Source organism: Streptomyces sp. NBC_01775 (assembly GCF_035917675.1).
Taxonomy (GTDB): domain Bacteria; phylum Actinomycetota; class Actinomycetes; order Streptomycetales; family Streptomycetaceae; genus Streptomyces.
On record NZ_CP109104.1, the window covers coordinates 3,525,405 to 3,580,426 of the forward strand.

The following is a 55,022-nucleotide window of genomic DNA, read 5'->3' on the forward strand; positions in this document are numbered from 1 at the left end:
CTCCGGGGCTCGGAGCGCCCGGGTGACCGTCGCCGGCGTCGGTGAGTCCAGGTCGTCGACGACCTCTCCGTCGGCTAGGACGACGACACGTTCGGCGTGGGCGGCGGCGCGCGGGTCGTGGGTCACCATGACGACGGTCTGGCCCAGATCGCGCACCGAGGCGCTCAGGAAGCCGAGCACTTCCGTTCCGGACCGTGAGTCCAGGTTGCCGGTGGGCTCGTCGGCGAAGACCACTGCGGGGCGCGGGGTCAACGCGCGGGCCAGCGCGACCCGTTGCTGCTGGCCTCCGGACAGCTCACCGGGCCGGTGGGTCAGCCGGTCGCGGAGGCCCAGCACACCGACGAGGTGGTCGAGGTGGGTCCGGTCCACGGGTCGGCCGGCCAGATCGAGCGGGAGCGTGATGTTGTCCAGCGCCGTCAGCTGTGGCAGCAGGTTGAACGACTGGAAGACGAAGCCGACCTTGTCGCGCCGCACCGTCGTCAGTGCGCGCTCCGACAGGCCGGTCAGTTCCGTCTCGTCGATCCGCACCCGTCCGGAGGTGGCGCCGTCGAGGCCGGCCAGGCAGTGCATCAGGGTGGACTTGCCGGAACCGGACGGGCCCATGATGGCGGTGAACCGGCCGCGGGCGAAGTCGACGGTCACCCCGTCCAGGGCCCGTACCGCGGTGTCGCCCTGACCGTAGACCTTGACCAGATCCTCCGCGCCGACGGCCGCGACACCGCCCTCGCTCCGCCCACGGGGCCCACTCCGCCGTGAGCTTCCGTCACGGCACTCAACTGCGTTGATATGCATGGTCTGTCTTCCCCTCACGGGCCGAATGTGCCGAGGAACGCTCAGGAACCGACCGGCGGGAATGTGAGAGTGCGCTTGGCGTCCTTGCAGTGCGAGTTGGCGGTGTCCGCCGTCTCCTTCTGCTTCGACTTCTTGGGGGCCGGGCCCTGCCCCTTGGCGTCTTCGGCGGCCCAGCTCTCGTACTTGGAGATCTGCAGCCCGAGGTAGCCGTCCCTCATCTTCTTGTGGCGCAGGTCCTGCGTGTCCTGCTGCCACTTCGTGACGGCGTCCTTGTCCTTGGGCAGGTTCCGTGTCTGGTCGACGATCTTCTGGGCCAGGGCGCAGTCGGCGGCCGATGCCTGGCTCGGCTGGCTGCGCTGCTGCCACCAGTAGGTACCGCCGCCGAGCGCCGCCAGGAACACGGCCGCGACAACGCCGAGCACCCAGGCCTTCCGGTTCCGCGGTGCCTTCGAGTCGATGGTGGTGTCGGTAGCGATGGCAGACATCAGAAGCCTCCGGAGAATTGTCGATGAGCGCTTGAAAGCGCTGGTCCGCGCTTGTCAGCGCTTGTTTGCGGTCTCGACAATCCTTGCTGCGGAGGGTGTTCCGGCGCGTCGGACCGGGACACGAATCCCGCGTCGGGGCCCGTACGACCGGGGTCGTACGGGGAGCGGAGGCCGGGTCCTCCACCGGTACAACGCCGCGGCCCGGCACCTCGATCGGGCCGCGACAGTCGGGAGGCGTCCGGCCGCGTCAGTCGGCGGGGCGGACCAGCCCCGTCTCGTACGCCAGCACGACGGCCTGCACCCGGTCGCGCAGCTCCAGCTTGGCGAGGATCCGCCCCAGGTGCGTCTTCACGGTCGTCTCGGCGACGTACAAGCGGGCGGCGATCTCGGAGTTGGACAGCCCCTGCGCGACCAGCTCCAGCACACCCCGCTCCCGCTCGGTCAAGGCGGCGAGCCGGGTGTCCTTCCGCTGCGGTTCCGGGGTCAACTGCCCGGCGAAACGGTCGAGCAGCCGCCGGGTCACCCGCGGCGCCACCACCGAATCACCCGTCGCCACCACGCGGATCGCGGAGAGGAAGTCCTGCGGCGGCACGTTCTTGAGCAGGAAACCGCTCGCGCCGGCCTGCAGCGCGGCGAACGCGTCCTCGTCGTTGTCGAACGTGGTGAGCACGAGCACCCTGGGCGGGTCCGGACGCTCGCCGAGCCGCCTGGTGGCCTCCACCCCGTCCATGACGGGCATACGAACGTCCATGACGACGACGTCGGCCGCGACCGTGTCCAGCAGCGCGAGAGCCTCGGACCCGTCGTCGGCCTCCGCGACGACGACGATGTCGGGCTGCGCGTCCAGAACCATGACGAACCCGGCGCGCACCAGTGGCTGGTCGTCCACGACGACCACCCGGATCGGCCCGCCCGCACCGCCGCTGCCCGTACCGCCGTCGCTCATGCCGCCGTCCTCACCGGAAGTTCGACTCTGACCTGCCAGCCCGGCCCGAGCCGGGGGCCCGCACTGAACCGGCCGCCGTACACATCGACCTGCTCCCGCATGCCCACCAGCCCGTTGCCGCCGGAGGCGGGCACCATTTCCGAGCCGGAGCCGACGCGCTGCCCGGCCCCGTCGTCGACGACCTCCAAGGCCGCGGTGTCCTCGTCGAAGGTGAGGGTGACGGCGACGTGGGCGCCGGGACCGGCGTGCCGCAGCGCGTTCGTCATGCCCTCCTGAACGATCCGGAAAAGCGTCAACTCACCGGCGTTCGAGAGCCCGGCGGGCTTGTCCCCGATACTCAGATCCACGTGCAGCCCGGCGGCGCGGGCCCGCTCCACCAGCGGTTCGAGATGGTCCAGACCCACCCGGCGGCGGTCCTCGTCGCCCTCGCCGCCGGGCTCCTTCCCGCCCCGCAGCACCTTGACGATGTGGTGCATGTCCTCCAACGCGTCCCGGCCGGTGGCCGCGATCGTCCGCAGCGCCTCCTGAGCCCTGCCCCTATCCGTCTCGATCGCGTAACTCGCCCCGTCCGCCTGCACGGTCATCACCGACAGGCTGTGCGCCACCACGTCGTGCAGCTCCCGAGCGATCGCGGCGCGCTCCTCGGCGGCGGCCAGCCGGGCGAGCTGCGCGCGCTCCCGCTCCGCGGTGACGGCACGCTCCTCCAGGACTGCCACGTACAGCCGGCGGGTCCGCAGCACGTACGCCGTCAGCCACACCCCCACGCAGAACCCGGCAACCATCAGACCCTCGTTGAGGGAGTCCTGGCTGCTCGCCGAGGTGCCGGAGGACTCGCCCCAGTACGCCACCGCGACCCCCAGCACGACGACGCCTCCCGCGGCGTACACCTTCCACATCTGCTCGGTATGGCTCACCACCGTCACCATTGCCACGAGCAGGGCTCCGTCGTACCCCGTGATCTCTCCCGCCAACGGCTCGCGGGGAAGTGCAGCCAGCAGATACTGCGTCAGGGCGAGAGCGGAGACGACCGCCATCACGGTCAGGGGAAGACGCCTGCGGAACACCACCGCCACCGCCATCGACAGCCCTATGAGCCAGTCGGCGCCGGTACCCTCGGACAGCGTCGAATAGGCGACCAGCCCGGCCAGTACCAGGTCGTATGCCCAGCGCATCCCCGACTTCGACGATATCCGGCCCAGCATGGCCGCCACTGTACAGCGGTGATCACACCGCGCGGCCGGCCCTGTTGCCGACAGCCCCGCTGACCTCACGCTCAGCAGCACCGGCGCCCCCGCCGCGGGCTACAGCTCGTCGACGGCCGTGAGATCGATGTCGATGTCGAACGGCTCGTCGAGCGTGAGCCGGCCGTGGAAGTTGCCCCGCAGGGTGTAGCCCTTGGCCACCGGGTCCAGTTCGTAGACCCGGACGACGGGATGCGGGCTCTCCCCGGCCCGCTCGACCAGCCAGAAGTGCGGGATGCCCGCGGCGGCGTACTTGCGCGGCTTGGTGTCGCGGTCGCGCTCCTCGGAGTCGGGCGAGACGACCTCGACGGCGAGCAGGACGTCGGCGGCGTGGTACCAGGTCTGGTCGGGCCCGTTGACCGACTCGGCCTTGACGACCGACACGTCCGGCTCAGGGCCGTTTCGTCTGTTGAGGACGACGGTCATCTCCCGCTTCACCCGGAGACGGTCCCTCGGCGCGGACGCCCGAAGCCCGCTGACCAGCAGGTCAATGACATCAGCGTGGAAGTTGCGTTGCGGACTCGCGAAGACCAGGCTCCCGTCGATCAGCTCTGTGTGCGGCGGGAGGTCCGGCAAGGTCAGCAGGTCGTCCACGGTGTAGCCGTCCGGCGGGGGCACCGGCCAGGTGATCGTGTTGATCTCGGGAGCCGGTTCAGCGGTCATGGTTCCTCCCATGGACGGATCCCGCACGCCTCTTCACGTTACCGGGAGCGATACAGGGGCCGCGGCACACGAAAGAGTGATCGACGGCCGTCAGTGCGGGGTGCGGGCGCCGCCGGTGGACTCGTAGCCCGCCACCGCCAGGGCGCGGTAGGCGGTGTAGGCGGAGGCGGGGTCGCCCTCGTCGACCCAGGGGACGGCGCCGACGTGGCCGTCGACCGCCGCGAGGGCCTCCAGCGCCTCTGCGTAGCGCTCGGCGCGGACCAGGAACCACACCAGCAGGTGCAGGATGTGCGGGCGGACGGGGTGGTCCTCCTCGACCTGGTCGACGGCGAACTCGGCGGCCTCGATGGCCTTGGTGACCTCCTCGCTCTGGTAGAGGCCGCGGACCAGGTTGACCTCGGGCAGGTGCTCGTAGACCGCGAACAGCGGGAGCGCCGGCAGCAAGGTGCCCTCGGGGGCGTGGGAGGCGGCGGTGCGCGCGAAGGCGTCGGCCTGCTCCTTGGACCCGGCCCACTTCGCCGACCAGTAGGGCAGCGCCGCCAGGTGAGCGCCCATGTGGTCGGGCGCCAGGCGGCGCACGGTCGACCAGAGGGACTCGAAGTCGGCCTCGCGGTATTCCAGGTGGCGGGCGATGAACAGCTCGGTCAGGTGGGGCGTGGGGTCGGCGGCGGCGAGCTCGGCCGCGTCGTGGGCGACGTTGCGCGCCTCCTCCAGGATGATGCGGCGATCGTCGGAGCCGCCGGGCTCGGCCAGGGCCTGGAAGACGAGGAACTGCGCGTACACCTGCGCGCCGCCCGGGTCGCGGGGCTGCTGGGCGCGCCAGTCCCGCAGCCAGCGCCCGTCCGCCCGCCGGGAGGGCCCCTCCTTGCTGAAGGAGACGGCGTCCTCGGCGGGACCGGCCTCCGGCACCCCCTGCTCCCGGGAGCGGGCCAGCTCCATCGCCGCGGCGCCCGCCAGCGACTGCACCCGCTGCCAGCGCAGCTCGTGCTCGTCACCGGTGAAGGCCAGCAGCCGCGCGACCGGCTGCCAGTCCTGGGTGCGCTGGGTCTCCTCCAGCGCGTCGACCAGTTCGCGGTCCGGCCCCGGCAGGCGCACGTCGAGCTGGTCGGAGGGCACGAAGCCGTAGCCCGCCGACGGGTCGAGGGCCTGCGCGAGCCCGCGCGCCCCGTCCCGGCTGCCTTGGCGCAGCTGCCTGCGGCGCATCGCGGGGTAGGCCACCGCACCGAAGATGGCGGCGAGGGCAATCAGGAGGAGCAGGGCTTCCATGGCGTCGGGTCTCCACGCTCGGGGGCGCCTCCCGGCCGAAGGCTGGGGGAGGGTCGGGTCGTCGGCTGGGCGGTCTGGCTGGCGCGGGCGGCCCGGCCGAGCCGCCCTGACTCCACCGTACGGCCCACTAGTGCCGTGACCGGCAGTGTTTGCCCGGAAGGAGCGTCGTCGTGGGGGCACCGCCCGCGCGAGCGGAGCCGAGCGTGGGGGAGCGTGCGATCGCAAGGCGGCCGGAAGCCCTTGATTGGGGTCTCCCCTGCTCGAACGAAGTTGAGAGCTTGGGGAAGGAGCTACCAGGGCTTTTGGCCAACGCGGCACTGGGGGCACCCCCTGCTCGGAGAGCTTGGGGGAGTGCGTGCCGGGCGGCGCGACGGGGCAAAGCTTGCCGGGAGGGGCACTAGTCTCGCCCCCATGAGTGAGCAGCGCGACAATGGCATCGAGAACGGCGGCGACGGCATCTCCGGCGTCCGCCCCGGAGGCTTCGAGACCCTCGCCATCCACGCGGGTCAGGCGGCCGATCCCACGACGGGGGCGGTCGTGCCGCCCATCCACCAGGTTTCCACCTACAAGCAGGACGGCGTCGGCGGGCTGCGCGGCGGCTACGAGTACAGCCGCTCGGCGAACCCGACCCGCACCGCGCTGGAGGAGAACCTCGCGGCGCTGGAGGGCGGCAGGCGAGGGCTGGCCTTCGCCTCGGGTCTGGCCGCCGAGGACTGCCTGCTGCGTACGCTTCTGACGCCCGGCGACCACGTCGTCATCCCCAACGACGCGTACGGCGGCACCTTCCGCCTCTTCGCGCGGGTCGCCGAGCGGTGGGGGGTGCAGTGGTCGGTGGCCGACTCCTCGGACCCGGCCGCCGTACGGGCAGCGCTGCGCGAGCGCACCAAGGCGGTGTGGGTGGAGACGCCCTCCAACCCGCTGCTGGGCATCACCGACATCGAGGCGGTCGCGGAGGTGGCGCACGGCGCCGGGGCGCGGCTGGTCGTGGACAACACCTTCGCCAGCCCCTACCTCCAGCAGCCGCTGGCGCTGGGCGCCGACGCCGTCGTGCACTCGACGACGAAGTACATGGGCGGTCACTCGGACGTGGTGGGCGGCGCGCTCGTCGTCTCCGACCCGGCGCTCGGCGACGAACTGGCCTTCCACCAGAACGCGATGGGCGCCATCGCGGGCCCCTTCGACTCGTGGCTGGTGATGCGCGGCATCAAGACGCTCGCGGTCCGCATGGACCGGCACGGCGCGAACGCGGCCCGCGTCGCCCAGCTCCTCCAGGCGCACCCGAGGGTGAGCGAGGTCTTCTACCCGGGCCTGCCCTCGCACCCGGGCCACGAGATCGCGGCCAAGCAGATGCGGGGCTTCGGCGGGATGGTGTCCTTCCGGGTGGCGGACGGCGAGGAGGCGGCGGTCCGCGTGTGCGACCGCGCACGGCTGTTCACCCTCGGTGAGTCCCTCGGCGGCGTCGAGTCCCTCATCGAACACCCGGGCCGCATGACCCACGCCTCGGCGGCGGGCTCAGCGCTGGAGGTCCCCGCCGATTTGGTGCGCCTCTCGGTCGGCATCGAGTCGGCGGACGATTTGCTGGCCGACCTGACCCAGGCCCTGGACTAGGAGCGTCCCTCGGGGGCACGGTCCACTCCCCCCTTCCCCCTTCACTGTGCCCCCTCTCCCCCGTGTCCCCCTCGTACGCGCGGCGTCACCCGGCCGCAGCTCCTCGCCGGGGGCCCCGGCCCGCGCCGCGAGCGCGAACAGCGGCGCTACGGCGCTGCGGCGCTACGGCTTCGGCGCCCGATTCCGTTGTTACCGAGTGCGGACACAAGTCGGTGAACAACTTCCGCCCGGGTGCCATCTCACAAGGTGTAGCGAACAGCAGAGCCGGCCGACCGCCCTGCGGAGCCGGCGAGAACACCGCATCCTGAGAGCCCATGGGGGACTTCCATCATGATCACTCGTCGTAACCGCCGCACTCGCCGTACCGTCCGTTCCGCCACCTTGGTGGCGGTGGCCGCCGCAGCGGCGTTCTCACTCACCGCTTGCCAGAGCGGGGACAACGACGCCTCCGGCTCTCAGAAGAAGACCTCCGCCTCCACCAAGGTCGAGGCGGGCTCGGGCAAGAACCAGACCGATGTGCGCACCAAGACAGCCTCCCAGGTCCGCACCAAGACCCTGGCGGACGGCAGCAAGGCCAAAATCTACAAGCTGGGCGACCAGCACTACCGGGCCAAGATCGTCAGCGACGGTGCGGTCACCGCGACGATGGAGACCAAGCCGCACGACGCCGGCCTCAACGCCAACGGCATGTTCGTCACCCTCACGCTGGGCGGCCAGATCCACTCCTGGATGGGCGGCGACGAGCAGGGACCCGGCACCTTCGACATCGAGGGCGGCTGGAAGGCCAAGGTCACAAAGGTCGGCGAAAACCACTTCCGCGCCAAGATCATCGGTCACGACGGTGTGGCCGCCACGATGGACGCGAACCAGCACGACGCCGGCCTCGACGCCAACGGCGTGCCCATCGTCCTCAGCGCCGGCGGCGTGATCAGCGCCCACGAGTAGGCGCTCCGAAAGGGGCGCGGTGCTGTGTCATACATGCGGCTCCGCCGCGTGGGCGCGCGCAACCTGGGAGTGCCGCCCTGCTCGAAGAGCTCGGGGGAGCACCCGCGGACGGCGAAACACACCAGCCCCCGCGGCGAGGCACCGAACCCCGACAAGCCCTACCAGCCGACCGTCGGCGACGTGTCCGGCGGCGGCTGAGCCCAGGGCTGGGCCGCGAGCGCCCAGCCCACCAGCACGGCGAGCCCCACCACCAGCACCAGCCAAAGTGCGGTCCGCAGGGCCCGGCGGCGCCTCAGCAGCCGGGCACCCCGCATGAGCGCCCGCTCCGCGAGATCCACAGGCACAGGCTTCCCGAGCGACTGCTCCAGCAGCCGCCGGACCTCGGTCTCCTTGCGGTCCGGCAAGCTCACCTCGGCGCCGCGCTCTCAAGCGGGCGGCTCAGCAGGGTCGCCATGGCGCGGGTGTGCAGCGCGCGCACCCTCTCGACGGGCAGGCCGAGCGCCGCGGCCACCTGCTCCTCCGCGACCCCTTCGAACAGCCGCAGCACCAGCACCAGGCGCTCCTGGGGCGGCAGTACGCCCAGCAGGCCACCGCGCGGCCGGCGGTAGCGCCATCCGGTGTGGGCGTAGCGCCGGGCGAGTTCCTGCCGGGTGCGCTCGTAGGGGTCCTCGCCGCGCAGTCGCGCCCAGTCGGCGTGCGTGTGCGCGAGGGCACCGACAAGGAGCCGCTGCGCTTCGGGCGCGGCTCCGGGCGGTTCGGCGGTCAGCAAGGTGGCGGCATGCAACAGCCTGCCGCCCGCGCCCGCGACGAATGCCTCGAACTCCCGGGCGCGGAGGCGCTCTTGCCGTGCCTGTCGCTCGCGCACGCCGCCTCCCGCCGCCTATAGGACGGCAGACGCGCTGATCAAATCAAGAGGCGGGAGCGTCCTGACCGCTCGCGGCGGGTGGCTGCGGGGGCTGCGCGAGGCTGGCGGGGTTCAGGCCGAGCATCGCGGTGTTGAACCGGGTCAGCAACTCGCAGAAAGTGCCGCGCTCCTCCGCCGTCCAGCCCTCGGTGATCAGCTCCATCAGCTGGCGCCGGGAGGAGCGGACCTCCTCCAGCCGGGAGTGGCCGCGCGGCGAGAGCTGGAGGACGACGGCGCGGCCGTCCTCCGGGTGGGAGGTCCGCTTGACCAGGCCCGACTCGACCAGCGGTGCGACCTGCCTGGTCACCGTCGAGGAGTCGATGCCCATGCCTGCGGCGAGCGCCTTGACGCCCATCGGACCTTCCTGGTCCAGCCGGTTGAGCAGCAGGTAGGCGGCGCGGTCCATGGAGTTACGGGCCTGGCCGAGGCCGCCGAGCCGGGTCTGTTCGGCGCGGCGCGCGTACACGGCGAGCTGGTGCTGGAGCGCGTCGAGCACCGGGGCCGCTTCGGGTCCTGAGAGGGCACTGCCTTCGGCAGGCACCGCGCGGTCGTCGTCTGTGGTGTCTGTCGTCATGTCCGGGTGCGTGGGCATGGCCGGTGTGCTCACTTCGTCGGTCTGCGGGAGATTTTGGGATTTACGGGTCTTCCGTGAGGTACGGAATCCGGGTGTGGTGGGGCACAGGGTACGCGGAGCGGGCGCAGCACGTACCTAGAGTGCGCAAACCAGTGACCAGAGCTGCCGGGAGTGAGCGGTGGTACCGGGGTACGGGCCTTACTCGTCCGGCGGGGTCCCCGCGGCTGCTGCGAGACTGGCGGCATGGTCACCAGCACAACGGGAGACACCGCGGCGTCACTCCCGGTCTCCTTGGACGATGTACGTCTCGCGCACAAGACGCTCTCGGGCGTCGCCCGTACGACCGCGCTGGAGGGCAGCCGTCACCTGTCCTCGCTGGTGGGCGCGCCCGTGCATCTCAAGTGCGAAAACCTCCAGCGCACCGGCTCGTTCAAGCTGCGCGGCGCCTATGTGCGCATCGCGGGGCTCTCGCACGAGGAGCGGCGGCGCGGGGTGGTGGCGGCGAGCGCGGGCAACCACGCGCAGGGCGTCGCGCTGGCGGCCACCTTGCTTGGCGTGGCCTCGACGGTCTTCATGCCGGTCGGCGCCCCGCTGCCCAAGGTGGCGGCCACCCAGGAGTACGGGGCACGCGTGCGGATGCACGGCCAGGTCGTCGACGAGACGCTGCAGGCCGCGCGGGAGTACGCGCGGGCCACGGGCGCCGTGTTCATCCACCCCTTCGACCACGCCGACGTGGTGGCGGGCCAGGGCACGGTGGGGCTGGAGCTGCTGGAACAGTGCCCCGAGGTGCGCACGATCGTGGTGGGCATGGGCGGTGGCGGGCTGATCGCGGGGATCGCGGTCGCGGTCAAGGCGCTGCGCCCCGACATCCGGCTGGTGGGCGTGCAGGCCGAGGGCGCCGCGGCGTATCCCCCGTCGCTGGCGGCCGGGAAGCCGGTGGCGCTGGACTCGGTCTCGACGATGGCCGACGGGATCAAGGTGGGCCTCCCCGGGGACATCCCGTTCGAAATCACTCGCGCTCTTGTGGACGAGGTCCGTACGGTGTCCGAAGACGCCCTCTCCAGCGCGCTGTTGCTGTGTCTTGAGCGGGCGAAGCTGGTGGTGGAGCCGGCCGGTGCGAGTCCGGTGGCCGCGCTGCTTTCGGAGCCCGGCGCGTTCCGGGGTCCGGTGGCGGCGGTGCTGTCCGGGGGGAACGTCGATCCACTGGTGCTCCAGCGGACGCTGCGGCACGGAATGGCGGCGGCCGGGCGCTATCTGTCGCTGCGGCTGCGGCTCTCCGACCGGCCGGGCGCGCTCGCCGCACTGATGGGCGAGTTGTCAGTGGCCGACGCTAACGTCTTGGACGTGAGCCATGTCCGGACCGATCCCCGGCTCGGGCTCGACGAGGTGGAGGTGGAGTTGCACCTGGAGACGAAGGGGCCCGAGCACTGCGTCGAGGTCGCCTCGTCACTGCGCGCGGCGGGCTACCGGGTCATGAGCTGACGTAGCCGCTGAACGGACGAGTCCGCTGATCAGAGCCCTGCAATAACGCGAGCTATCGCGTATCTCTTGACGCGATACATCGCGTCACCTCATACTGCTTGACGCCGGGCCCCGAGGCCCGTCGCCTCCTGTACATGCCGGAACTGTCCGGCAGATCTAGCATTTTCGTAGCATTCACTCGCCATACCTTTGGGAGTCCACCAATGCCAGGTGCCATTTACGCCGAGGGTCTGGTGAAGACCTTCGGCGACGTCACGGCTCTGGACGGCGTCGATCTCGACGTTCCCGAAAGCACCGTGCTGGGCCTGCTGGGGCCGAACGGCGCGGGCAAGACCACTGCGGTCCGGGTACTGACCACGCTCCTCCAGCCCGACAGCGGCCGGGCCGTCGTCGCGGGGATCGACGTGCTCAAGAACCCCACGGAGGTGCGCCGGTCCATCGGCCTGTCCGGCCAATTCGCCGCCGTGGACGAGTATCTGACGGGCCGTGAGAATCTCCAGATGGTCGGCCAGCTCTACCAGATGTCCGCGCGCGACGCGAAGAAGCGCGCGGGCGAGCTGCTGGAGCGCTTCAACCTCGCCGACGCGGCCGACCGTACGGCCAAGACGTACTCGGGCGGCATGCGCCGCCGCCTCGACCTCGCCGCCGCGCTGGTGGTCAGCCCGCCCGTGATGTTCATGGACGAGCCCACCACCGGCCTGGACCCGCGCAACAGGCAGCAGCTGTGGGAGGTCATCGAGGAACTGGTCGCCGGTGGCACGACGTTGCTGCTGACCACCCAGTATCTGGAGGAGGCCGACCGCCTCGCGCACGACATCGCGGTCGTCGACCACGGCAAGGTCATCGCGCGCGGCACCTCCGACCAGCTCAAGGCCCAGACGGGCGGCGAGCGCATCGAGGTCGTCGTCCACGAGCGCGAGCACATCGGCGCGGCCCGCGAGATCCTCGATCGCCACGGCCTGCACGGGACGGCGCAGGGGGGCTGCACCGTCGAGGAGCACACCCGCAAGCTGACCGTCCCCGTCGCCGGCGGCGCCAAGCTGCTGGCCGAGGTCATCAGGGAGCTGGACACCCGGGGCATCGAGATCGACGACATCGGCCTGCGCCGCCCCACCCTCGACGACGTCTTCATCTCCCTGACGGGCCACGCGGCCGAGGACGAGCCCAAGTCGAAGTCCGAGACCGCCAAGGACGACGCCGACACCGACACCGCGGAGACAGCGAAGTGAGCGCCACCACCAGACCAGCGCCGACGAGCGCGGCCCCCAGCGGTCGCGGCGGCTTCGCCCAGTCCGTCACCGACTCCCTGGTGATGGCCAAGCGCAACCTCATCCGCATGGTGCGCATCCCCGAGGTCGTCATCTTCGGCCTCATCCAGCCGATCATGTTCGTGGTGCTGTTCAGCTACGTCTTCGGCGGCTCGATCAAGGTCCCCGGAGCGGGCACCGACGCCGGGGCCTATCGCCAGTTCCTGATGGCGGGCATCTTCGCGCAGACCGTCACCTTCGCCACGGCGGGTGCGGGCGCGGGCATCGCGGAGGACATGCACAAGGGCCTCATCGACCGCTTCAGGTCCCTGCCCATGACCCGGGGCGCGGTCCTGACGGGGCGCACGCTCGCCGACCTCGTGCAGACGGCGCTGACACTGGTCGTCCTCGCCATCGTCGCCGCGATCGTCGGCTGGCGGGCGCACGACGGCATCCTCAACGCGCTGGCCGGCTTCGGGCTGCTGTTGCTGCTCGGATACGCCTTCACGTGGATCGGCGCGCTGATCGGGCTGACGGTACGGACGCCCGAGGCGGCCACCTCCGGCGGGCTGATCTGGCTGTTCCCGCTGACGTTCATCTCCGTCGCGTTCGTGCCCTCGCAGAACATGCCGGCGTTCTTGCAGCACGTCGCGGAATGGAACCCCTTCAGCGCGACGGTGGTCGCCTGCCGCGACCTGTTCGGCAACCTCCCGCCCCACTACCCCGTCCCCGACGCCTGGCCGATGCAGCACCCGGCGCTGGCCTCGCTGATCTGGTCCGTGGCGATCGTCTTGGTGTTCCGCACGCTCGCGGTACGCAAGTACCGGTCGGCGACGGTCTGAGCGCTCACGCTCAGGCGTCGCGCCGGGGGCACCTCCCGGACGGGCTCAATTCGAGCCCGTCCGGCGCTTGAGCACGAAAAGGGGAGCTCAGCGCAGCCGCAGGGCCCCGGTCACCGTCCCGAAGAGGTCGGTCTGGTCGGTGACGCCCCTGACCCGGTCGGAGGCGGGCCCCATGCCGGCTATGCGGACCTGCGTCCCCGTGTGCTCCTGGTCCTCGGCGGGGTCGTTGTTGGAGTAGCTGACCTGGAGCGGCTGCCCCTCGTCGGTGACGAGCGTCGAGGACCGCCCCGCCGGCTTCGCGTCGACGGGCACGATCTGGCTGGCGTGCCCGTGATCGGCGGTGGTCACCACGAGCGTGTCGGGGTGCTTCTTGGCGTAGTCCTGGGCGACCTTCACCGCGCGGTCGAACGCCGCCGTCTCCCCGATCTGCCCGCAGGGGTCCGCCGCGTGGTCCTGCTTGTCGATCGAGGCGCCCTCGACCTGGAGGAAGAAGCCCTTGCCGGACTTCTTCGCCCGCTGCTTGGCCTCCAGCAGGTCGATGGCCTTGCTGGTCTGCTGGGCCAGAGCAGGCGTGGTGGCGGGGCGTTCGGGGTTGCTGGTGGTGCAGCGCTGGGGGTCGGTACCGCCCTTGGCGGCCTTCTTGCCGGTCCACTCGACCGGCACCGTCTCGGGCGCGAACAGCCCGAGCAGCGGCTGGTCCGGCCGCGCCGAGGCGAGCCCCTTCTTGTCCGTCACCAGCCGGTAGCCGGCCTGCTCGGCCTGCTCGGTGACGGTCTTGCCCTTGTACCGGCCCTCGCTGATCTTCTGGTCGAAGCGGGCCTTGCCGCCGCCCATGAGGACGTCCGCGCCGGTGGTGACGGTCTGCTCGGCGATGGAGCCCTCGCCGCCCTTGCCGAGCGTGTCCTCCGGGCACGTCTTCATGTCCTCGGGGCCCTGACAGTCACGATCGGTGACGTGCGCGTTCTGCACGGCGGGCGTGGCGTCGGTCAGCTCGGCCGTGGTGACGTCGCCGGTGGCCAGCCCCTTCTTCTTGGCCAGCTCCAGCATGGTCGGCTTCGGCTTGCCGGTGCCGGTGTGGGTCTTGGAGATGCGTCCATTCACCGTCTTGTACCCGGTGGCCCAGCCGGTGCCGCTGGCCGCCGAGTCGGTGACGTAGTCGGGCTTGCCCTTCTCGTCGACCGCGTAGGTGGTGTAGGCGCCGGTGGCGGGGAATCTGTCCATGTTCAGCCGGCCGTTGGCGCCCGCGGTGTAGTCCCGGGCGAGCGTGATCTCCGAGTCGCCCATGCCGTCGCCGATGAGCACGATGACGTTCTTGGCACGGTGGCCGCTCTTGGCCGTCGCGAGGTCCTGCCCGCCCCCGGGGCCGGCGTACGCGAAGGTCGGCACGGCGACCCCCGCGACCAGGACGGCGGCGGTGCCCCAAGCCAGCCTGCGGCGAGTGGTGCGGGAGAGACGCTGAGCGTGTGGCGTGGGCATGTGCGGTTCCTCCGGTGCGAGCGGTGATCCCTCGGGTCGGAGCCAAGCCGAACAGTTTGCCCTGTACATCCAATGCTGTGCGGGTGTCGTTCAGGTGCTGCGCCGGTGTACTCCGCGTGCACCGGCCCGCGGCCGAGAACGGCGGGCGGCCCGCGCCGGAGCGCGGGCCGCCCGCCGTGGAGCCTGTGGCCGAAGTTGCGTCCGAAGGGGCGCGGGGAACCGCGCGACCAGCCTGGGGGCACCTCCCTGCTCGAAGAGCTTGGAGGAACAGCCGCGGACGAACGACGGCACGCCGCGGCACTTTCCCGGGCGTTCAGCCCCGGTAAGGCTTGGCCTGGAGGATCCGTACGGCCGCCATCTTGCCGTTCGGCAGCTCGTACTCCGCGTCCTGGCCGACCTTCTTGCCCATCACGCCGGAGCCCAGCGGTGACTGCGGGGAGTAGGTCTCGACCTCCGCGCTGGCGTACTCGCGCGATGCCAGAAGGAAGGTGATGGTGTCGTCCTCGTCGCCGTCGAAGGCGATCGTGACGACCATGCCGGGTTCCACCACACCGTCGTCCGCCGGGGCCTCACCGACCTTGGCGTTCTCCAAGAGCTGCTGGAGCTGGCGGATCCGCAGCTCCTGCTTGCCCTGCTCCTCCTTGGCCGCGTGGTACCCGCCGTTCTCGCGGAGGTCGCCCTCTTCACGAGCCGCCTCGATCTTCTTGGAGATCTCGGTACGTGCAGGACCCGACAGGTACTCCAGCTCGGCCTTGAGCTGGTGATACGCCTCCTGGGTCAGCCAGGTGACGTTGTCGCTGGTCTGGGTCACAGGTGCTCCTCGTCGGTACTGGGAATCAACAGCAAATGCAGGAAACGCCCTACCAAGAAGGCTGCGCCTTCACAGGTGGGCGAAACCACGAGCTTAACAATTTCGGCGGAAAAGGGAAGAAGCCCATGGCGCCGCTCCAGGTCAGAGCGCCGCGCGGCCCGGGGCGGCTCCGCCGCGCGGCCCTCGTCCCGGGCCTTGTCCCGGCGCACGCCCGGCGCCGTCCGGACACCCGCCCCGCACCCGCCGGACACATCCACCCGGCACGGGCGCGGCACGCGCGGCACCCCCGGGTCCGGGCACGGCGCCCCGGCGCGCGCGGGGCCCAGGATCCGCGCTCGGCGTTCACACCCGGTGCGGGCGTGTCAGCGGTGGACGGCCTTGGCGAGGGAGCCCGTCAGTCGGCGGGAGCCCGTCAGTCGGCCCAGATCTCGCGGTAAGCCTGACGGTAGCCCTCGGAGTCCCAGGACAGCGCGCCGCCGCTGTTGGCGGCGGTCGAAATGTGGACGGGAGCGACGTATCCACTGGCCGGCCGGTCGGTGAAGGCGCGGTTGAACTCGTCGACGATCTGCCAGCCCTGCTCGGAGAGAGGCTCGGGCACGGTGGCTGCCTGGAACTGCTTGCCGTTGACGCGCTCGAAGGCCGACGGGTCACCGTCACCGGCGCCGATGTTGAAGGGGGCGCTGGTGCCCTCCTTGCCCGCGGCGCGCAGCGCGGGGGCGGCATGGCCGAAGTACAGGTCGTTGATGGCGGCCGAGTAGGTCCACTTGTCGCCGAAGCGGGAGAGCAGGGCGCGGACTTCCTTGGTGGAGCGGGAGTTGGCTTTGGGGATGGGGAGGTTCTTGTAGCTCAGCAGCTTCACGTCGGAGCAGGTGGCGAGCCGCTTCTTGATCAGGTCGGACTTGTGCTTGGCGAACGGTGCCGTGGCGTCGGTGAACAGCACGACGCCCGCGCGGCCCTTGGAGCGGGCGATGATCCAGTCGGCGCTGATGCTCGCGACATCCTCCACCCTGGAGGTGATGTTGCTGAAGAGCTCCGGTTGTCTGCTGGGGCCGGGGTCCGGGATGGCGTGCCAGCCGATCACCGGGATGCCGAGCTTCTTGGCCTTCTTGACCTGCGCGGAGGCGGTTTTGGGGTCGAATGCGGCGGCGACGATGCCGTCCGGCTTGAGTTTGAGGGCCTTGTCGAAGGCGGCCCGGTAACCGGCGGGGGTGCCCTTGCCGTTCAGGGTGCGGGCCTTCCATCCGACGACCTTGGAGGCTTCCTGGACGCCCTGGGCGACCCCGGTGGGGCCCGGATTGCTCAGGGTCTGGGAGATGAAGACGATGCTCTTGTTCCGGACAGCCTTGGGCCCCGAGGTGGGCCCGGTCCAGGGGGCGTCGACGTCTTCGGCCCTCTTCACGGACTCCTTGGCCTTGGCAAGGGCGGTGGGGCACCCGGGCTTGGCGGGCCTCTTGTCGGACGCGGCGGTGTCGGATTCGCAGCCGGCGGCGGTGGCCACGGTCAGGAGCGCGGCGGCTATCGCGACCGCCTTGCGGGTGGGGTACACAGATCTCCTCGCGAGGCAAGAGAGGATACAGACGGGTGGGGGCGGAGGGGAGACAGAGTACGGGCGCGGACCGCTCGGCAGGCAGCCCCCTCCGGATGTGTACCGCCCGCTGCCAGGGACGAAGGCGACGTCACGCGAGGTATCCGCGCGGATCGCGGGACAGGCAACTGCCCGCGTTCGGCGGGACGATGAGCGCTACCGATGAACGAAAAAGCTACAAACCGTGCAGACTTTGTGGCCTGAATCGAGTTCGGTCTTGCATGTACGCGTCCAAACGGTAGTGTTCACGGCTCCCGGATGTGTGGCGCGATCTTTTCGCTCGTATCCGGGCTTGAGTTATGAGAACGTCACGCTCCACTCCCGGTCGTCGGCGGTCGGCAACAACGGCACCTCGGTCATCGTTCGAAGCACATGGAAGGAGGTCAGGGGTGTCTGTGGACACCGTGGACCCGCCCCGGGAACGTGACGCGTCCGGGCGTGCACCGCTGAAACCGCGGTTCCGCCAGAGGGCGGGAGCCTTCCTCGACCGATGGCCGTTCCGGCGGAAACTCAACGTCCTGGTGATCGTGCCCATCGTGGCCGTCGGCGTGCTCCTGGGCCTCAGCGTCAACAGCGAAGTGGGCCAGGCGCGGGACGCCGGCCGGATCGCGGAGTTGGTGCGCGACAACGAGCAGGTCACACGACTGATCAACGACATCCAGGCCGAACAGCGCCAGGCGCTCGTGCTGTCCGTGGAGCACGAGTCGACCCGGCCGGGAGCCGCCCTGCCCTCGACCACCGCCTACCGCCACGCACAGCGGGGCACCGACAAGCAGGTCACCGCCGTGCGTTCCGCGTTCGGATCGAACCTGGCGAAGGACGAGAAGCAGGCACTGGAGTACATCCAGGGCCTTGCCGTACTGCGCGACAAGGTCGAACGGGGCTCCGTCCCCGCGGCCGGCATCAATCCCGCCTACGCCGCCGCGGTGGAATACCTGATCGACGGCGTCGGACTCGACCGCTTCTCCGGCACCGAGACGTCCTCGGTCACCAGCCTGCTCGAAACGGTACTGCGCGCCGACGCCGCCCACGCGGCCTTCGAGAGCGCGGTGTTCTCCGCGCAGACCAAGGACGCCAACTCCCTCACCGAGTACACCCGCGCGGTCGGCGCCCACGCGGTCTACAGGCACCAGGCGGAGCGTTTCGGCAGAATCGGCACCCCCAAGCAGGTCCTGGCCATGAACGGCATCGAGCGCAATGCCGAGGAGAACGGCATCGACGCCCAGTACGCGGAGCTCCAGATCGATCCGAGCTCCCTGGTCAACCAGTCGCCGCAAGACCTGCGCAAGGCGATGGCCGCCGGAACACGGCAGGCCGAGGCCCGCCTCGACATCACCGAGTCCCTGATCGAGCAGACCGCCGCCCGAGCCGACGAACTCTCCGAGAGCGCCCTGGAGAAGGCCCTGGCCCTGCTCGGCCTCGCGCTGCTCGGCTTCGCCTCCTGGCTGACCTTCTCCGTCCTGGTCCGGCGCTCGGTCGTACGTCCCCTCACGGCCCTGACCGGCGCAGCCCAGCAGGTGGTCGACGTGACGGGCGAGGAACTCGCCCGGGTCGGGGAGGACGAGTCGGCGGACAGCACCCCGCTACGGCCGCGGCCGATCCCCGTCCCGGTCCGCGACGAGGTGGGCGACCTGGCCGAGGCGTTCAACCAGGTGCAGGTCACCGCAGCCGCGCTGCTGGAGCGGCAGGTGCTGAGCCGCCGCAACGTCGCCGAGATGTTCGGCAACGTCGGGCGCCGCGTCAGCAACCTCACGTCGAGTCAGCTGATGCTGATCGACGCCGTCGAACGCGAGGAAACCGACCCCGAGGTCCTGGAGCGGCTCTACCGCATCGACCACATCGCCGTGCGTCTCCAGCGCAACGCCGACAGCCTGATGCTGCTCGCCGGAATCCGGGAGACCGAGATGGAGGCCCGGCCGACCACCCTGGCCAACGTCCTGCGGGCCGGTCTCAGCCAGATCGAGGCCTATCAGCGGGTATCCCTGCGCTCCGAGGCGGACCTCACCGTCGCGCCCGACATCATCGGCGACCTGACGCTGATGCTCGCCGAACTGCTGGAGAACGCGGTCACGTTCTCCCCGTCCCACACACCCGTCGAGGTGGTCGTCCGGCCCGGTACCGACGTCACCTCGGAAGGCGGCGCGCTGATCGAGGTCATCGACCACGGTCTCGGCATGAGCGCGGATCGCCTCGCCGAGGAGAACGCCCGACTGGTCCGCCGGGAGCGGCTCGACCTCGTACCGACCAAGGTGCTCGGCCTCTTCGTGGTCGGAAGCCTCGCCCGGCGCTGGGGCATCCGGGTCGCTCTGAGCCGGACGCCGGGCGGCGGGGTCACCGGCACCGTCTGGGTTCCCTCCGCCCTCCTGCTGTCCATGAGCCCCATGGACCCCACGGGCACGGCGTCGGCCCCGGCCACGACCACGACCACGGGTACGGCCACGGGTACGGCCGAGGTCGTCCCGGAACTCCCCACGGGCTCCGGGCCGGGCTCCGGGCCGGAGCCCGCTCCGCCGCCGGCCGCCGGATCCACACCCCCGCCCGTGCCGGTAACCGCCGAGCCCGTGCCGGTCGCCGCCGAGCCCGTGCCCGCACCGGCCTCCCGCACCGCGCCCGAGCGGCGTCCGGCGGCCCCGTCAACCGACGGCGGCCTCCCCCGGCGCGTCCCGGCCCGCAGGAGCGCGGAGCCGACGACCGCAGCCGACGACGCGGAGCGAACCACCGCCGCCGATCAGCCGCCCGCCGCACAGGCCCCCAGGCCGCTGCGGCGACGGGTACGAGGAGCGACACTCCCCATGACCACCCCACCGCCCGACCGGGGCATTCCGGACGTACGCCAGCCGGTCGACGCCGACGCGGTCCGCTCGGAACTCGACGAGTTCGAAGCCGCCGTACGCAAGGCAGAGCACGACAGCGCCACTCCCCCCACGGAAGCAGCACCACCGCGACACCAGCAATCCGAAGGAGCCGGGCAGTGAGCACGCCGACAGGTAACAGCAGTTCCGAGCGGGCAGAGACCACCGACCTGCGGGCCGCCGTGGCCGACTTCACCTGGCTGCTCGACCGGTTCGCCACCCAGACCGCCGGTGTCGTCGACGCCATCGCGGTGTCCTCCGACGGCCTGCTGATCGCCGTCTCCCAGCCGCGCGAGCAGGACGCCTCCGAGCGGCTCGCCGCGATCGTCTCCGGCATCACCAGCCTCGCCGCCGGCGCCTCCGGCAACTACGGCCTCGGCAGCCTCAACAAGGTCATCATCGACCTGGAGGGCGGCCATGTGCTGGTGTCGGCCATCGGCTGCGGTGCCGTCCTCGGCGCGGTGACCTCGAAGGAGGCGAAGCTGGGCAACATCGCCTACGAGATGACCCTCTTCGCCAACCGGGCCGGAGCAGCGCTCACCCCCCAGTTGGTGCTGGAGCTCAAGAAGAGCGCCGGCGCCGCCCCCGCCGGCTGACCCCTCCCTCGACACGGAGAGACGGGTACAGGCACTCAGGAGGGGATCGTGATGGCCGCCGGTGAACCAGAACCGCACGAGGCGGCTGGCAGTGCGGGGGAAAGCGCGGAGGGCTCGCCGGAGCCGGTCGGCCGCGCTCCCGCGATCCGGCCGTTCCTGCTGACCGCCGGCCGGGTCTCGGGAAGCGGCGCGGCGACACCGCTCCCGGTCGAGACCCAGATCGTGACGACTGAGGCCGGGCTCTCCGCCCTGACCTCGCTCACCTTCGAACAGCACGACATCGTCGCCGCCTGCCGGCGTCCGCAGTCGGTGGCGGAACTGGCCGCCCGGCTGCGGCTGCACCTCAACGTGGTCCGGGTGCTGGCCGACGACCTGCGCACCGCCGGACAGCTGGCGGTACACGTGCCGAACGCCAGGACAGCCCAGGACACCTCCGTACTGCGAAGGGTTATCGATGGTCTCCGTGCCGTCCCCGACTCACGGGGCTCACTCCGGGACAGCGGTTGAACAGCCGCCGCTACCGGTCAAGCTGGTTGTCGCCGGTGGCTTCGGGGTCGGCAAGACCACGGCTGTGGGCTCGATTTCCGAGATCCGGCCGCTGACCACCGAGGCCGCGATCACGGAGGTCGCGGCGGGCGTGGACGATCTCACGCACACCCCCGGCAAGACCACCACCACGGTCGCCTTGGACTTCGGCTGCATCACGATCTCCCCGACCCTGAAGCTCTATCTGTTCGGGACCCCCGGCCAGGACCGGTTCGGCTTCATGTGGGACGACGTGACCGAGGGCGCCCTCGGCGGCCTGGTGATCGTGGACACCCGCCGCCTGGACGACTGTTACGCGGCGGTGGACTACTTCGAGCACAAGGACATCCCGTTCGCCGTCGCCGTCAACGCGTTCGACGGAGAGATCCAGCACGACCTCGACCAGGTGCGGTGGGCGCTGGACGTCTCCGAGCACGTACCGCTGATCGTCTTCGACGCGCGGGAGAGGGGCTCGGTCCGGGACGCGCTGCTGGTCGTCCTCGAAGTCGCCCTCTCCCGCGCGGAGAGCGCCGAAGAGGACTGACTCCCGGGCTCGGGTCCGCTGTCGATCGCGTACGGGCCGCGAGACCCGATGTCCGCTCCCGGGGATCGGCCGCGGTCGCGCGGGTGCCGTTGCCGGTGCCGGTGCCGGACTGGCCGGCAACCGGATCGCGGAAGGCTTCGTCCTCGTTTCCAGAGGCGTTCTCAAACGGATCACCCCGCGTCGGCCTGCACCGGCCGGGAGGGTGGCGGGGGTGGTGGGCGCCGCAGACCAGCCTTACCGGCCGCCTACCCGAAACAGGACAGACCCCTGAAGATCCACGAGCTCACCGACACGCAGATCCATGCCCTGGACGGAGTCCGGGACGAATGGCTGACCCATGGCCTCGCGACCGGTCCCGCCGACCGCCCCGAGGCCGAGGCGGGTGTGGCCGACGCCTACCGCGCGGCAGGCCTGGAGCCTCCGACGATGTTCATCTGGCTCGACTCGCCCATGGCCGGAGCCATCGGGGCCTCGATACTGACCGGCACGGCGGCCCCCGCCCACGCTCCGGCTGCTCAAGATCAGGCCTGGGCCCAGGTCCGGGAACAGATCGAGACGCAGGCCCCGGCCCGAATCCGGGGCCGGCTCGGGACCGAAGCCGGAGATCAGGTCCGGGATCAGGTCCGGGATCAGCTCTGGTCCGAGTTCGAGGCCCGGGCCAGGCGCGAGATCCGGGCTCGGATCGAGGACGAGCTCTGGCATCGGATCCATGAGCGACTCCACGGGCAAAAGGTCCGGGACGAGGTCGGGGGCCGGGTCTGGACCCAGATCCGGGAACAGCTCGGGGCCCACGTCCACCGGTCCGTAGGCGGCCAGCACGACGCCGAACGGCTCGCGGAATTCGACTACTTCCGTGCCCACTGCTCCATCACGGAGGCCGACCGACTCGCCGGCGTCATGCGCGTCGCGCGGTCGGCGGGGCGGTGGTGGCCCTTCGAAAACGCCGTCATCCTCACCGAGCGCCCCACCGTGCTGCACCGCGACGGCCAAGGCCGACTGCACTGCGAGACCGGCCCCGCCATCGCCTACCCCGACGGATTCGCCGTCTGGGCGTGGCACGGCGTGCGCCTCCCCCCGGATCCGGTCACAACGCGACCGACCATCGACCGTACGGATCACGACTCCGAGGCCGAAGCCGTTGTCGTACGCACGGATCACTCGGACGACAAAGCGTGGCGGGCGGTTGTCGACCTGCTCAACCAGCCCGACGGCGAGTTCGAGGTGCGCACCCACCTGGTCGACGACCGCGCGTTCGCCGGGGCGAGCCCGGATGAGGTGGTGCTGTCCGCCTTGGCCGGCCAACCGCGGCTCGAAGTCGTGTTCCTGGCCGATGCCGCCACGATGAGGGGAGAGCACACCCTGCTCGCGGTGGCGACCGGGAGCCAGCTGGACGACGTCGACGAAGAGGAGGAGGAAGACGAGGTAGAGCTCAGAGCCGAGTTCCGCCTGCTGCCCACGCTGGTCAATCTGATGCACGTGAACCTGGCCATCGGGCACTCGGACTTCTGGTCATTCGCCTATGCGGCGGCGGACGACCCCGATTACGTCTACCGAGAATGACCCCCGCTCACCCCTCAGCGGGCGCCACGCCGATCGGGCAGGGGACGCCCGTCCCGCCGGGGCCGGCCTCTCATGTGCTGCGTGGCAGCCAAGAGCTGGTGTTCGACAATCTGGCTATGTCGCTGACGAACTCCGACCACGCCTGTGGGGCAACCGCGAGTAGTGGGTCTCGCGGAGACTTGGTGTCCCGCACCCATACCAAGGGCGCTGGGGTGTCGCAGGAGGCGACTTCGACGCAATCCAATCCTGCTGAGTCGCAGTAGCTGGATCTGATCCACAGGGGTGCGGTCATGGTTTCTCCGTCGCGTGTGGAATGCCCTTTGCTGTGCGGGAAACCGCTCACGTGTCGCCGTATCCGTCAGGCCGGTTGATTGGCAGCTCGGTGATACCGAGGTCCCGCCGCATCGTCTGCCTTACCTCGTACAAGCACTCCGAGGCGCGTTCCAGTCTCTGTTTGACGTCGCCCAGCGACTCATCTGCGGCTGCCTGCTGCTCATGCTGCGTAAGCAGGATGTGAATGCGGTGGAGCTGATGGACGAGGTTGCCCCCGGCGGCGAGCACATCGTCCGGAACCACCATCTGAGCTTCGGCATACACGCTGCGTAGGTTATGGCGGGACTCTTCCCGGTCCTGCGTCCGCGGGTTGGCCTGCCCCGCCTCGAGCGCCAGGTAGTGCTTGGACAGCGCCTGATGAAACTGCCGCAGGTGGTGGTTGAGCGCCGTGTAGGACGCTCTCCGTTCGTTGACGGCCTCGCGATGGTCCGCCGCCGACAGATCTTCACGCCGCTGCCGTTCCGTGTGGTCGAGTTCCATCGATTTTGAACGGAGAGCGCTGCGATGTGCCAAGACACCGGATGCGAGCGTGCCGACGACCCCGACCACAGCGACGATCAAGGCGCTCGTGGAAGGAGACATGGCCAGAACGTACCCGAACAACCGTTGCTGGGCAGCACATTGCCCCTGGAAGGCCGGATCGGTGCCGTGTCACGGCGCTGCCCGGGATCGAGCGGTGCCACCCGGTTGCCTCCGGGGCAGGCGCAATCCCTCTAGTGATCTGAGTCGTAGGTTTGTCGTTGGTTTGGTGTGACAGCCGTTGACGAGGGCCGCTACCGCCATCCGTATGGCCACCGCCATCACCGACCGTCTGGCTGGCCGCGGGCTCGACGTCATCACTCCCGCGGCGGCGGCCCGCGCGTTCGTCCACCAGGTCATCTTCGACGGACACACCCGGAGGTATGCGTCAAACCCAACGGCTTGGGCGTTGGCCTCAGTCCGGGCGAGGGAACACGCGCTCGACGGCGGTCACCAGTGCGGCGCGGCGGGCGGTGATGGAGGGGTCCACGGCCTGGTCTGCGGCTGCGGCGGCGATTTCGGGCTGCCCTGCCCAGGTCATGGCGATCTGGTTGATCAGGGCGAGGATGTCGACCGGGTCCCAGACCGGGTCGAGCAGCCCGGTGCGCTGAGCGTCGCGAAGTTTGTCGAGCTTGCCGGCGATCGTGGCCTGGAGGCGGCTGGTGGTGTTGCCTGCGGACTCGGCTAGTTCCAGGCGGCCCCACGTGATCAGGCGGTAGTGGTCAGGGCGCGCCGCGAAGTGGTCGAAGAGGATGCCGGCGTAACCGGGCAGGTCGGCCGGATCCAGCTGAGTCGCCTCGACGAGTGCGGTCGTCTCGCGTTCGGCGACGTGCGCGTAAAGGGCTTCCTTGCTGCGGAAGTAGGCGTAGACACGTTCCTTGCTCGTCCTGGCCTGCTTGGCGATGCGGTCCACGCGGGCGCCGGCGATCCCGTGCCGGGCGAACTCCTCCGTGGCTGCGGCGACGATCCGCCGGCGCGTGGAGTCGGCGGACTCGCCCGCGATGGCGGCGTCCGAGGTCTGGCCAGGGCTGGTGGAGCGAGACATGAGTCCAGGATAGGCGACCGAACCGTTCGGTTTTGCGCAGCACTCCGGACAGGCGTAGGTTCACACCGAACAGTTTGGTTTGGTCGGTCGACTGCCGACATGACACGAGGAGCGATCTCATGCAGCACCGCACCCTGGGACAGCAGGGACTGCGCGTCTCCGCGCTCGGACTGGGCGTGATGGGGATGTCCATGGCCTACGGCCCCTCGAACGACGAGGACGGCACCTCCACCATTCACCGCGCCCACGAACTCGGAGTCGACTTCTTCGACACTGCCGAGGTGTACGGCCAAGGCACCGGCAGCAACGAGACGCTGCTCGGCAACGCAGTCAAGAACTTTCGCGACGAGGTCGTCCTGGCCACCAAGTTCGGCTTCGACATGGCCAGCGAGACGCCGGGGAGCGGCGTCAACAGCCGCCCCGAGAACATCCGCAAGGTCGCCGAGAACAGCCTCCGCTACCTCCAGACCGACCGCATCGACCTCTTCTACCAGCACATCTCCGACCCCGACGTACCGGCCGAGGAGGTCGCCGGCACTGTCGGTGACCTGATCACCGAAGGCAAGGTGCAGTACTTCGGCCTGAGTAACGTAGGCCCCCAGTACATCCGCCGCGCCCACGCCGTCACCCAGGTCACAGCCCTTCAGTACGAGTACTCGATCTTCGAACGCGAAGTAGAGGACGCGATCCTTCCGGTCCTGCGAGAGCTGGGAATCGGCCTGGTACCGTACTCGCCGCTCGGCCGCGGCTTCCTCTCCGGCGTGGTCAAGCCCGCCGCCGAGTATCCCGAGGACGACATGCGCCGCTGGGACGAGCGCTGGCAGCGCGAGAACTACGTCCACAACCTGAGCGCCGCCGAGCAACTCCGAAAGCTCGCCGCCACCAAGGGCATCACCCCCGCCCAGCTCGCCCTGGCCTGGCTGCTCGCCCAGGGCGAGGGCGTCGTCCCAATCCCGGGCACCCGCAGCGCCACACGTCTGGAGGAGAACGTCGGCGCCACCGACGCAGAACTCACCGAGGCCGACCTGGCCCGTATCCGGGAAGTCCTCCCCCAGGGCTCCGCAGGCAGCCGCTACCCGGCCTCGGTGATGGCCGGCTTCCGCACCGACTGACAGCCCGTACTCCAAGTTCGGCGGTCCCGGGCAAACGGCGGCGAGCAGCGGCAGCATGTCCTCCTGGGCGTGGCTATGACCGGGAGGACACGCCGACGCGCGCACCAGCCACAGTGCACCCTGCTCCTCCTGGTCATCCTCAGGGTCAACCAGTGACGGAAGAACCGGCGGGGTTCCGGCGATGCGACAAGCATGCCTTCCCAGAATTCCCAGAATGCGGGCGGCACAAAAACCACTTCTACAGATTGGCCTGCCTGTCTTGGCTGTTGCCCGGGCCCGTGCGATAGCCCCGACCCCCGCCGAGCGAGAGCAGCTGAAGATGATGGCCTACGGTCAAAAGACCGAGCACCGGCTGCGTATGCGGGCTCAAGTGGTCCTGCACGCGGTGCGTGGGCGCTCCAACGCGCGCATCGCCCGTGAGACCGGATTACACCTGGACACCGTGCGGACCTGGCGAAACCGATTCGCTGCGCTGGGACTCACTGGGCTGGCCGACCGCAAGCGCTCCGGCCGTCCGCCCCGCTTCACCGCCTTGCAGGTCGCCCAGGTCAAGGCCCTGGCCTGTCGGCTTCCCTTCGAGGCCGACGCGCCACTGTCACATTGGTCGTGCCTGGAGCTGGCCCGCGAGGCCATGGCGCGAGACATCACCACGTTCGTGTCGTCCTCCACCGTGCGTCGCTGGCTCGCCCAGGACACCCTCAAGCCCTGGCAGCACCGCTCCTGGATCTTCATCACCGACCCTGACTTCCGCCCCAAGGCCGAGCGCGTGCTGCACCTCTACGCCCGCACCTTCAACGGCAGACCGCTCGGTGCGGACGAGTACGTCATAAGCGCGGATGAGAAGACCTCCATCCAGGCCCGCTGCCGCTGTCACCCCACCCTCGCACCAGGACAGGCGAGGGCGATGCGAGTGAACCACACCTACGGCCGCGGCGGCGCGCTGGCCTACTTGGCCGCCTACGACGTCCACCACGCCCGCGTGTTCGGCCGCACCGAAGCACGCACCGGCATCGACCCCTTCATGGCCCTCGTCGCTCAGGTCATGCGCCAGGAACCGTACACGAGCGCAAAACGCGTGTTCTGGGTCGTCGACAATGGCTCCTCCCACCGCGGCAAGAAAGCCGCAGACCGGCTGACCGCTGCGTTCCCGAACACGGTGCTGGTCCACACCCCTGTGCACGCCTCCTGGCTGAACCAGGTGGAGATCTTCTTCTCCGTCGCGCTGGCAGCTCGATCAACCCCCGAAGGACTTCCGGAGCCGACCACTAAGCCAGGGGCTCCGCGATGGCCTCGAAGACATCGGAGTCGGTTTCCCGCTGCCACTCCGGCAGGTCAAGCCAGTCGGCTACGTAGCCCGGTTTGGGTTCCTCGAAGTGCTTGTACATCTGGGCCGTCCAGCACGTGGCGACGAAGCGGCCTTTCTGTTCGCGGGAGAGGCGGGAGGCGTGGCCACCGCTGAGGTTGAGGAACTGGCGTACCTGTTCGTAAACCGCGCCCGCCGCTTCCCGCTCCCAGTCGGGAGTATCCGCCCAGGGGGTCACGTACCCGGGTTTCGGTTCGCCAGGAAAGTGCTTGCGCACGCCCGCAATCCACGCCTCCCGGAACAGCCGCGCGCCCTCACTCTGCGACATGCAAGCCCCTCTCGTTAAGTGGTGCCCAATGCGGCGATTTCAGCTCCCAGTTCGGCCATTGCACCACGGCTGGCCAGAGGGCTGAACTCTTCCCGAAGTCCTCGGAGTCTACGGGTCACGTAGCCGGAGCCGGACTCCTTGGCCAGCCGCACGGCCTCCCGCCCGAACGAGACGACCTGATCTGGGTCGTGCCTCTTGGCACCGATCGCGGCCAGGTCGGTGAGGACTGCCCCACGGCGGCGGTACGAGTGCCCGTTCGCCAGAGCACTCTGCCGCAGGGCGTTCATAAGAGCCGACTCCGCAAGGTCGAGACGACCAAGTTGCACGTACCGAGCGCCACGCTCCTCAGCCAGCCGCGAGCCATCGAAGCGGAGCCAGCCGCCATTGTGCGCCGCCGCGTCGAGGGTGCTGACTTCCTCAGCCGTGTCCAGAGCGCGCTCACACGCTGCCAGGTCACCCAGACCGGCGTATGCCTCTGCCTGCACCGAGGCCACCCAATAACGCGTAGCCAAGGAGCTGTCACCACGCTTGGCAATTCCGTCCGCCGCTGAGAGCACTTCACTGGCTTCTCGGTACTGCCGCCCGGACATGTCCACGTACGCGTGCCTCACGAGTGCGCAGGCCCACAAGTCGTACTCACGAGCGTCCTTGCTGGCCGACGCTGCGAGCCCGTATGAAGCGGCGGCATCCGTGTACCGGTTACCGTCGAACGCCAACTCACCGGCCAGTTGGAAGAGGTCACCCGCTGCACTGCACATCGAACGGAACTCTGCGGCGGACCTGTCGCGAAGCGCGCTGTTCAAAGAGGTGAGTTGTTCGCGCACCACGGGAAGGACGGAACTCTTCGAGCGGGCCCCTTGGTAAACCCGCCATAGGTGTTCGTTCATGCGCAGGAAGTCGGCCGATTGGGCTCGGTTGGCACCATCGGCAAGCGCCTCTGCCGCATTGGCAGGTAGACCGGTCAGGGCACTTGTCACTGCGATCGCGCGCAGGAATTCGCGTCGGATCATGTCGTCAATGGTCTCCGAGGCGGGACACCCGTTGGGTGGCGGCCCAGCCAAATTCGGGGATCGGACGTGTGCCTTGGTCGTCAGAGCATCGAGTTCGCTCAGGCTCATGCCCAGCGCGCTGGCCAGCCTTGGACGGATGGGTGGCTGAATCTCCGACTCTTCCCGCTCCCAACGGCCAACGGTTCGTCGGTCCACGCCGACCTCGTGAGCCAGCGTCTCCTGACTGTAGCCCAGAGCTTTACGCCGGTCTGCAAGCCTCATTCTGCCCACCCTCGACACCGTCTCGCGCCCTTCCCAGGTAGCGCGGGGGTTGTCCCAGCAATGTCCCAAGAGTGCCCCATGGATGCCGTGGAGTACCTCAAGTCCGCCCAGTTCTCTGGATTCTTGTCACCCCAGTGGGAACGACGGACGAGGAGACATGGCATGGATGGTGGGCACGCCGGTGCGGGAGCGGCTCCGCCGCTGGGGCTCAATCCGGAGTCTCGGCGCGACCGGGGGAGCGCCAAGGAGCCCCACCCGCTCCTTGAGCGTGCCGCCCGAGAGCACGCGCGCGCTTACGACGCGGCCAGCGGACGCACAGGTGAGGTTCGAGCCCTCGTATGCGGCTACGTGGACCCTTCAGCGATGCCCCAGATGAGACGCCCGCGTGATCTGGTCTTCCTACGGCCCGAGGGCGGTGGCCGGGAATTCACCACGTCGCCAGAGATGGTGCGAGTCATCGGGGGTGGCCGATGATCCGAGCCCTCTTCGTACGCGTTGCCTCCGTTGGATGCCCGCACCCGACTCTGGTCAGAATCGCTGGGAAGACCTTCTGCCAGAGCTGCGGTGCACAGATCTACCTCTGATCCACTATGTGGCTGCGGCCCCATGATGGCCGCCCTCGCTCGGTTTCGGGAGAGGGCGGCCATCATGGGGCCGCAGCCATGGAACGAGCACTGCTGAGTGCGATCACTCCTCTGTCGGTGTAAGCCCGATCGGGCAGCTCACACCCGTCCCGCCGATGCCGCAGTAGCCGGCGGGGTTCTTGTCGAGGTACTGCTGGTGATATCCCTCGGCCGCGTAGAAGGGACGAGCGGAGGCGGGGAGGAGTTCGGTGGTGATGCCGCCATGGCCGGCGGAGGTCAGGACCTGCTGGTAGGCGTCGCGGGACGCCTGCGCCGCCTTGGCCTGGGCCTCGGAGTGGGTGTAGACGGCCGAGCGGTACTGGGTGCCCGTGTCGTTGCCCTGGCGGAAACCCTGGGTGGGGTCGTGGGCCTCCCAGAAGCGCTTGAGCAGGGTCTCGTACGACACCTTCGCCGGGTCGTACACCACGCGTACCGCCTCGGTGTGGCCGGTGAGACCCGAGCAGACCTCCTCGTAGGAGGGGTTCGGGGTCGAGCCGCCCTGATAGCCGACCAGGGTCGTGTAGACCCCGTCCGTCTGCCAGAAGACGCGCTCGGCGCCCCAGAAGCAGCCCATGCCGAAGTCCGCGGTCTCCAGACCCTCCGGATACGGGCCCTGGAGTGGCGTGCCGAGGACCGTGTGGCGCTCGGGGACCGGGTAGGCGGGCTCCGGGCGGCCCGGGAGGGCCTCCTCCGGAGCGGGGATCTGGTTCTTGGACCTGCCGAACAGCATGGGTGCTCCTGTCCGAGGAGAGGGGAGGCGCCTCAGCCGGTTGTCTTCGGCTTGGGCGCGGCGGAGGCCGCCGACGCGGCCGGTTCCTTCTCGGCCGCCGGCTCGGCCGCCGATTCCTTCTTGACCGGCTCCTCGGCCGCCTCGCGGCGGGCCTCGGAGGCGGCCGGCGCGCCGTCGGACGCGCCGGAGGCGGAGGAGGTGGGCTTCTCCTCGAAGTCCACCCGCTTCATGTGCTTGTTCATCGACTTCATCAGCATCCACACCGCCATGCCCATCACAGCGAAGACGATGAAACCGAGGACGCCGGGGGTGACCTTGTTCTCGTCCAGGTCCTTCGCCGCGAGGGGGAGGACCTGGACCAGCGTTGTCTGCGTCGGGCTCATACCGTCAATTCTGGCGGATGCCCGCGAAGAGGTCGTCCTCGGGGAGGGATGTGTCCACGAGCGACTTCGCCAGCTCGTACTCCTCGGTGGGCCAGACCTCCCGCTGGACGTCCAGCGGGACCCGGAACCAGCCTCCGTCGGGATCGATCTGCGTGGCGTGCGCGATCAGCGCCTTGTCGCGGATCTCGAAGTACTCGCCGCAGGGGATGTACGTGGTGATCTCGCGCGCCTTGATCCCCATCTCCTCCCACCGCTTGAGCCACTCCGTGTACGGCGACTCCAGGCCCCGCTCCAGCATGGCGTTGTGCATCGCGACGGTGCGCTCGCGGTTGAAGCCCTGGTTGTAGTACATCTTCTGGGGCTGCCAGACGGGGCCGAACTCCGCCTCGGGGTACTTCTCGGTGTCCGCGGCGTGCTCGAAGGCCACCATCGTGATCTTGTGGGTCATGATGTGGTCCGGGTGCGGGTAACCGCCGTTCTCGTCGTAGGTCGTCAGCACCTGCGGCCGGAACTCGCGAATGAGCCGCACCAGCGGGCCCGCCGCCTCGTCCACGTCCTGGACGCCGAAGCAGCCCTCCGGGAGCGGGGGCAGCGGGTCGCCCTGGGGCAGCCCGGAGTCGACGAAGCCGAGCCACGACTGCTTGACGCCGAGGATCTCCCTGGCCTCGTCCATCTCCTTCCTGCGCACCTCGTGGATGTGCTCCTCGACGTAGGTGTCACCCTGGAGCTTCGGGTTGAGGATGGAGCCCCGCTCTCCCCCGGTGCACGTCGCAACCAGCACGTCCACCCCCTCGTCAACGTACTTCGCCATGGTCGCCGCGCCCTTGCTCGACTCGTCGTCGGGGTGCGCGTGCACGGCCATCAGTCGCAGTTGCTCAGTCAAGACTCAATCCTCGTAAGGTCACAGCGGCCCCGCCTCAGCCCGCCCTCAGCGGCCCGCCCTCAGGAGTTTCGCGGGCGGCTTCTATAGTGACCGAATCAGCGCCCTGATGTATTCCCCGTATTCTCCGCCACCCGCCCCGGCCACCCCGCTGAGAGGAACGGACCATGGTTGACCTGCGCCAGGAGGCCCAGGAAGTCCCAGAGGTCCCGGAGGCCCCAGAGGTCCCCGAAGGGCGTTACGGACGCGCGCGGGGCACGGTGCGGGGCGCCGAGGCGCGCACGGACCGTCGCCTGAAGATCACCGGCGGTGTGCTGGGCGTCCTGATGCTGGCCCTGATCGCCTGGATCGGCTCCTCCTACATCTCGGGCCAGGAGGTCAGCGGCGAGCTGATCAAGTTCAAGGTCGTCTCGGACAGCGCCGTCGAGGTCCACCTGGAGGTCCGCAAGGACGCGGGCACGGCGGGGGTGTGCACGCTGCGCACCCGCGCGGAGAGCGGCGGCGAGGTCGGCCGCAAGGACGCGGCGATCGCCGCGCCGAAGTCCCGCGTCGACACGGTGATCACCGTCCGTACGACGTCCCGCGCGACCAGCGCGGAGCTGGTCGGCTGCCAGAAGAAGTAGCCCTCGGGCCCGCTCGGGCCCCCTCGGGCGCCGGCATCACGCTTCGGGCGCGGGCATCACGCGCATGACGCTTCGGACGCGGGCATCACGCTCGCGCGCGGGCGGCGGTCCTCGATGACCACCGGAACGAAGGGCTGAGGGCAGGAAGAGGGCAGGAGGGGGACTCCTACCGCCACTGCGGCCCCGCAGCGCCCGCCCGTGGTGCCGCCGCCTCGATCTTCTCCCGGATCTCCCGCATCACGGTGACGATCCGCTCCTCCCTGCCCTCCGCCAGCCGGGCCGACGGCACCGAGCAGCTGATCGCGTCCATCGCCGGCGCGTCGTACCGCAGCGCGAATCCGAACCCCGCGATCCCCGGTACCCCTTCCTCCCGGTCCACCGCGTATCCGCGCACCCGTGCCTGCGCCAGGTCCGCCACCAGCGAGGCCCGGTCGGGGTGCGTATGGGGGGTCAGCTGCTCCAACGGGCCTTCCGCCACGGGCAGTTCGCCGTCGTCCCGCTCGGCCAGCAGGGCCTTTCCCAGCGCCCCCACATGCGCGGGAAGCCGCCGCCCGACCCGGCTGAAGGGCCGCAGGTATTCGTGCGACTCGCGGGTCGCGAGGTAGACGACGTCGCCGCCGTCCAGGCGCGCCAGGTGAATGGTCTCCCCCAGCGCGTCGGACGCCTCGTCCATGTACGGCCGCGCCACCCGCACCCGCGGGTCGCTGTCCAGGTAGCTGGTGCCGGTGAGCAGTGCCCGGATGCCGATGCCGTACAGCGAGCCGGTGGCGTCGGTCCGCACCCAGCCACGGTCGATCAGCGTCTGGAGCAGCGCGTACATGCTGCTGCGGGGCACTCCCAGCTCCTCGACGAGTTCACGCAGCCGTGCGGGCTGGTCCCCGCGGGCCGCGAGCAGTTCCAGCAGGTCGACCGTGCGGCCCGCGGACTTCACTTCGCGTACGCCCCCGCCCCCAATATCCGCCATGGGTCAGATCGTAATCCGCGCCGGACGGGCACGCCCCGGTGGAGCTCGCGGCAGCCGCTGCGGCCCTATTGACGGTCCCTGTTCACATCTCTAACCTCCATCTCCATAGATAGACGCCATCTACATAGGGAGATATCCATGACGGCCGACAAGGCCGCCGCGGCGACAACAGCGGTCCGGCTGCGGGAGGGCATGGCCACCGGTGTCCTCTCGTTCCCGCTCACCAGCTTCTCGACCGACAAGGACGGCGGCGGCACCACCGCACTCGATCTGCCCGCCTTCCGCGACTACCTGGCCGCACAGATCGAGACCGGCCCCGGTGCGCTCTTCCCGGCGTGCGGCACGGGGGAGTTCTTCTCCCTCGACGAGGACGAGTACCGCCGGGTCGTCACGGCGGCCGTGCACGAGGCCGACGGGCGGCTGCCGGTCGTCGCCGGGATCGGGTACGGCTGGGCGCAGGCCGCGCGGTTCGCCCGGATCGCGGAGGAGGCGGGAGCTGACGCCGCACTCGTGCTGCCGCACTATCTGGTCAAGGGCCCGCCCTCCGGGCTGGTCGAGCAGCTCCGGCAGATCGCCGCCCGCACCCGGCTGCCCCTCATCGCCTACCAGCGCGACCAGGTCACCTTCGACATGGACAGCCTGCGCGCGCTCGTGGAGATCCCCGGCGTCATCGGTCTCAAGGACGGGCACAGCGACCTCGACCGGCTCCAGCGGCTCAAGCTGGCCGCACCGGAGGACTTCCTCTTCTTCAACGGCGCCGCGACCGCCGAGGTCCAGGCCCGGCCGTACGCCAGCATCGGGGTCACCGCGTACTCCTCGGCCGTGCACGCCTTCGCCCCCGAGATCGCGAACGCCTTCTTCGCCGCCCAGCGCAAAGGCGACGACGTGACGGTGGAGCGGCTGCTGCGCGACTTCTACGTGCCTCTCGTCGAGCTGCGCGACCGCGTCCCCGGCTACGCCGTCTCGCTGGTCAAGGCGGCGGCCCGGCTGCGCGGACGGCCGGTCGGACCGGTGCGTGCCCCGCTCACCGACCCGGGGCCCGGCGACCTCGCCGACCTCGAAGTACTCCTGGCCACCGGACTCGACCTCGTGGGAGCCGCACGATGACGCGAACACCGACCACGGCACCGACTGCGGCACCGAAGACAGCACCGACGGCAGTACCGACCACAGCACCGACGGCCCAGCAGCTCACGATCACCGCGGTGCGGCTCACGCCGATCCTGGTGGCCGACCCGCCGCTGCTGAACACCCAGGGCGTCCACCAGCCGTACACCCCGCGCCTGATCATCGAGGTGACCACGGCCGGCGGCGTGACCGGCGTCGGTGAGACATACGGCGACACCAAGTACCTGGAGCTCGCTCGGCCGCTCGCGGACAAGCTCACCGGGCACCACGTCACCGATCTGAACGGGCTCTTCACCCTGGCCCACGAGGTCGCCGTCGACGCCTCCCGGGTCGAGAACTCGGTGGACGTCGGCGGGCTGCGCGGCGTGCAGACGGCCGACAAGCTGCGCCTCTCGGTGATCTCCGGCTTCGAGGTCGCCTGCCTGGACGCCTGGGGCAAGGCGGCGGGCCTGCCGGTGCACGCGCTGCTGGGCGGCAAGGTGCGCGACCGTGTCGAGTACAGCGCCTACCTCTTCTACCGCTGGGCCGAGCACCCCGCGGACGCCGGCGGCGAGACCGACGACTGGGGTCCGGCTGTCGACCCGGCCGGCGTGGTGGCTCAGGCCGAACGCTTCGCCGACACCTTCGGCTTCACCTCCTTCAAGCTCAAGGGCGGCGTCTTCGAGCCCGACCAGGAGATCGCCGCGATCCGTGCCCTGGCCGAGCGCTTCCCCGGGCAGCCGCTGCGGCTGGATCCCAACGGCGCCTGGTCCGTGCCCACCTCGCTGCGGGTCGCCGAGGAACTCCGGGACATCCTGGAGTACCTGGAGGACCCGGCCAGCGGTACGGGGCGGATGGCCGAAGTGGCGGCGAAGGCCGGGGTGCCGCTGGCCACCAACATGTGTGTGACCACCTTCGGTGAGATCCGTGAGGCGTTCACGAAGGACGCGGTGCAGGTCGTCCTCTCCGACCACCACTACTGGGGCGGGCTGCGCAACACCCGCGAACTGGCCGCGATCTGCCGCACCTTCGGCGTCGGTCTGTCCATGCACTCCAACACCCACCTGGGCATCAGCCTCGCCGCCATGACCCATGTCGCGGCCACCGTGCCCAATCTGGACTACGCCTGCGACAGCCACTACCCCTGGCAGACCGAGGACGTCCTCACCGAGCGGCTCACCTTCCGCGACGGCCGCCTCGACGTCACCGACACCCCCGGGCTCGGCGTCGAGCTCGACCACGACCGGCTCGCCCCGCTGCACCAGCGCTGGCTGGATGACGACGGCACCATGCGCGACCGCGACGACGCCGCTGCCATGCGCGTCGCCGACCCCGGCTGGACCCCGCCCCGCATCCCGCGCTGGTAGACCCCCGGGCATCCGCCCCGTACACCTCCGGCCCGTACAACTCCCGGCCGTACACCTCCCGGCACGGGCGGGCCCGAGGGCCGGGTGCCGAGTTCCCCACCCCCGTCCCCCCACCCCCATCCCCACTCCCCCCGCGTCACTTCTCTCCCCACAGCCGTCCAATGGCGGGCGGCCCTCACGTTACGGAGCCGCACGTGACCGCAGACAAAGCGCACGTCGCCTCGCAGCACCCCGCCGTCCGCAGCGCCGTCCACAAGATCTTCCGACGCGTTGTGCCCCTCTTCTTCGTGATGTTCGTGGCCAACTACGTCGACCGCGTCAACATCGGCTTCGCCCAGGACCACCTCAAGGCCGACATCTCCCTCTCCTCCACCGCCTTCGGCTTCGGCGCGGGCCTCTTCTTCGTCGCGTACGCCATCTTCGAAGTACCGAGCAACATGCTCATGGAGCGCTTCGGCGCCAAGGTCTGGCTGACCCGCATCATGATCACCTGGGGCCTGGTGGCCTCCGCCATGGCGTTCGTCAACAGCGCCGAGATGTTCTACGTGCTGCGCTTCCTGCTCGGCGTGGCCGAGGCCGGCTTCTTCCCCGCCGTCATCTACTACTTCACCCGATGGCTGCCCGACGCCGACCGCGGCCGGGCCACCGCCATCTTCCTGATGGGCTCCGGCACCGCGTCGGTCATCGCCGGACCTCTTTCCGGCGCGCTCCTGGAGATGCACGGGATCTGGGGGCACAGCGGGTGGCAGTGGATGTTCTTCATCGAGGGCATGGCCTCGGTCGTGCTGGGTCTGTTCTGCTTCCGCTTCCTGGACTCCCGGCTGGAGGACGCGACCTGGCTGAACGACGAGGAGAAGTCCGAAATCGTCAAGGCGATCGACACCGAGCAGGAGGCGAGGGACGCCGAGCGCGGCACGGCCCGGATCTCCCGCTGGAAACTGCTCGCCGACCCGCAGATGCTGCTGTTCTGCTGGCTCTACTTCGCGATCTCGGTGGCCCTGTACGCGGTGACGTTCTGGCTGCCGAGCATCGTGGACGACATCGGCGGACTCTCCGAGTTCGAGGTCGGGCTGCTGGTCGCGGTGCCGTGGCTGTGCGCGATCGGCGCGGTGTACATCTCGGGGCGGACCTCGGACCGGGTGGGGAAGCGGCGGCCCTTCCTGGTCGGCGCGCTGCTGCTGGGCTCGCTCGGCACACTGCTCGCGACGCTCGTCTCGCCCTGGCTCGCGCTGGGCGCGCTGTGCTTCGCCGCGATGGGGTTCAAGACGGCGTCCCCCATCTTCTGGACCATTCCGCAGAGCTACCTCGACGCGCGGATCGCCGCCCCCGCCATCGCTCTGGTCAACTCGCTCGGCAATCTGGGCGGGTTCGTCTCCCCCACGGTCTTCGGGATACTGGAGGACACGACGGGCAGCGCCGAGGGCGGGCTGATCGGGCTGTCGGTGGTCGGTGTACTCGCCGCGGTGACGGTGTCCCTGGTCCGGGGCGGCGGCCGTAACGAGCGGCGTCGGCGCGGGAAGCCGAGCACAGTACCGAGTCCTACCCAGGCCACCTGAGCCCAGCCGCGGGCCACCGGCCCGTACTGCCGGTGACCCCGGCGGGCGGCAGGGCGACGCGCCAGCCGGGGTTGTAGGTGCCGGGGACGGGGTGGAGTCGCCAGCCGGCGCGGGCCGCCCAGGCCGGAAGGGGGTGGCCGCGCAGGATGAGAGCGCTCGGGGGGTGGGCGGCGGTCGCGTCGGCGGGGCGGCAGCCGGCGGTGTGGGCCACCGGGACGGCCGAGCTGTTGCCGCTCAGCACGCACGGCGGCCGTACGCCGTGGGCGCTCAGCAGTCGGTCGAGCCGCCGCCAGTCCTCGCGCGCCGCCGCCTGGATGCCCGAGTGGAGTTCCAACTGGTAGAGCTGGAAGCCCAGTTGGAGGGCGACTGCTGCGGCGGCCAGCGGCCGGAGCGGGCGGAGCCGGGGTGTGCGGCGTACGCGGGGCGCGAGGGCGCACCCGCCCAGTGCCGCGACGGGGGCCAGCAGGGCGTAGGCGGGCAACAGGAAGCGGGGGGCGGCGTAGCTCATGAAGAAGAGGTACGGCACCGCGACGGCGAGCCCCGCCACGAGGGGCAGCACCGCCTGTCGCGTGCGCCCGCGCGCGCGTGCCGCGTGGACGCCCAGCGTCACCAGCGGCGGGATCAGCAGCCACCAGGCGACCGAGGCCCATCCGACGGGTGTGCCCCCGCAGGGCCGGCACAGCAGCGGGCCGTCCAGCGCGGCGGCGTGCGCGGGCAGGGAGAAGGCGGGCCGCATGCCGCCTTGGACCTCGCTCGCGGCCCGCACCCGCGCCGGCACACCCCCGAAGCGCAGCTGAGCCTCCACGATCCACGGCACCAGAGCGAGCGCCGGCCCGGCTGCCACCGCACCGGCGATCCACGCCCACCGTCCGCGCGGTCGCCCGCGCTCGCCGGACCGGGCGACCGCCCACAGCGCCACAGCGAGCAACGCCAGGGCGGGCCACACCGCGTCGTTGGGCCGCATCAGCGCGGCGCCGGCCAGCCCGGCACCGATCCCGGCGCACAGCCGCGATGTTGGTGTGCGCGAGGTACGCGAGGTACGCGAGGTACGCGAGGTACTAGGCGTACTCAACGTACTCGTTGTGAGATCCGCGCGTACGAAGCAGCCCACGGCCGCCGCGAGGCCCATCGCGACGTAGTGGTTCGGCATGGCGGAGCCCGCGTAGAAGAGGGCGAACCACACGCTGCCGTAGAACCCCGCCGCCAGGGGCACCACCCCGCCCACCCCGCCCGTCCCACCGGCCCCTTCCGACCGGCCCGACGGCTCCGGCTGCGGCCCCCGCTCCTGGAACACCCGCAGCCAGGGCCGATACCCGAGGTAGAGGGCCAGGGAGGCGGTCACCGTCAGATAGCAGCGCAGCGCGGCGACCGAGTCGGTGAACGCGGCCACCGGTGCGATCAGCAACGGCACGCCCCGGGTGCGCGGCGCGCTGAAGGGCGTCTCGGGGCCGTACGGCGTGAAGCGGCTGGCGTAGACGAGTTCGTCCCAGCCCAGCGGCAGTCCGGGCCGCACGACGGTCAGCGACAGCACGCCGAAGAGCACACAGACGACGATCAGCCGACAATGGGGATCACGCGTCACAGAAGATGACATGAAGGGCATCTTGCACGCACGATCCCGCTCTGCCCGGGAGGAGCGGGCGGGGAATGGGCGACGGATGGAGCGGGTGGCAGGTGGAGCGGGTGGAGACGGGTGGAGGCGGTGGAGATCAGCGCCGGAGGGAGGGGGCCGTCACGCCTCCTGCCCGGCCTCCGCGACCTGCCCGGCCTGCGCGACCTCGGCCGCCTGCTCCGCCCGCGCGCCCCACTCCCACATCGCCTGGAGGACGGGCCCCAGCTCCCGCCCCCACGGGGTGAGTTCGTAGCGCACGGTGCTCGGCCAGCCGACGGTGCGGTGGCGGTGCAGGACACCGGCCTCGGTGAGCTGGCGCAGCCGGTCGGTGAGGACCTTGGCGGAGAGGTCCGGCAGCGCGGCGGCCAGGTCACTGAAGGTGTGCGGCCCGCGCAGCAGTTCGCGCACGATCAGCGTCGTCCACCGGCCGCGCAGGGCCGCGAGGGTGATCTCGACCGGACAGGACACGGTCGGCCTCATCACTCTGGCACGCGAATCCGCCGGCAGGCCGGGCGGCGGCCCGAGCGCGGCTTCAGGCTTCCCGGAACTGACCGTTCGGTGAGTCACGTCAGCGGCTCCTATCGTCGGGACACCCGTACGACGCGAGCGTACGGCGCCACACCGGCACACCCTGGAGGTGAACCCCAGCATGAACACCACCGACACCCCCACCCCCACCGGCACAACAACCGCTCCCCCACACCCCCTCGCCAGGGAGGCCGCAGATGTGCCTGCGGTCTTCGCGGCCCGCTTCAACAGCGGCGACCCCCGGGCGGTGGCGCAGATGTACGAGCCGGACGCCGTGTTCGCCCCACCAGGGGGCGGAGTCGCCGACTCCCCCGAGGCCATCGCCCGCGCGAACGCCGGCTTCCTCGGACTCGGCCTCCCCCTCACCGTCCGCCCGCGCCACACCTACGTCGCGGGCGACGTCGCCCTGCTGGTCGTGGACTGGGAGATCGAGGGCACGGGCCCGGACGGCGAGCCGGTCCACATCGAGGGGACGGCCACCGACGTCGCGCGGCGCGCGGCCGACGGGTACTGGCGGTACGCGATCGACCGGCCCGCCGGCAACGAAACCGCCCAGTCCTCCTCCAGGGGCCGCTCGAACGTCGCGCGCATGGTGGCAGGGTCGTAGTCGGCACCGACGGCGCCGACGATCACGATGTCGCCGTCGATATGGCGGGTGCGCAACGGCACCAGCTCCTGGTATGCCGGAGACGCGTACGAGGCATGGGCCCACTCACCCTCGATGGGGAATTCGGGCGACGTGGCCCACGTTTCGGGTCCGGGGCGACAGGATCGATCACCCCGCAGGTAGGTGGAGGGGCCGGCACGAGCGGAGGAGCAGCGTGGCACAAGCTCAGAACGCGACAAATGATCAGGACGGCGCAGCGGCCCAAGACGCGGCAGAGGGGCAGGACGCGGCTGAAGGGCGGGAGCAGGGCAAGCCGTTCAGCGTCCCGGTGACCGTGCGGGGCTACGAGACCGACACCCAGGGCCACCTCAACCAGAGCGTGTACCTCCAGTACACGGAGCACGCGCGCTGGGAGTATCTGAAGGCGGCCGGCATCGAGCAGAGCGACATCGTGGCCAAGGGCGTGGGCCCCGTGGCGCTGGAGCAGACGGTGCGCTACAAGCACGAGCTGCGGGCGGGCGACGAGACCACGGTGAGCTGCGCCTTCGAGTGGGTTCCCGGACGCAAGGTCTTCTTCCTGCGCCAGGAGGTCCGCAAGACGGACGGCACGCTCGCGGCCGAAGTGACGGGGACGGGCGGCATGATGGACCTGCGCGCCAGGCGCCTGGTGGCCGACCCCCGCGCGGCCCTGCGCGACCTGGCCTCCGATCCCAAGGTGCTGGGGCTGGAGTAGGGCGCGCTCCCTCGGGAACAAACGGCGTGGGCCCCTCCGCTTTCGCGGAGGGGCCCACGCCGTTGACGATCCGGGCCTGTGATCGGCCCCGGAAGCGTTCCGCGATCAGACCGCGGAGCCGGCCTTCCACTTCGCCCAGTCCATGTTCCAGCCGTTGAGGCCGTTGTCGGGCTGGACGGTCTTGTCCGGCGAGCCCTTGACGACCACGACGTCGCCGATCAGGGATTCCTTGTAGAACCAGCCGCCGGGGGTGGTGGTGCTGCCCGCGCCCCGGGCGTCCTTCAGGCCGACACAGCCGTGGCTGGTGTTGCCGGAGCCGAAGGGGGCGCCCCAGTAGTTGCCGTGGATGAAGGTGCCGGAGGTCGACAGACGCATGGCGTGCGGGACGTCCTTGATGTCGTAGCCCTCGGAGCCCTTGCGGCCGAACCCGACGGTGTTGCCGTCCATCCGGGTCTCCGTGTGCTTCTCGGAGATCACCATCTTGCCGTTGTACGTGGGGTTGGACGGGCTGCCCGCGGAGATCGGCACGCTCTTGAGGGTCTTGCCGTCGCGCTCGACCTTCATCGTGTAGTTCTTCACGTCGACCGTGCTGATCTGCTCACGGCCGATGTTGAAGGTGACCTTCTTGTCCTGGACGCCGGTGTTTCCGTTGCCCGCGTCCACGCCGTCGAGCTTGAGGTCGAGGGTGACCTTCGAATTCGGCTTCCAGTAGTCCTCGGGGCGGAAGTCGAGGCGGTCGTTGCCGAACCAGTGGCCGACGACTTCCTGACCGCTGGTCGAGTTGACCTTGATCGCGGACTGGACGGCCTTCTTGTTGGTGATCTGCTTGTCGAACGTGATCGAGACCGGCATGCCCACGCCGACGGTGGCGCCGTCCTCACCGGCGTAAGTGCCGATGAAGCTCTTGTCGGGGGCGACCGTGGTGAAGGTGGCGTTCTCGACGGCCTTGCGGCCGTCGCTGTCCTTCGCCTTCGCCGTGATCTCGTACTTGGTGGCGCGCTCCAGCTGCTGCTTGGGCTTCCAGCTCTTGCCGTTGCCGGAGAGCGTGCCCTCAACAGGGGTGCCGCTCTGCGCCGCCTTCATGGTGACGGCGGTGAGCTTGCCCTTGCTGACGGCGACGTTGCCGCCCTTGTTGATGCTGGCCTTGTCGGAGCCGTCCTTGGCGGAGAGCTTTATTCGTGCGACCGAAGTATTCTTTTCGGCGGATATGTCAGACTTCGCCGAGGATTTCTCCGTGCCCCCGTCGTCCCCGCCGAACATGCCGCATCCACTCAGCGTCAACACACCGCCGAGCAGCGCGGCCGTCGCCGCAAGACCCTTGCGGCGCTTCCCCACCGTTATCACTGGCTTCTCCATTTGCCTTCGAAACCCCACGTCTCCCCGGTAATAGCTGCGCACACCCCCCGCAGTGCCCGAAAACGGACATGCTGCGTCTCAGCTCTCTGCATCAAAACGCAAATGGGACTATGACCGGTTCCACATTGGGTCAAACTGTGGGCTAGGACACGTATTCATCCCTGCCGAGTCCCCACGGACAGGCCTGTTCATGCACTCATCCCTGACCCGCCACGCACCCGCCCGCACCGGCCACGCACCCGCCAGACACCGGTCATGCACCGGCCACGCACCGGTCATGCGCCGAAGTGAGCGGAAGCACGGCTTCCCCATGACCCCGGCAGCTCAGTAACATCTGCCTGCGTGCGGGCAGTTCGCCTTCCCCGACGACAGCCGCACCTCGTACCGACGCGCACCCAGGAGGGGCCTTCAACGTGTCCGGAGCCGGACTCTCCAAGCTGTCAGCCCACCGGCGTCCACTGGCCACCGCAGCGGCGGCCGGCGGCGTCCTGTGCGCCTTGTGGTTCGTCCCCACAGCCAACGCCACCCCCGACAGACCGGCCCACCCGGCCCCCCAGCATGGCGCGGTGACCCAGACCGACCACCAGCAGACCGACCACGGCAAGGCCGCGCCGGCAGGGAAATAGGAGCCCGCCGCGGGTCGACGGGCCCGCGTGGTCCCGGACGGCCCGGACCGGGACTACACCAGCGGGCCCGTGGCCGCTTCGGCCGCGGCGACCAGGGCACCCGAGCGGACGAACTCCTCGGCGGCTGCCAGGTCCGGGGCCAGGAAGCGGTCCTCGCCGGGGCCCTGCGCCCCGGCCTCCCGCAGCGCGGCGACGACGGCCCGCGCCGCCCCGCCCGGGGTGAGGCCGGCGGTGGCGGAGCGCAGTTCCACGGCGCGCGTCGCCGTGTACAGCTCGACGGCGACGACGCGGGTGAGCCCGTCGAGCGCGGTGCGCAGCTTGCGCGCCGCCGACCAGCCCATGGAGACGTGGTCCTCCTGCATGGCCGAGGAGGGGATCGAGTCGGCCGAGGCGGGCACCGCCAGGCGCTTCAGCTCGCTGACGAGGGCCGCCTGCGTGTACTGAGCGATCATCAGCCCCGAGTCGACGCCCGCGTCGTGCGCGAGGAACGGCGGCAGGCCGTGCGAGCGGTTCTTGTCGAGCAGCCGGTCGGTGCGGCGCTCGGCGATGGAGGCGAGGTCGGCGACGGCGACGGCGAGGAAGTCGAGGACGTAGGCCACGGGCGCGCCGTGGAAGTTGCCGTTGGACTCCACGCGCCCGTCGGGGAGCACCACCGGGTTGTCGACGGCGGCGGCCAGCTCGCGTTCGGCGACGGTGCGCGCGTGGGCCAGGGTGTCGCGTCCGGCGCCCGCCACCTGGGGAGCGCAGCGCACGGAGTAGGCGTCCTGGACGCGGGGCGCGTCGTCCTGGTGATGGCCGGTGAGACCCGAACCGTCCAGGACCTTCAGCATGTTGGCCGCGCTGGCGGCCTGGCCCGGGTGCGGGCGGATGGCGTGCAGCTCGGGGGCCAGGACCCGGTCGGTGCCGAGCAGCGCCTCCAGCGAGAGGGCCGCGGCGATGTCGGCGGAGGTGAACAGCCGCGCGAGGTCGGCGCAGGCCATCAGCAGCATGCCGAGCATCCCGTCGGTGCCGTTGAGGAGCGCCAGCCCCTCCTTCTCGCGCAGTTCGACGGGCTCGATGCCGTGCCGGGCCAGCAGTTCGCCGGAGGGCTCCAGGGTGCCGTCGGGCCCCTCCGCCTCGCCCTCTCCCATGAGCGTGAGGGCGCAGTGGGACAGGGGCGCGAGGTCTCCTGAGCAGCCGAGGGAGCCGTACTCGTGCACGGCGGGGGTGATGCCCGCGTTGAGCACGTCGGCCATGGTCTGCGCGACCTCGGGACGTACGCCGGTGCGGCCCGAGGCGAGGGTCTTCAGCCGCAGGAACATCAGCGCGCGCACCACCTCGCGCTCGACGCGCGGGCCCATTCCGGCGGCGTGCGAGCGGACGATGTTGCGCTGCAACTGGGCCCGCAGGTCGGGCCCGATGTGGCGCACGGCCAGGGCGCCGAAGCCGGTGGAGACGCCGTAGACGGGTTCCGGCTTGGCCGCCAGCTCGTCGATGAAACGGCGCGCGGTGCGCAGCGCCCGGACCGCGTCCTCGTGCAGCTCGACGCGGGCGCCCCCGCGGGCGACGGCGAGGACCTCCTCGGGAGTGGTCCCCGCGTCCCCCACCACCACAGTGTGCATATTCATATTCACGAACCCTAGTGAGTGAATTGCGATCTGTCACGATCGTCCCGGCCCGCCGCTGAACCCCCTAGGATAAATAGGTAGCTGCCTAGGAGCCCTAGCTTTAGAGTCCTTCTGTCAGGGCGGACGGCGGTTTCGGAGGTGGGGGCGGATGGGCCGTGCGGGGCTGACCGTGGAGCGGATCGTGGCGGCGGCGGCCGATCTCGCGGACGAGGTGGGCCTGGACAAGGTCACCCTCTCCGCGCTGGCGCGCGGCTTCGGCGTCAAGGACGCGAGCCTCTACTCCCACATCAACGGGCTCGACGACCTGCGGACGCGGATCGCCGTGCTCGCCGCCGGCGAGATGACCGACCGCATCGGCGCCGCCGTCGTGGGCCGCGCGGGCAAGGACGCCATGATCGCCTTCGCCCATGCCTACCGCGGCTACGCACTGGATCACCCGGGCCGCTACGCCGCCGGCCAGCTCCCGATCGACCCCGCCGTCGCCGCCGAGTCGCCCGGCCACCGCCGCAGCGTCGAACTCACCCACGGAATGCTGCGCGCCTACGGCCTGGAGGAGCCCGACCTCACCGACGCCGGGCGGCTGCTGCGCAGCACCTTCCACGGCTACGCGGACCTGGAGACGCGGGCGGGCTTCGGAGCCCCCCGGAAGATCGACGCCTCCTGGGAACGGGGCCTGGAGGCCCTGCACCTGCTCCTGGAGCACTGGCCGAGAGCGGCCCCGGCACACCCGGCACACCCAACGCAAAAGAAGCGCGGCACAGAGAACCGCGGCACGAAGAACGGCAACCAGAAGAGCCGCAGCACGAAGAACGGCAGCACGAAGAACCGCAGCGCCAAGAGAGGGAGATCATGATCGACCAGTCCGCAGGGGCCGCCGCGCCCCTCGTCGGAACCCTGCCCGTACCCGGCGCCACCTTGCGCTACGAGGTACGGGGCGCGGGCCCGTTGCTGCTGCTGATAGCCGGCGGCTCGGGCGACGGGGCCGTCTTCGACCACGTCGCACCCGCCCTGGCCGACCGCTTCACCGTCGCCTCCTACGACGCGCGCGGCCCCGGCCGCAGCCCGCTGGACGGGCCGGCGGAGGACCAGCGGGTCGAGGTGCACGCCGCCGACGCGCGCCGGCTGATCGACCTGCTGTCGCCCGATGAGCCAGCCGCCGTCTTCGGCACCAGCTCGGGCGGCATCACCGCGCTCGGCCTGCTGGCCCGCCACCCCGGCCGGCTGCGCCGGGTGATCGCGCACGAGCCGCCACTGGCCCGCGCCCTGCCCGAGCCGGCCGAGCTGCTGGCCCTGTTCGAGGATGTTCGCGACACGGCCGTACGGGAGGGCACCGGACCGGCGTTCGCCAAGTTGGCCGCCGGCCTGGCGGCGCGGGACACCGAGCGGGACCCGGCCCGGGACACCGGGCGGAGCACCGACGCGAGCCACGAAGCCCCGCACGACCAGCCGCCCCTCGACCCCGAGTTCCTGGCCCGGATGCACGCCGGCAGCGCCTACTTCCTGCGGCACATCCTGTATCCGTTCACCCACCACACCCCGGAACTGGGCGAGCTGAAAGCGGCGTCCGACCGGCTCGTGCTCGCGGTGGGCGAGGACTCGCGGGGCACGCCGCTGGCCGACCTCGTCCAGCAGCTGGGCCGGCGCGTCGGCGCGCCCGTCCGCGCGTTCCCCGGCGGGCACATCGGCGTCACCGAGCACCCCGTCCGGTTCGCGGCACGGCTGCGCGAGGTGCTGGCGGAGTCCCTCGGCTGACGACCTTCGGCTAACGGTTCCGGAAGCGGCGGCGTTCGGGTGGCCGGGGCGGAGCCGGGGTCGCGGCCAGGCGGAGCGTGGGGTCCTCGTCGGGCGGGCCCTCGCGTCCGGCCACGACGGGCTTGGCCGAGCGGAGGGCCTTGGCGCGGTACTGCGCCGCGTCGGCGAGGCGGAAGAGGCGGCGGGCCGAGCGCACCTCGCCGACCGGGTCGCCGGTGGAGGCCACCCCGCAGGCGACGCCCTCGCCCAGCTCCAGTTCGGCCGCCCGGCGGCACAGCTCGTCGGCGGCGCGCACCACCTCGTCGGCCGTGGGCCCGACGGCGAGCAGGCAGAACTCGTCGCCGCCCAGCCGTCCGGCCAGCGCCCCGGTCAGCATCGCGCCGCACAGGGACAGGACGCCGCCGAAGCGCTCCAGCAGCCGGTCGCCGGCCTCGTGGCCGTGTGCGTCGTTGACGCGCTTGAGGCCGTTGATGTCGCAGACGACGAGGCTGACGACGGTGCCCAGGTCGCGGTGGACCTCCAGCGCCTCGTCCAGCCGGGCGTCGATCGCGCGGCGGTTGGCGAGCCCGGTGAGGGGGTCGGTGAAGGCGAGGCGGCGTACCTCCTCCAGGCGCTCGTTCTGGGCGATGCCCGCCGCGATGATCGCGGCCAGCACGGTGGCGAAACCGGTGTCGCCGGAGTCGAAGGCGGGAGCGGTGGCACCGCGTGCCACATACAGCTCGCCCCAGGCGCGCCCGTGCAGCACGATCGGCGCGACCACGCACGAGCCCCGGCCCCGGCGGCGCAGTGCCTCGGCCCGCCGGTGACCGGGGCCCTCGCGGGTCTCGGTCCAGGCGTTCGGTATGCCGCCGCCCGCCCACTCCTCGTGCAGGAACTCGGTGATCTCGGGAAAGGCGTGGACGGGATAGGACTCGTCCTCGGGGAACTCCGCCTCGTCCGGTGCCCGCTCCCCCACGTTCGTCAGCACCCGCAGCAGCCCCCGGTCGCGCTCCCAGACCGATATCGAGGCGAAGGAGCCGTCCATCGCCTCGCAGGCGCCCAGCGCGGCGGCGTGGGCGAGGTCCCGGTGCGGGAGTGGCCCGGTGGCCTCGTCGGGATGCGGGGCCGAGGTCGCGGGCGCCGAGGTCTGGGCCGCCGCCATGGCCTGGGACAGCCCGACGACCGCGCACAGCCGCGCGTCCGCGTCCTCTCCCATTCGGCCCATGTTGTCAAGGTTAGGAGGGTTCGCCCCGTTCTGCCGCACAGATCTCAGGGGTTTACCTCACCCCCCGTAGATAACTCCTCGTAGACAGCTATTCGACAGCCATGCGAAGAAGCCAGCTCCTCGAAGGCGGCCCCCCGCCGCACGACGACGCGACGACCGAGCACCGCAGGCTGCCCCTGTAACCCTCCACAGCCTCGGCAAACCCTGTTGTCTGTGCCGCCTCAGATCCCCGGCCACCGCGGCGTCCGCTTCTCGTTGAACGCCGCGACGCCCTCGGCCCGGTCGCCGGAGAAGGCGACCCTGCGCCAGGCCGCCTCCTCGACCTCCAGGCCCGCGCGCAGCTCCATGCCCCAGCCGGTGCGCAGCGCGCGCTTGGCGGCGCGCAGCCCGACCGGGGAGTTCGCGGCGATCCGTGCCCCGAGCGCCAGCGCCTCGGCCCGGTCCTCGCCCTGCCCCACGAGCTGGTCGACCAGGCCGAGGGTGTGCGCCTCGGCCGCCTCGACGCGGCGGGCGCTGAAGATGAGCTCGGCGGCCCGCGCCGCACCCACCCGGCGCGGCAGCAGCTGCGTACCGCCACCACCGGGGACGACGCCCACGGACACCTCGGGCAGCCCGACGACCGCCGTCGGGTCGGCGACGATCAGGTCGCAGGACAGGGCGAGTTCGTAGCCGCCGCCCAGCGCGAAGCCGTGCACGGCGGCGATCGTGGGCATCGGCAGCTCCAGCACCCCCGTATAGGCGGCGCGGGCGCGCGGGCGCTGGGCCCCCAGCTCGGCGTCGCTGAGCGCGTTGCGCTCCTTCAGGTCGGCGCCGACGCAAAAGGCCCGCTCGTGTGTGGAGGTCAGAACCGTGGCCCGGACGCCGTCATCGGCGGCCAGCGCGGCACACGCCTCGGCGAGCGCTTCGGCGAACGCGGTCGAGACCGCGTTCATCGCGCCCTTCCGGTCCAACACCAGCTCCGCCACGTGCCCGTCCCTGCGGACCCGCACCCACTCCCCGAACACCTGCTCGCTGTGATCCATGGGGCTCACGATACGGCGGCACGCACCGCTCAGGAGGCCGGACGGCGGCGCAGCAGCCAGGGTTCGACGACGCCCAGGCCACGCACCGGACGCTGGTAGAGCGGCTGGAGCGCGAAGCGGTACCCGGACAGGTCCTCGCTCTCCTTCTCCGACTCGGGAGCCATGCCCGAACCGGTCAGCTCGGCCCGGAAGGCGCCGTCGACCAGCACCGTGTCCTTGGGCGCTATCGAGGTGAGCCGGCTGGCGAGGTTGACGGTGTTGCCGAACACGTCGCCCATCCGCGTCGTCATCGTCCCGAAGGCGATCCCGACGCGCAGCTCCGGCATCGTCTCGTCGTTGGCCATGGTCTCGATCAGCCGCAGCCCGATCTCGGCGGCCGTACCCGCGTCCTCGGCGACGTAGAGGATCTCGTCGCCCAGCGCCTTGATGAGCCGCCCGCCGTGGGCCGCGACCAAGTCGGCGGCCGTGGTCTCGAACGCCTCGACCAGCTCGCCCAGTTCCTCCTCCTCCAGCCGCCGGGTCAGCCGGGTGAAGCCGACCAGGTCGGCGAAGCCGATGGCCTGCCGCCGGTTGACCATCTCCTCGTCGTCCTGGGCCTGGACGACACGGCCGGTGGCGGCGGCGAGCTGCCTGCGCCACACATAGACCAGGAACTCCTCCAGCTCGGGCAGCAGCAGCTGCACCAGCGGGAAGGTGACCTCGTTGCGGGTCATGCCCGGCTCGGGCGGCTCGGTCAGCCCCATCAAGAAGGAGTCGATCTGCCAGTCGGCGAGCCGCGCCGTGGTCTGGCCGGTGGAGCGCGCCACCTGGACGGCCATCGTCTCGCTCAGCAGCCCCGCCTCCACCAGGCCCGACAGCCGCCGCAGGGCCAGCACGTCCGCCTCGGTCAGCGCGCGGGCCTGGCCGACGTCGGCGAAGCCCATCGCCCGCCAGAAGCGGGAGGCCAGCTCCATGGAGACGCCCGCCGCGCGCGCCGCCTGAAAGGGGGTGTACTGCCGGTCGGAGCCGAGGATCAGCTCCTCGATGCGCAGAGCGCTGGGGTCGGTGTCGTCCTCGGGGACGTCGCCCTCTTCGTCTTCGTCGTCGCCTGGTCCATCCGGTCCGCCGTGCGGGGGGCTGCTCTGGGCGCCGGGGCCGTCGCCCGGGACGCCGTCCGCGCCGCCCGGATCGGCACCCGGAACACCGTCCGCGTCGCCTTCGGGGGCGGCACCCGGTGCCGGGTCGGTCCGCTCGGGGTGTTCCCCCGAGGCCGGGGCGGGCTCCGAAGAGGGCTCGGGGGCTGCGCCGGAAGCTGGGCCGGAGCCGGCGGCCGGGCCGGAGTCCGCACCCCGCTCCGAGCCGGTCGCGGAGCCGCCAGGGCCGCCGCCGTCGCTGTCCGACGCGGCCGATGACCCGGCGGCGGACGCCGGCCTCCGTGCGGGGGTGCCCGGTTCGTTCACGGTCACTTCCCGCTCCCTGCGCCCCTCGCGGCGTGGCATCGCGGCGTAGCGTCGTCCCTGCGCACGGCCCTTCCGTTCCTCTTGCTGGGTCCTGCCCTGGGCGGCGAATTCCGGTGCCGGGTGGCACCGGATGTCACCGCCGGTTGCCCACCATACGGCAGTTGTGCGCTACCTCACTGTCCGGCCGCAGGGCGCAGATGGACGATGTCACCGGCAGCGACCGGGTGCTGTACGCCCTGTTCCGAGGCGATCACCAGCCGCCCGTCCCCGTCCACCGCGACGGCCTCCCCCACCAGCGCGTCACCGCCCGGCAGCTCCGCCCGTACGGTCCTGCCGAGCGTCACACAGCCGGCCGCGTACGCCTCCAGCAAGGCGCTGCCCGAGGGGTCGCCGTCGGCCGCGCTCCAGCGGCCGTACCAGTCCTCCAGCGCCCGCAGCACGGCGCGCAGCAGCGGGTCGCGGTCCGTGCCCTTGGCCCCCGCGAGGGCGAGGGAGCCCGCGGTGGGGACGGGCAGCTCCTCGGCGCGGAGGGTGACGTTCACGCCGATGCCCAGGACGAGGTGCTCGCCACCGACGCGCTCCGCGAGGATGCCGCCGATCTTGCGCTCCTCGCCCTCGCTGACGGCAAGCACGTCGTTGGGCCACTTCAGCCCCGTGTCGACGCCGGCCGCGCGGGCGAGGGCGCCCGCTGCGGCGACCCCCGCGAGGAGGGGGAGCCAGCCCCAGTGGTGGGCCGTGGGCCCCGGCTTGAGCAGCACGGAGAAGAAGAGGCCCGAGCGGGGTGGGGCGCTCCACGCGCGGTCCAGACGGCCTCTGCCCGCCGTCTGCTCTTCCGCGACGAGGATGGTGCCCGCCGCGGCTGTGCCCTTGCGGGCTCTGTCCGCCAGTTCGGTGTTGGTCGAGCCGATGGCTTCGACCACCTCCAGATCTGTCCAGAGCCCGTCACCACCCACCAGCGCCTTCTTGAGGGCCGTCGCGTTGAGTGGGGGCCGGTCCAGGTCCGACCAACGTTTTGAGGGCATGCCCCCAGCCTATGGGCTCCGCCCCTGGTGCCCCGTTTTTGTTGGGGCTGTGCCCCTTGGTGCCGCGCCGTTGTTGGGGGCTCCGCCCCCCTAGGACCCCTAGCCGCACCTGAACCCTGCTTTTCACCTCACTCGTCGCACCAAGACCCAGGCCCTTGGACCGGCCGGTGACTACCCTGCGGGCACAAACATCACGAAAGAGCAGGCGCTGTTACGGGGCGGGGGGTCCTAGGGGGGCGGAGCCCCTCTAGCGGGGGGCCGTTGGGTGGGGGTCCCCCCGGACGGAGTCTGGGGGAGGAGCCGCCCCAACGCCCGGCCGGCGAGGCCATCGGTTAGAGGGCGAAGCCCTCAAAGGGGGCCAAGGGGCCAAGGGGCCAAGGGGCAAAGCCCCAAGACGGGGCACAGGGGCGGAGCCCCTGCTCATGGGGAGTGTGGCCAATGCCGCACTCCGTAACCGGCGGCACGCCGATAGCCTACGGGTCGGTAGCAACCGCGACGGCAAGGAGCCCCCCGAACATGTCCTCGCCCAGCCCCGACATCGACGAAGTCGACAGCCACACCACCGCGGGCAAGCTCGCGGACTTCGAGCGCCGTACCAAAGAGGCCGTCCACGCAGGCTCCGAACGAGCAGTGGAAAAGCAGCATGCGAAGGGCAAGCTGACCGCCCGCGAACGGGTGCACCTCCTGCTGGACGAGGGCTCTTTCACGGAGCTGGACGAGTTCGCGCGGCACCGCTCGACCAACTTCGGGCTGGAGAAGAACCGGCCGTACGGCGACGGGGTCGTCACGGGTTACGGCACCGTCGACGGCCGCCCCGTCTGCGTGTTCTCGCAGGACTTCACCATCTTCGGCGGTGCCCTGGGCGAGGTCTACGGCGAGAAGATCGTCAAGGTCATGGACTTCGCGCTGAAGACCGGCTGCCCGGTCATCGGCATCAACGACGGCGGCGGCGCCCGTATCCAGGAGGGCGTGGCCGCGCTCGGGCTGTTCGCGGAGATCTTCCGGCGCAACACCCACGCCTCCGGCGTGATCCCGCAGATCTCGCTGGTGCTGGGCCCGTGCGCGGGCGGGGCCGTCTACTCGCCCGCGATCACGGACTTCACCGTGATGGTCGACCAGACCTCGCACATGTTCATCACGGGCCCCGACGTCATCAAGACGGTCACCGGTGAGGACGTGGGCTTCGAGGAGCTGGGCGGGGCACGGACGCACAACACCACCTCCGGGGTCGCGCACCACATGGCGGGGGACGAGAAGGACGCCATCGAGTACGTCAAGGCGCTGCTGTCCTATCTGCCGTCCAACAACCTGTCCGAGGCGCCGGTCTACGCCGAGGAGGCCGATCTGGAGACCTCGGATGAGGACCGGGAGCTGGACGCGCTGATCCCGGACTCGGCCAACCAGCCCTACGACATGCACTCCGTCATCGAGCACGTCCTGGACGACGGGGAGTTCCTGGAGACGCAGGCGCTGTTCGCGCCGAACATCGTCACCGGGTTCGGGCGGGTCGAGGGCCAGTCGGTGGGCGTGGTCGCCAACCAGCCGATGCAGTTCGCGGGCTGTCTGAACATCGACGCGAGTGAGAAGGCGGCGCGCTTCGTGCGCACCTGCGACGCGTTCAACGTGCCGGTGATCACCTTCGTGGACGTTCCCGGTTTCCTGCCGGGCACCGACCAGGAGTACGACGGGATCATCCGCCGCGGCGCCAAGCTGATCTACGCCTACGCCGAGGCCACCGTCCCGCTGATCACGGTGATCACCCGGAAGGCGTTCGGCGGGGCCTACGACGTGATGGGCTCCAAGCACCTGGGCGCCGACTTGAATTTCGCCTGGCCCACGGCGCAGATCGCCGTCATGGGTGCCCAGGGCGCGGTCAACATCCTGCACCGCAAGAAGCTGTCGGCCGCCTCCTCCCCGGAAGAGATGGAGGAGCTGCGGGCCCAGCTCACCCTGGAGTACGAGGACGCGCTGCTCAACCCCTATGTGGCGGCCGAGCGGGGCTATGTCGACGCGGTGATCAGGCCCGCCGAGACCCGCCGCCACATCACCCGCGGCCTGCGCACGCTGCGCTCCAAGCGCGAGCAGCTCCCGCCGAAGAAGCACGGCAACATCCCGCTGTGAGGAGGCTGTGATGCCGATGGAGACCGCAGGCCCCGACAGCACCGGGGGCCCCGAGGACACCGGGGCCGCCGAGCGCCGGGAGCCGCCGATCAAGGTCGTACGGGGCAACCCGACCCCGGAGGAACTCGCCGCGGCGCTGGCGGTGGTCCGGGCACGGGCGGCCGTCGCCGGGGACGAGAGCCCGGCACGGCGGGCGCCGAGCGCCTGGTCCGACCCGGCCCGCACGATCCCGCGCCGGCTGCCGGCGCCCGGACCCGCCGCGTGGCGCAACACGTTCCGGCCGGGCTGAGGATCCCGGGGGCCGGGGCGAGGCTGAGATGTGGGGTCCGCGTCCGCGTCTGAGTACGCGTACTCAGGCGCGGGCGGGGGCTCGCGTTCCACCATCGGAAGCATGCTCTGGTCCGACCCGCGAAACGAACCCCCCAAGGAACTCCACTCCGCACAGGTGAAGTTGGAGCGCCTGGGCTGGGTGCTGCTGGCCGTGACGGCGCTGGTGATGCTGCTGCTGTTGTCGGCCGCCTATTCCTGATCCCGTTCCTGAACCCGGCCGATCCTTGTGCCGTGGCGCGGTCCCTACGATGGCGGCATGAACTCAACGCGCCTCGTACTCGCCTCCGCCTCCCCCGCCCGTCTCGCGCTGCTCCGCCAGGCGGGTCTGGCCCCGGAGGTCGTCGTCAGCGGTGTCGACGAGGACGCCATCAGCGCGAGCACACCGGCCGAGCTGGCCAAGGTGCTGGCCGAGGCGAAGGCGACGGCGGTCGCCGGACGCGAGGGGGTGGCCGGGGCGCTCGTCATCGGCTGTGACTCGGTGCTGGAGCTGGACGGGCACGCGCTGGGCAAGCCCTCGGACGAGGAGGACGCCACGTACCGCTGGAAGGACATGCGGGGCCGCGCGGGCGTGCTGCACACCGGGCACTGTGTGATCGACACCCGGGTGCCGGGCGAAGCCCGGGAGCAGGATGGCCGGCGCTCGGAGACGGCGTCCACGACCGTCCACTTCGGGGAGCCGACGGACGCGGAGATCGCGGCCTATGTCGCCAGCGGCGAGCCGCTGCACGTGGCCGGCGCCTTCACCCTCGACGGGCGCTCGGGTCCCTTCGTGGACGCGATCGAGGGGGACCACGGCAATGTGCTGGGACTCTCGCTGCCCACGCTGCGCAAGCTGCTGCGCGAACTGGGTGTGGAGATCACCGACTTGTGGGCGTGAGGGCTTCCCCGTCGGGCGCCGCCGCCTCCTCGGCCTCCGCGTACCAGGTCAGCGACCAGACGATGAGCCCGAGGACGACCATCATGAAGACGAACGCGGTCCAGCCGACGAGCCCTATGGAGAAGGCGCCGAGCAGGCCATGGACGACGGCGCAGCTGATCAGGACGACGCGGAAGAAGCCGTGCGGCGCCCTGTCGCGGACGGCCGTGCGCGCCAGTATCAGCGCGCAGCCGAACACATAGCCGCCGACGAGCACCGCACCGATCCACGCCGAGACGGTCATCGCGCGCGGTTCGATGCCCGCCAGGGACATCTCCTGCGCGTCGGCGACCTTCCCCAGGAACAGATTGATCAGTACGAGTACGAACGCCTCCAGCGTCAGCACCAGCGCCGCCACGGCCGCCACCGCTCGTCTGCGCCCCACCCCGTCCACCCACTTCCGTCACTTACGTCCGCATCCGTCCCCGCCGCCCCATGGGTGGACCCACCTCACCCGTGTCAAATGGTGCGCGGAGGCCGCCACTTGGGCACCGGCCGGGGTTACTCCCAGTGCATGCTTTCGGCAACGCGAACGCTACTCACGGGTATAAGCGGGGGCAAGGGAAACGACGCAAAGCAAAATTTTGCCCACCGAGTCGTAGGGATCCCACAACAAAGCGGCCCAACAGCACTGGCACCGGCACAGAGACCTAGCCCACATGCCCTCGGCCGCCGATAGCCGTGGAATCCCGGCGTACCGTGGGACGACAGGGGGAGACCGCTTTCGCGCGACCGGCGGGTGACACTCCGTGTGGGCAAGCTCACCCCCCTTGGCGGCTCGGCGTGAGGTGTCGCCAGTACCTAAACTCAGCTTGTTTCAAGGAGGGAGTCATCGTGCGCAAGGTGCTCATCGCCAATCGCGGCGAAATCGCTGTCCGCGTCGCCCGCGCCTGCCAGGATGCGGGAATCGCGAGCGTCGCCGTCTATGCCGAGCCGGACCGGGACGCGCTGCACGTCCGCGTGGCCGACGAGGCGTACGCCCTGGGCGGTGACACCCCGGCAGCGAGCTACCTGGATGTCGCCAAGGTACTGAAGGCCGCCGCCGATTCGGGCGCCGAC

The 55,022-nt window shown here is 70.7% G+C and carries 56 protein-coding genes and 1 pseudogene (2 of these 57 cut by a window edge); 26 read left to right on the forward strand and 31 right to left on the reverse strand.

Annotated elements, in window-relative coordinates:
- From OHB04_RS15645 to OHB04_RS15670, 6 genes are all read right to left on the reverse strand, one after another.
- Positions 1-792: the 5' portion of an ABC transporter ATP-binding protein gene (locus tag OHB04_RS15645; RefSeq protein ID WP_326807652.1), read on the reverse strand. It extends 12 nt beyond the left edge of the window; the window shows 792 of its 804 coding nt (coding positions 1-792); it begins with the start codon at positions 790-792; its stop codon lies off the left edge, out of view.
- Between the two features lie 41 nt (positions 793-833).
- Complete coding sequence (locus OHB04_RS15650; RefSeq protein WP_326807653.1) at positions 834-1,277, reverse strand: hypothetical protein; 444 nt, start codon at positions 1,275-1,277, stop codon at positions 834-836.
- A gap of 247 nt (positions 1,278-1,524) precedes the next feature.
- Positions 1,525-2,223, reverse strand: a complete 699-nt coding sequence (locus OHB04_RS15655) for a response regulator transcription factor (RefSeq protein WP_326807654.1) — start codon at positions 2,221-2,223, stop codon at positions 1,525-1,527.
- Positions 2,220-3,425 carry a sensor histidine kinase gene (locus OHB04_RS15660; protein ID WP_326807655.1) on the reverse strand — a complete coding sequence of 402 codons (1,206 nt, stop codon included), beginning with the start codon at positions 3,423-3,425 and terminating at the stop codon, positions 2,220-2,222. Before OHB04_RS15660 ends, OHB04_RS15655 begins: the two co-directional genes overlap by 4 nt.
- Before the next feature lie 99 nt (positions 3,426-3,524).
- Positions 3,525-4,127 carry a Uma2 family endonuclease gene (locus tag OHB04_RS15665; RefSeq protein ID WP_326688305.1) on the reverse strand — a complete coding sequence of 201 codons (603 nt, stop codon included), beginning with the start codon at positions 4,125-4,127 and terminating at the stop codon, positions 3,525-3,527.
- 90 nt (positions 4,128-4,217) lie between these two features.
- Positions 4,218-5,393: a hypothetical protein gene (locus OHB04_RS15670; protein WP_326688306.1), complete on the reverse strand. Its 1,176-nt coding sequence runs from the start codon at positions 5,391-5,393 to the stop codon at positions 4,218-4,220.
- 411 nt (positions 5,394-5,804) lie between these two features.
- Between OHB04_RS15670 and OHB04_RS15675 the strand changes: the two genes are divergently transcribed.
- Positions 5,805-7,001, forward strand: coding sequence for a cystathionine gamma-synthase (locus tag OHB04_RS15675; protein WP_326807656.1), 1,197 nt, complete (start codon positions 5,805-5,807; stop codon positions 6,999-7,001).
- Between the two features lie 330 nt (positions 7,002-7,331).
- Entirely contained in the window at positions 7,332-7,946 is a 615-nt protein-coding gene (locus OHB04_RS15680; protein WP_326688308.1) for a hypothetical protein, read from the forward strand.
- Between the two features lie 158 nt (positions 7,947-8,104).
- Here OHB04_RS15680 and OHB04_RS15685 read toward each other — a convergent pair whose 3' ends face one another.
- The 3 genes from OHB04_RS15685 to OHB04_RS15695 are packed head-to-tail and all read right to left on the reverse strand — an operon-like array spanning position 8,105 to position 9,442.
- Complete coding sequence (locus tag OHB04_RS15685) at positions 8,105-8,356, reverse strand: hypothetical protein (RefSeq protein ID WP_326807657.1); 252 nt, start codon at positions 8,354-8,356, stop codon at positions 8,105-8,107.
- Positions 8,353-8,811 carry a sigma factor-like helix-turn-helix DNA-binding protein gene (locus OHB04_RS15690; protein WP_326688310.1) on the reverse strand — a complete coding sequence of 153 codons (459 nt, stop codon included), beginning with the start codon at positions 8,809-8,811 and terminating at the stop codon, positions 8,353-8,355. Before OHB04_RS15690 ends, OHB04_RS15685 begins: the two co-directional genes overlap by 4 nt.
- A 43-nt stretch (positions 8,812-8,854) precedes the next feature.
- A complete protein-coding gene (locus tag OHB04_RS15695; protein ID WP_405805259.1) occupies positions 8,855-9,442 on the reverse strand; it encodes a MarR family winged helix-turn-helix transcriptional regulator in 588 nt (195 codons plus the stop codon).
- 225 nt (positions 9,443-9,667) lie between these two features.
- On the opposite strand from OHB04_RS15695, the gene ilvA reads away from it, so the two are divergent.
- The 3 genes from ilvA to OHB04_RS15710 all read left to right on the forward strand — a co-directional run bounded on the left by ilvA (position 9,668) and on the right by OHB04_RS15710 (position 12,995).
- Positions 9,668-10,906 (forward strand): threonine ammonia-lyase, encoded by a 1,239-nt coding sequence (gene ilvA, locus OHB04_RS15700; RefSeq protein ID WP_326807658.1) that lies wholly within the window; start codon positions 9,668-9,670, stop codon positions 10,904-10,906.
- A gap of 203 nt (positions 10,907-11,109) precedes the next feature.
- Entirely contained in the window at positions 11,110-12,135 is a 1,026-nt protein-coding gene (locus tag OHB04_RS15705; RefSeq protein WP_326807659.1) for an ATP-binding cassette domain-containing protein, read from the forward strand.
- On the forward strand, positions 12,132-12,995 hold the full coding sequence (locus OHB04_RS15710) for an ABC transporter permease (protein ID WP_326688314.1): 864 nt from the start codon (positions 12,132-12,134) through the stop codon (positions 12,993-12,995). Before OHB04_RS15705 ends, OHB04_RS15710 begins: the two co-directional genes overlap by 4 nt.
- 87 nt (positions 12,996-13,082) lie before the next feature.
- Here OHB04_RS15710 and OHB04_RS15715 read toward each other — a convergent pair whose 3' ends face one another.
- The 4 genes from OHB04_RS15715 to OHB04_RS15730 all read right to left on the reverse strand — a co-directional run bounded on the left by OHB04_RS15715 (position 13,083) and on the right by OHB04_RS15730 (position 16,828).
- Positions 13,083-14,471 carry an alkaline phosphatase gene (locus OHB04_RS15715; protein WP_326807660.1) on the reverse strand — a complete coding sequence of 463 codons (1,389 nt, stop codon included), beginning with the start codon at positions 14,469-14,471 and terminating at the stop codon, positions 13,083-13,085.
- Positions 14,472-14,784: 313 nt separating this feature from the next.
- Positions 14,785-15,282, reverse strand: coding sequence for a transcription elongation factor GreA (greA, locus tag OHB04_RS15720; protein ID WP_326688316.1), 498 nt, complete (start codon positions 15,280-15,282; stop codon positions 14,785-14,787).
- Entirely contained in the window at positions 15,279-15,491 is a 213-nt protein-coding gene (locus OHB04_RS15725) for a hypothetical protein (protein ID WP_326688317.1), read from the reverse strand. The genes greA and OHB04_RS15725 overlap by 4 nt, the downstream gene beginning before the upstream one ends.
- A gap of 203 nt (positions 15,492-15,694) precedes the next feature.
- Complete coding sequence (locus tag OHB04_RS15730; protein WP_326688318.1) at positions 15,695-16,828, reverse strand: substrate-binding domain-containing protein; 1,134 nt, start codon at positions 16,826-16,828, stop codon at positions 15,695-15,697.
- Between the two features lie 428 nt (positions 16,829-17,256).
- Here OHB04_RS15730 and OHB04_RS15735 point away from each other — a divergent pair, with 428 nt between their 5' ends.
- The 5 genes from OHB04_RS15735 to OHB04_RS15755 all read left to right on the forward strand — a co-directional run bounded on the left by OHB04_RS15735 (position 17,257) and on the right by OHB04_RS15755 (position 22,944).
- Positions 17,257-19,842 carry a sensor histidine kinase gene (locus OHB04_RS15735; RefSeq protein ID WP_326807661.1) on the forward strand — a complete coding sequence of 862 codons (2,586 nt, stop codon included), beginning with the start codon at positions 17,257-17,259 and terminating at the stop codon, positions 19,840-19,842.
- A complete protein-coding gene (locus OHB04_RS15740; RefSeq protein ID WP_326688320.1) occupies positions 19,839-20,315 on the forward strand; it encodes a roadblock/LC7 domain-containing protein in 477 nt (158 codons plus the stop codon). The genes OHB04_RS15735 and OHB04_RS15740 overlap by 4 nt, the downstream gene beginning before the upstream one ends.
- Positions 20,316-20,366: 51 nt before the next feature.
- Entirely contained in the window at positions 20,367-20,822 is a 456-nt protein-coding gene (locus OHB04_RS15745) for a DUF742 domain-containing protein (protein ID WP_326692756.1), read from the forward strand.
- Positions 20,770-21,384 carry a GTP-binding protein gene (locus tag OHB04_RS15750; RefSeq protein ID WP_326688321.1) on the forward strand — a complete coding sequence of 205 codons (615 nt, stop codon included), beginning with the start codon at positions 20,770-20,772 and terminating at the stop codon, positions 21,382-21,384. The genes OHB04_RS15745 and OHB04_RS15750 overlap by 53 nt, the downstream gene beginning before the upstream one ends.
- A gap of 426 nt (positions 21,385-21,810) precedes the next feature.
- Positions 21,811-22,944 (forward strand): DUF6924 domain-containing protein, encoded by a 1,134-nt coding sequence (locus OHB04_RS15755; RefSeq protein ID WP_326807662.1) that lies wholly within the window; start codon positions 21,811-21,813, stop codon positions 22,942-22,944.
- Between the two features lie 70 nt (positions 22,945-23,014).
- Here OHB04_RS15755 and OHB04_RS15760 read toward each other — a convergent pair whose 3' ends face one another.
- From OHB04_RS15760 to OHB04_RS15770, 3 genes are all read right to left on the reverse strand, one after another.
- Positions 23,015-23,236: a DUF397 domain-containing protein gene (locus OHB04_RS15760; protein WP_326688323.1), complete on the reverse strand. Its 222-nt coding sequence runs from the start codon at positions 23,234-23,236 to the stop codon at positions 23,015-23,017.
- 47 nt (positions 23,237-23,283) lie between these two features.
- The gene (locus OHB04_RS15765) at positions 23,284-23,859 is read right to left on the reverse strand and encodes a hypothetical protein (RefSeq protein ID WP_326688324.1); all 576 of its coding nucleotides are present in this window, start codon (positions 23,857-23,859) and stop codon (positions 23,284-23,286) included.
- 352 nt (positions 23,860-24,211) lie between these two features.
- On the reverse strand, positions 24,212-24,841 hold the full coding sequence (locus OHB04_RS15770) for a TetR family transcriptional regulator (RefSeq protein WP_326688325.1): 630 nt from the start codon (positions 24,839-24,841) through the stop codon (positions 24,212-24,214).
- A gap of 119 nt (positions 24,842-24,960) precedes the next feature.
- On the opposite strand from OHB04_RS15770, the gene OHB04_RS15775 reads away from it, so the two are divergent.
- Both OHB04_RS15775 and OHB04_RS15780 read left to right on the forward strand, forming a co-directional pair.
- Complete coding sequence (locus OHB04_RS15775; protein WP_326807663.1) at positions 24,961-25,953, forward strand: aldo/keto reductase; 993 nt, start codon at positions 24,961-24,963, stop codon at positions 25,951-25,953.
- A 358-nt stretch (positions 25,954-26,311) separates the two neighbouring features.
- A pseudogene (locus OHB04_RS15780) lies at positions 26,312-27,163 on the forward strand (IS630 family transposase); the annotation flags it as partial.
- Between the two features lie 55 nt (positions 27,164-27,218).
- Here OHB04_RS15780 and OHB04_RS15785 read toward each other — a convergent pair.
- The 5 genes from OHB04_RS15785 to mca form a co-directional block, all read right to left on the reverse strand.
- Positions 27,219-27,584 carry a hypothetical protein gene (locus OHB04_RS15785; protein ID WP_326807664.1) on the reverse strand — a complete coding sequence of 122 codons (366 nt, stop codon included), beginning with the start codon at positions 27,582-27,584 and terminating at the stop codon, positions 27,219-27,221.
- Between the two features lie 14 nt (positions 27,585-27,598).
- Entirely contained in the window at positions 27,599-28,855 is a 1,257-nt protein-coding gene (locus tag OHB04_RS15790; protein WP_326688328.1) for a helix-turn-helix domain-containing protein, read from the reverse strand.
- A 687-nt stretch (positions 28,856-29,542) separates the two neighbouring features.
- The gene (gene msrA, locus OHB04_RS15795) at positions 29,543-30,208 is read right to left on the reverse strand and encodes a peptide-methionine (S)-S-oxide reductase MsrA (RefSeq protein WP_326688329.1); all 666 of its coding nucleotides are present in this window, start codon (positions 30,206-30,208) and stop codon (positions 29,543-29,545) included.
- A gap of 32 nt (positions 30,209-30,240) precedes the next feature.
- Positions 30,241-30,591, reverse strand: a complete 351-nt coding sequence (locus OHB04_RS15800) for a hypothetical protein (protein WP_326688330.1) — start codon at positions 30,589-30,591, stop codon at positions 30,241-30,243.
- A gap of 4 nt (positions 30,592-30,595) precedes the next feature.
- The gene (gene mca, locus OHB04_RS15805) at positions 30,596-31,474 is read right to left on the reverse strand and encodes a mycothiol conjugate amidase Mca (protein ID WP_326688331.1); all 879 of its coding nucleotides are present in this window, start codon (positions 31,472-31,474) and stop codon (positions 30,596-30,598) included.
- Positions 31,475-31,638: 164 nt separating this feature from the next.
- On the opposite strand from mca, the gene OHB04_RS15810 reads away from it, so the two are divergent.
- Positions 31,639-32,094, forward strand: a complete 456-nt coding sequence (locus OHB04_RS15810; protein ID WP_326688332.1) for a DUF4307 domain-containing protein — start codon at positions 31,639-31,641, stop codon at positions 32,092-32,094.
- 166 nt (positions 32,095-32,260) lie between these two features.
- Here the strand turns inward: OHB04_RS15810 and OHB04_RS15815 are convergent, their stop codons facing one another.
- Complete coding sequence (locus OHB04_RS15815) at positions 32,261-33,058, reverse strand: IclR family transcriptional regulator (protein ID WP_326688333.1); 798 nt, start codon at positions 33,056-33,058, stop codon at positions 32,261-32,263.
- A gap of 138 nt (positions 33,059-33,196) precedes the next feature.
- On the opposite strand from OHB04_RS15815, the gene OHB04_RS15820 reads away from it, so the two are divergent.
- The 3 genes from OHB04_RS15820 to OHB04_RS15830 all read left to right on the forward strand — a co-directional run bounded on the left by OHB04_RS15820 (position 33,197) and on the right by OHB04_RS15830 (position 37,088).
- A complete protein-coding gene (locus OHB04_RS15820) occupies positions 33,197-34,165 on the forward strand; it encodes a 5-dehydro-4-deoxyglucarate dehydratase (protein ID WP_326688334.1) in 969 nt (322 codons plus the stop codon).
- Positions 34,162-35,532, forward strand: coding sequence for a glucarate dehydratase family protein (locus tag OHB04_RS15825; protein WP_326807665.1), 1,371 nt, complete (start codon positions 34,162-34,164; stop codon positions 35,530-35,532). Before OHB04_RS15820 ends, OHB04_RS15825 begins: the two co-directional genes overlap by 4 nt.
- Before the next feature lie 161 nt (positions 35,533-35,693).
- Positions 35,694-37,088, forward strand: coding sequence for an MFS transporter (locus tag OHB04_RS15830; RefSeq protein WP_405805248.1), 1,395 nt, complete (start codon positions 35,694-35,696; stop codon positions 37,086-37,088).
- Here OHB04_RS15830 and OHB04_RS15835 read toward each other — a convergent pair.
- Both OHB04_RS15835 and OHB04_RS15840 read right to left on the reverse strand, forming a co-directional pair.
- A complete protein-coding gene (locus OHB04_RS15835; protein WP_326807666.1) occupies positions 37,072-38,682 on the reverse strand; it encodes a hypothetical protein in 1,611 nt (536 codons plus the stop codon). The two genes, OHB04_RS15830 and OHB04_RS15835, sit on opposite strands and share 17 nt — an antisense overlap.
- A 138-nt stretch (positions 38,683-38,820) precedes the next feature.
- Positions 38,821-39,168: a winged helix-turn-helix transcriptional regulator gene (locus tag OHB04_RS15840; RefSeq protein WP_326807667.1), complete on the reverse strand. Its 348-nt coding sequence runs from the start codon at positions 39,166-39,168 to the stop codon at positions 38,821-38,823.
- Between the two features lie 181 nt (positions 39,169-39,349).
- Here OHB04_RS15840 and OHB04_RS15845 point away from each other — a divergent pair, with 181 nt between their 5' ends.
- On the forward strand, positions 39,350-39,835 hold the full coding sequence (locus OHB04_RS15845) for a YybH family protein (protein ID WP_326688338.1): 486 nt from the start codon (positions 39,350-39,352) through the stop codon (positions 39,833-39,835).
- Positions 39,836-40,163: 328 nt separating this feature from the next.
- Complete coding sequence (locus tag OHB04_RS15855; protein ID WP_326809457.1) at positions 40,164-40,568, forward strand: acyl-CoA thioesterase; 405 nt, start codon at positions 40,164-40,166, stop codon at positions 40,566-40,568.
- 105 nt (positions 40,569-40,673) lie between these two features.
- On the opposite strand, the gene OHB04_RS15860 is transcribed toward OHB04_RS15855, so the two are convergent.
- Complete coding sequence (locus tag OHB04_RS15860) at positions 40,674-41,924, reverse strand: L,D-transpeptidase (RefSeq protein WP_326807668.1); 1,251 nt, start codon at positions 41,922-41,924, stop codon at positions 40,674-40,676.
- 413 nt (positions 41,925-42,337) lie between these two features.
- Between OHB04_RS15860 and OHB04_RS15865 the strand changes: the two genes are divergently transcribed.
- Complete coding sequence (locus OHB04_RS15865) at positions 42,338-42,550, forward strand: hypothetical protein (protein WP_326693140.1); 213 nt, start codon at positions 42,338-42,340, stop codon at positions 42,548-42,550.
- Between the two features lie 53 nt (positions 42,551-42,603).
- Here OHB04_RS15865 and hutH read toward each other — a convergent pair whose 3' ends face one another.
- Positions 42,604-44,151, reverse strand: coding sequence for a histidine ammonia-lyase (hutH, locus tag OHB04_RS15870; RefSeq protein ID WP_326692759.1), 1,548 nt, complete (start codon positions 44,149-44,151; stop codon positions 42,604-42,606).
- 154 nt (positions 44,152-44,305) lie between these two features.
- Between hutH and OHB04_RS15875 the strand changes: the two genes are divergently transcribed.
- Both OHB04_RS15875 and OHB04_RS15880 read left to right on the forward strand, forming a co-directional pair.
- Positions 44,306-45,010, forward strand: coding sequence for a TetR/AcrR family transcriptional regulator (locus OHB04_RS15875; RefSeq protein ID WP_326807669.1), 705 nt, complete (start codon positions 44,306-44,308; stop codon positions 45,008-45,010).
- Positions 45,007-45,909: an alpha/beta hydrolase gene (locus OHB04_RS15880; protein WP_326688341.1), complete on the forward strand. Its 903-nt coding sequence runs from the start codon at positions 45,007-45,009 to the stop codon at positions 45,907-45,909. Before OHB04_RS15875 ends, OHB04_RS15880 begins: the two co-directional genes overlap by 4 nt.
- Before the next feature lie 10 nt (positions 45,910-45,919).
- On the opposite strand, the gene OHB04_RS15885 is transcribed toward OHB04_RS15880, so the two are convergent.
- The 4 genes from OHB04_RS15885 to OHB04_RS15900 all read right to left on the reverse strand — a co-directional run bounded on the left by OHB04_RS15885 (position 45,920) and on the right by OHB04_RS15900 (position 50,596).
- Positions 45,920-47,113, reverse strand: coding sequence for a diguanylate cyclase domain-containing protein (locus OHB04_RS15885; RefSeq protein ID WP_442814857.1), 1,194 nt, complete (start codon positions 47,111-47,113; stop codon positions 45,920-45,922).
- A gap of 221 nt (positions 47,114-47,334) precedes the next feature.
- Positions 47,335-48,135, reverse strand: a complete 801-nt coding sequence (locus OHB04_RS15890; RefSeq protein ID WP_326688342.1) for an enoyl-CoA hydratase/isomerase family protein — start codon at positions 48,133-48,135, stop codon at positions 47,335-47,337.
- Between the two features lie 29 nt (positions 48,136-48,164).
- Complete coding sequence (locus OHB04_RS15895; protein WP_326688343.1) at positions 48,165-49,580, reverse strand: adenylate/guanylate cyclase domain-containing protein; 1,416 nt, start codon at positions 49,578-49,580, stop codon at positions 48,165-48,167.
- Positions 49,581-49,747: 167 nt separating this feature from the next.
- Positions 49,748-50,596, reverse strand: a complete 849-nt coding sequence (locus OHB04_RS15900; protein WP_326807670.1) for a biotin--[acetyl-CoA-carboxylase] ligase — start codon at positions 50,594-50,596, stop codon at positions 49,748-49,750.
- A gap of 516 nt (positions 50,597-51,112) precedes the next feature.
- On the opposite strand from OHB04_RS15900, the gene OHB04_RS15905 reads away from it, so the two are divergent.
- The 4 genes from OHB04_RS15905 (at position 51,113) to OHB04_RS15920 (ending at position 53,924) form a co-directional block, all read left to right on the forward strand.
- Positions 51,113-52,717, forward strand: coding sequence for an acyl-CoA carboxylase subunit beta (locus OHB04_RS15905; RefSeq protein WP_326688345.1), 1,605 nt, complete (start codon positions 51,113-51,115; stop codon positions 52,715-52,717).
- An 88-nt stretch (positions 52,718-52,805) separates the two neighbouring features.
- On the forward strand, positions 52,806-53,006 hold the full coding sequence (locus OHB04_RS15910) for an acyl-CoA carboxylase subunit epsilon (protein ID WP_326692761.1): 201 nt from the start codon (positions 52,806-52,808) through the stop codon (positions 53,004-53,006).
- Positions 53,007-53,108: 102 nt separating this feature from the next.
- Positions 53,109-53,246, forward strand: coding sequence for a morphogenic membrane protein MmpB (mmpB, locus tag OHB04_RS15915; RefSeq protein ID WP_326688346.1), 138 nt, complete (start codon positions 53,109-53,111; stop codon positions 53,244-53,246).
- 57 nt (positions 53,247-53,303) lie between these two features.
- Positions 53,304-53,924: a Maf family protein gene (locus OHB04_RS15920; protein ID WP_326688347.1), complete on the forward strand. Its 621-nt coding sequence runs from the start codon at positions 53,304-53,306 to the stop codon at positions 53,922-53,924.
- Here the strand turns inward: OHB04_RS15920 and OHB04_RS15925 are convergent.
- Complete coding sequence (locus tag OHB04_RS15925; RefSeq protein ID WP_405805240.1) at positions 53,905-54,348, reverse strand: hypothetical protein; 444 nt, start codon at positions 54,346-54,348, stop codon at positions 53,905-53,907. The two genes, OHB04_RS15920 and OHB04_RS15925, sit on opposite strands and share 20 nt — an antisense overlap.
- 449 nt (positions 54,349-54,797) lie before the next feature.
- Here OHB04_RS15925 and OHB04_RS15930 point away from each other — a divergent pair, with 449 nt between their 5' ends.
- A protein-coding gene (locus OHB04_RS15930; protein ID WP_326688349.1) for an acetyl/propionyl/methylcrotonyl-CoA carboxylase subunit alpha crosses the window boundary here: on the forward strand, positions 54,798-55,022 show its beginning. It continues 1,560 nt past the right edge of the window; the window shows 225 of its 1,785 coding nt (coding positions 1-225); its start codon is at positions 54,798-54,800; its stop codon lies beyond the right edge, outside the window.

What these genes read in the sequence shown, in the direction of transcription:
- OHB04_RS15650 (WP_326807653.1), bottom strand. Translation starts at nt 1,277, where the DNA reads ATGTCTGCCATCGCTACCGACACCACCATCGACTCGAAGGCACCGCGG.
- OHB04_RS15655 (WP_326807654.1), bottom strand. Translation starts at nt 2,223, where the DNA reads ATGAGCGACGGCGGTACGGGCAGCGGCGGTGCGGGCGGGCCGATCCGG.
- OHB04_RS15660 (WP_326807655.1), bottom strand. Translation starts at nt 3,425, where the DNA reads ATGCTGGGCCGGATATCGTCGAAGTCGGGGATGCGCTGGGCATACGAC.
- OHB04_RS15665 (WP_326688305.1), bottom strand. Translation starts at nt 4,127, where the DNA reads ATGACCGCTGAACCGGCTCCCGAGATCAACACGATCACCTGGCCGGTG.
- OHB04_RS15670 (WP_326688306.1), bottom strand. Translation starts at nt 5,393, where the DNA reads ATGGAAGCCCTGCTCCTCCTGATTGCCCTCGCCGCCATCTTCGGTGCG.
- OHB04_RS15675 (WP_326807656.1), top strand. Translation starts at nt 5,805, where the DNA reads ATGAGTGAGCAGCGCGACAATGGCATCGAGAACGGCGGCGACGGCATC.
- OHB04_RS15680 (WP_326688308.1), top strand. Translation starts at nt 7,332, where the DNA reads ATGATCACTCGTCGTAACCGCCGCACTCGCCGTACCGTCCGTTCCGCC.
- OHB04_RS15695 (WP_405805259.1), bottom strand. Translation starts at nt 9,442, where the DNA reads ATGCCCACGCACCCGGACATGACGACAGACACCACAGACGACGACCGC.
- ilvA (WP_326807658.1), top strand. Translation starts at nt 9,668, where the DNA reads ATGGTCACCAGCACAACGGGAGACACCGCGGCGTCACTCCCGGTCTCC.
- OHB04_RS15705 (WP_326807659.1), top strand. Translation starts at nt 11,110, where the DNA reads ATGCCAGGTGCCATTTACGCCGAGGGTCTGGTGAAGACCTTCGGCGAC.
- OHB04_RS15715 (WP_326807660.1), bottom strand. Translation starts at nt 14,471, where the DNA reads ATGCCCACGCCACACGCTCAGCGTCTCTCCCGCACCACTCGCCGCAGG.
- OHB04_RS15745 (WP_326692756.1), top strand. Translation starts at nt 20,367, where the DNA reads ATGGCCGCCGGTGAACCAGAACCGCACGAGGCGGCTGGCAGTGCGGGG.
- OHB04_RS15750 (WP_326688321.1), top strand. Translation starts at nt 20,770, where the DNA reads ATGGTCTCCGTGCCGTCCCCGACTCACGGGGCTCACTCCGGGACAGCG.
- OHB04_RS15755 (WP_326807662.1), top strand. Translation starts at nt 21,811, where the DNA reads ATGTTCATCTGGCTCGACTCGCCCATGGCCGGAGCCATCGGGGCCTCG.
- OHB04_RS15760 (WP_326688323.1), bottom strand. Translation starts at nt 23,236, where the DNA reads ATGACCGCACCCCTGTGGATCAGATCCAGCTACTGCGACTCAGCAGGA.
- OHB04_RS15765 (WP_326688324.1), bottom strand. Translation starts at nt 23,859, where the DNA reads ATGTCTCCTTCCACGAGCGCCTTGATCGTCGCTGTGGTCGGGGTCGTC.
- OHB04_RS15770 (WP_326688325.1), bottom strand. Translation starts at nt 24,841, where the DNA reads ATGTCTCGCTCCACCAGCCCTGGCCAGACCTCGGACGCCGCCATCGCG.
- OHB04_RS15775 (WP_326807663.1), top strand. Translation starts at nt 24,961, where the DNA reads ATGCAGCACCGCACCCTGGGACAGCAGGGACTGCGCGTCTCCGCGCTC.
- OHB04_RS15785 (WP_326807664.1), bottom strand. Translation starts at nt 27,584, where the DNA reads ATGTCGCAGAGTGAGGGCGCGCGGCTGTTCCGGGAGGCGTGGATTGCG.
- OHB04_RS15790 (WP_326688328.1), bottom strand. Translation starts at nt 28,855, where the DNA reads ATGAGGCTTGCAGACCGGCGTAAAGCTCTGGGCTACAGTCAGGAGACG.
- msrA (WP_326688329.1), bottom strand. Translation starts at nt 30,208, where the DNA reads ATGCTGTTCGGCAGGTCCAAGAACCAGATCCCCGCTCCGGAGGAGGCC.
- OHB04_RS15800 (WP_326688330.1), bottom strand. Translation starts at nt 30,591, where the DNA reads ATGAGCCCGACGCAGACAACGCTGGTCCAGGTCCTCCCCCTCGCGGCG.
- OHB04_RS15810 (WP_326688332.1), top strand. Translation starts at nt 31,639, where the DNA reads ATGGTTGACCTGCGCCAGGAGGCCCAGGAAGTCCCAGAGGTCCCGGAG.
- OHB04_RS15815 (WP_326688333.1), bottom strand. Translation starts at nt 33,058, where the DNA reads ATGGCGGATATTGGGGGCGGGGGCGTACGCGAAGTGAAGTCCGCGGGC.
- OHB04_RS15820 (WP_326688334.1), top strand. Translation starts at nt 33,197, where the DNA reads ATGACGGCCGACAAGGCCGCCGCGGCGACAACAGCGGTCCGGCTGCGG.
- OHB04_RS15825 (WP_326807665.1), top strand. Translation starts at nt 34,162, where the DNA reads ATGACGCGAACACCGACCACGGCACCGACTGCGGCACCGAAGACAGCA.
- OHB04_RS15830 (WP_405805248.1), top strand. Translation starts at nt 35,694, where the DNA reads ATGGCGGGCGGCCCTCACGTTACGGAGCCGCACGTGACCGCAGACAAA.
- OHB04_RS15835 (WP_326807666.1), bottom strand. Translation starts at nt 38,682, where the DNA reads ATGTCATCTTCTGTGACGCGTGATCCCCATTGTCGGCTGATCGTCGTC.
- OHB04_RS15845 (WP_326688338.1), top strand. Translation starts at nt 39,350, where the DNA reads ATGAACACCACCGACACCCCCACCCCCACCGGCACAACAACCGCTCCC.
- OHB04_RS15860 (WP_326807668.1), bottom strand. Translation starts at nt 41,924, where the DNA reads ATGGAGAAGCCAGTGATAACGGTGGGGAAGCGCCGCAAGGGTCTTGCG.
- hutH (WP_326692759.1), bottom strand. Translation starts at nt 44,151, where the DNA reads ATGCACACTGTGGTGGTGGGGGACGCGGGGACCACTCCCGAGGAGGTC.
- OHB04_RS15875 (WP_326807669.1), top strand. Translation starts at nt 44,306, where the DNA reads ATGGGCCGTGCGGGGCTGACCGTGGAGCGGATCGTGGCGGCGGCGGCC.
- OHB04_RS15880 (WP_326688341.1), top strand. Translation starts at nt 45,007, where the DNA reads ATGATCGACCAGTCCGCAGGGGCCGCCGCGCCCCTCGTCGGAACCCTG.
- OHB04_RS15885 (WP_442814857.1), bottom strand. Translation starts at nt 47,113, where the DNA reads ATGGGCCGAATGGGAGAGGACGCGGACGCGCGGCTGTGCGCGGTCGTC.
- OHB04_RS15890 (WP_326688342.1), bottom strand. Translation starts at nt 48,135, where the DNA reads ATGGATCACAGCGAGCAGGTGTTCGGGGAGTGGGTGCGGGTCCGCAGG.
- OHB04_RS15900 (WP_326807670.1), bottom strand. Translation starts at nt 50,596, where the DNA reads ATGCCCTCAAAACGTTGGTCGGACCTGGACCGGCCCCCACTCAACGCG.
- OHB04_RS15905 (WP_326688345.1), top strand. Translation starts at nt 51,113, where the DNA reads ATGTCCTCGCCCAGCCCCGACATCGACGAAGTCGACAGCCACACCACC.
- mmpB (WP_326688346.1), top strand. Translation starts at nt 53,109, where the DNA reads ATGCTCTGGTCCGACCCGCGAAACGAACCCCCCAAGGAACTCCACTCC.
- OHB04_RS15920 (WP_326688347.1), top strand. Translation starts at nt 53,304, where the DNA reads ATGAACTCAACGCGCCTCGTACTCGCCTCCGCCTCCCCCGCCCGTCTC.